The sequence below is a fragment of the Dyadobacter sp. CY327 genome, assembly GCF_021390415.1.
GTDB lineage: Bacteria > Bacteroidota > Bacteroidia > Cytophagales > Spirosomataceae > Dyadobacter > Dyadobacter chenhuakuii.
In genome coordinates this window covers 1,497,355-1,555,025 of the sequence record NZ_JAJUXJ010000007.1, presented here as the reverse complement: position 1 = coordinate 1,555,025, position 57,671 = coordinate 1,497,355, and the positions used below count along the sequence as shown (strand labels likewise).

49 protein-coding genes (2 of these 49 only partly in view) are annotated in these 57,671 nt (G+C 46.4%); 34 read left to right on the top strand and 15 right to left on the bottom strand.

Annotation, left to right across the window (positions count from 1 at the left end):
• The 3 genes in view from LZG74_RS22755 to LZG74_RS22745 are tightly spaced (at most 1 nt apart) and all read right to left on the bottom strand, a layout consistent with a single transcriptional unit that may run on beyond the window.
• Nucleotides 1–127, bottom strand: partial view of a TolC family protein gene (locus LZG74_RS22755; protein ID WP_233798787.1) — the start only. 1,322 nt of this gene lie to the left of the window's left edge; only the first 127 of its 1,449 coding nucleotides appear in the window; its start codon is at nucleotides 125–127; its stop codon lies off the left edge, out of view.
• Nucleotide 128: 1 nt separating this feature from the next.
• Complete coding sequence (locus LZG74_RS22750; RefSeq protein WP_233798786.1) at nucleotides 129–1,508, bottom strand: HlyD family secretion protein; 1,380 nt, start codon at nucleotides 1,506–1,508, stop codon at nucleotides 129–131.
• Entirely contained in the window at nucleotides 1,501–2,505 is a 1,005-nt protein-coding gene (locus LZG74_RS22745; protein ID WP_026629139.1) for an ABC transporter transmembrane domain-containing protein, read from the bottom strand. Before LZG74_RS22745 ends, LZG74_RS22750 begins: the two co-directional genes overlap by 8 nt.
• 415 nt (nucleotides 2,506–2,920) lie before the next feature.
• Here LZG74_RS22745 and LZG74_RS22740 point away from each other — a divergent pair, with 415 nt between their 5' ends.
• The 4 genes from LZG74_RS22740 to LZG74_RS22725 all read left to right on the top strand — a co-directional run bounded on the left by LZG74_RS22740 (nucleotide 2,921) and on the right by LZG74_RS22725 (nucleotide 10,178).
• Complete coding sequence (locus LZG74_RS22740) at nucleotides 2,921–3,805, top strand: DUF1684 domain-containing protein (RefSeq protein ID WP_233798785.1); 885 nt, start codon at nucleotides 2,921–2,923, stop codon at nucleotides 3,803–3,805.
• Between the two features lie 124 nt (nucleotides 3,806–3,929).
• Nucleotides 3,930–7,040: a TonB-dependent receptor gene (locus LZG74_RS22735; RefSeq protein ID WP_233798784.1), complete on the top strand. Its 3,111-nt coding sequence runs from the start codon at nucleotides 3,930–3,932 to the stop codon at nucleotides 7,038–7,040.
• A gap of 17 nt (nucleotides 7,041–7,057) precedes the next feature.
• Nucleotides 7,058–8,422, top strand: a complete 1,365-nt coding sequence (locus tag LZG74_RS22730; RefSeq protein ID WP_233798783.1) for a RagB/SusD family nutrient uptake outer membrane protein — start codon at nucleotides 7,058–7,060, stop codon at nucleotides 8,420–8,422.
• Between the two features lie 25 nt (nucleotides 8,423–8,447).
• Complete coding sequence (locus tag LZG74_RS22725; RefSeq protein WP_233798782.1) at nucleotides 8,448–10,178, top strand: tetratricopeptide repeat protein; 1,731 nt, start codon at nucleotides 8,448–8,450, stop codon at nucleotides 10,176–10,178.
• Between the two features lie 80 nt (nucleotides 10,179–10,258).
• Here LZG74_RS22725 and LZG74_RS22720 read toward each other — a convergent pair whose 3' ends face one another.
• On the bottom strand, nucleotides 10,259–10,783 hold the full coding sequence (locus LZG74_RS22720) for a hypothetical protein (protein ID WP_233798781.1): 525 nt from the start codon (nucleotides 10,781–10,783) through the stop codon (nucleotides 10,259–10,261).
• Between the two features lie 327 nt (nucleotides 10,784–11,110).
• On the opposite strand from LZG74_RS22720, the gene LZG74_RS22715 reads away from it, so the two are divergent.
• The 4 genes from LZG74_RS22715 (at nucleotide 11,111) to LZG74_RS22700 (ending at nucleotide 16,823) form a co-directional block, all read left to right on the top strand.
• Nucleotides 11,111–12,322, top strand: a complete 1,212-nt coding sequence (locus LZG74_RS22715) for a hypothetical protein (protein ID WP_233798780.1) — start codon at nucleotides 11,111–11,113, stop codon at nucleotides 12,320–12,322.
• A gap of 181 nt (nucleotides 12,323–12,503) precedes the next feature.
• Nucleotides 12,504–13,139, top strand: a complete 636-nt coding sequence (locus LZG74_RS22710; protein WP_233798779.1) for a hypothetical protein — start codon at nucleotides 12,504–12,506, stop codon at nucleotides 13,137–13,139.
• 124 nt (nucleotides 13,140–13,263) lie between these two features.
• Nucleotides 13,264–16,491 (top strand): T9SS type A sorting domain-containing protein, encoded by a 3,228-nt coding sequence (locus tag LZG74_RS22705; RefSeq protein WP_233798778.1) that lies wholly within the window; start codon nucleotides 13,264–13,266, stop codon nucleotides 16,489–16,491.
• On the top strand, nucleotides 16,488–16,823 hold the full coding sequence (locus LZG74_RS22700) for a DUF3253 domain-containing protein (protein WP_233798777.1): 336 nt from the start codon (nucleotides 16,488–16,490) through the stop codon (nucleotides 16,821–16,823). Before LZG74_RS22705 ends, LZG74_RS22700 begins: the two co-directional genes overlap by 4 nt.
• A gap of 106 nt (nucleotides 16,824–16,929) precedes the next feature.
• Here LZG74_RS22700 and LZG74_RS22695 read toward each other — a convergent pair whose 3' ends face one another.
• On the bottom strand, nucleotides 16,930–18,195 hold the full coding sequence (locus LZG74_RS22695) for an erythromycin esterase family protein (RefSeq protein ID WP_233798776.1): 1,266 nt from the start codon (nucleotides 18,193–18,195) through the stop codon (nucleotides 16,930–16,932).
• 211 nt (nucleotides 18,196–18,406) lie between these two features.
• Nucleotides 18,407–19,774, bottom strand: a complete 1,368-nt coding sequence (locus LZG74_RS22690; protein WP_233798775.1) for an MATE family efflux transporter — start codon at nucleotides 19,772–19,774, stop codon at nucleotides 18,407–18,409.
• Nucleotides 19,775–19,936: 162 nt separating this feature from the next.
• Between LZG74_RS22690 and LZG74_RS22685 the strand changes: the two genes are divergently transcribed.
• The gene (locus tag LZG74_RS22685; protein ID WP_233798774.1) at nucleotides 19,937–20,494 is read left to right on the top strand and encodes a hypothetical protein; all 558 of its coding nucleotides are present in this window, start codon (nucleotides 19,937–19,939) and stop codon (nucleotides 20,492–20,494) included.
• A gap of 1 nt (nucleotide 20,495) precedes the next feature.
• Nucleotides 20,496–20,807 carry a helix-turn-helix transcriptional regulator gene (locus tag LZG74_RS22680; RefSeq protein WP_233798773.1) on the top strand — a complete coding sequence of 104 codons (312 nt, stop codon included), beginning with the start codon at nucleotides 20,496–20,498 and terminating at the stop codon, nucleotides 20,805–20,807.
• A 47-nt stretch (nucleotides 20,808–20,854) separates the two neighbouring features.
• Here the strand turns inward: LZG74_RS22680 and LZG74_RS22675 are convergent, their stop codons facing one another.
• Nucleotides 20,855–21,280 carry a helix-turn-helix transcriptional regulator gene (locus LZG74_RS22675; RefSeq protein ID WP_233798772.1) on the bottom strand — a complete coding sequence of 142 codons (426 nt, stop codon included), beginning with the start codon at nucleotides 21,278–21,280 and terminating at the stop codon, nucleotides 20,855–20,857.
• Between the two features lie 235 nt (nucleotides 21,281–21,515).
• The gene (locus LZG74_RS22670; RefSeq protein WP_233798771.1) at nucleotides 21,516–21,953 is read right to left on the bottom strand and encodes a PH domain-containing protein; all 438 of its coding nucleotides are present in this window, start codon (nucleotides 21,951–21,953) and stop codon (nucleotides 21,516–21,518) included.
• A gap of 149 nt (nucleotides 21,954–22,102) precedes the next feature.
• On the opposite strand from LZG74_RS22670, the gene LZG74_RS22665 reads away from it, so the two are divergent.
• Genes LZG74_RS22665 through LZG74_RS22655 form a run of 3 tightly spaced genes read left to right on the top strand, consistent with a single transcriptional unit; the run spans nucleotide 22,103 to nucleotide 23,206 of the window.
• Nucleotides 22,103–22,273, top strand: coding sequence for a hypothetical protein (locus LZG74_RS22665; RefSeq protein WP_233798770.1), 171 nt, complete (start codon nucleotides 22,103–22,105; stop codon nucleotides 22,271–22,273).
• A 39-nt stretch (nucleotides 22,274–22,312) separates the two neighbouring features.
• Nucleotides 22,313–22,807: a hypothetical protein gene (locus LZG74_RS22660; protein ID WP_233798769.1), complete on the top strand. Its 495-nt coding sequence runs from the start codon at nucleotides 22,313–22,315 to the stop codon at nucleotides 22,805–22,807.
• Between the two features lie 45 nt (nucleotides 22,808–22,852).
• Nucleotides 22,853–23,206, top strand: coding sequence for an SdpI family protein (locus tag LZG74_RS22655; protein WP_233798768.1), 354 nt, complete (start codon nucleotides 22,853–22,855; stop codon nucleotides 23,204–23,206).
• A gap of 99 nt (nucleotides 23,207–23,305) precedes the next feature.
• On the opposite strand, the gene LZG74_RS22650 is transcribed toward LZG74_RS22655, so the two are convergent.
• Complete coding sequence (locus LZG74_RS22650; protein ID WP_233798767.1) at nucleotides 23,306–24,724, bottom strand: PLP-dependent aminotransferase family protein; 1,419 nt, start codon at nucleotides 24,722–24,724, stop codon at nucleotides 23,306–23,308.
• Nucleotides 24,725–24,960: 236 nt separating this feature from the next.
• Here LZG74_RS22650 and LZG74_RS22645 point away from each other — a divergent pair, with 236 nt between their 5' ends.
• Entirely contained in the window at nucleotides 24,961–25,695 is a 735-nt protein-coding gene (locus tag LZG74_RS22645) for a hypothetical protein (protein ID WP_233798766.1), read from the top strand.
• Nucleotides 25,696–25,911: 216 nt separating this feature from the next.
• Here LZG74_RS22645 and LZG74_RS22640 read toward each other — a convergent pair whose 3' ends face one another.
• Together LZG74_RS22640 and LZG74_RS22635 are read right to left on the bottom strand one after the other, a co-directional pair.
• Complete coding sequence (locus LZG74_RS22640; RefSeq protein ID WP_233798765.1) at nucleotides 25,912–26,736, bottom strand: hypothetical protein; 825 nt, start codon at nucleotides 26,734–26,736, stop codon at nucleotides 25,912–25,914.
• Nucleotides 26,737–27,180: 444 nt separating this feature from the next.
• A complete protein-coding gene (locus tag LZG74_RS22635) occupies nucleotides 27,181–27,588 on the bottom strand; it encodes a helix-turn-helix domain-containing protein (RefSeq protein ID WP_310589370.1) in 408 nt (135 codons plus the stop codon).
• Between the two features lie 50 nt (nucleotides 27,589–27,638).
• Between LZG74_RS22635 and LZG74_RS22630 the strand changes: the two genes are divergently transcribed.
• The 12 genes from LZG74_RS22630 (at nucleotide 27,639) to LZG74_RS22575 (ending at nucleotide 42,941) form a co-directional block, all read left to right on the top strand.
• On the top strand, nucleotides 27,639–28,049 hold the full coding sequence (locus LZG74_RS22630) for a DoxX family protein (protein ID WP_233798764.1): 411 nt from the start codon (nucleotides 27,639–27,641) through the stop codon (nucleotides 28,047–28,049).
• Between the two features lie 67 nt (nucleotides 28,050–28,116).
• On the top strand, nucleotides 28,117–29,451 hold the full coding sequence (locus LZG74_RS22625; protein ID WP_233798763.1) for a hypothetical protein: 1,335 nt from the start codon (nucleotides 28,117–28,119) through the stop codon (nucleotides 29,449–29,451).
• Between the two features lie 78 nt (nucleotides 29,452–29,529).
• Nucleotides 29,530–29,958: a hypothetical protein gene (locus LZG74_RS22620; RefSeq protein WP_233798762.1), complete on the top strand. Its 429-nt coding sequence runs from the start codon at nucleotides 29,530–29,532 to the stop codon at nucleotides 29,956–29,958.
• A gap of 305 nt (nucleotides 29,959–30,263) precedes the next feature.
• Nucleotides 30,264–31,208 carry a phytanoyl-CoA dioxygenase family protein gene (locus LZG74_RS22615; protein ID WP_233798761.1) on the top strand — a complete coding sequence of 315 codons (945 nt, stop codon included), beginning with the start codon at nucleotides 30,264–30,266 and terminating at the stop codon, nucleotides 31,206–31,208.
• Nucleotides 31,209–31,223: 15 nt separating this feature from the next.
• Nucleotides 31,224–32,141, top strand: coding sequence for a beta-1,6-N-acetylglucosaminyltransferase (locus LZG74_RS22610; protein WP_255699529.1), 918 nt, complete (start codon nucleotides 31,224–31,226; stop codon nucleotides 32,139–32,141).
• Nucleotides 32,141–32,290 (top strand): hypothetical protein, encoded by a 150-nt coding sequence (locus tag LZG74_RS22605; protein WP_233798835.1) that lies wholly within the window; start codon nucleotides 32,141–32,143, stop codon nucleotides 32,288–32,290. The genes LZG74_RS22610 and LZG74_RS22605 overlap by 1 nt, the downstream gene beginning before the upstream one ends.
• 80 nt (nucleotides 32,291–32,370) lie before the next feature.
• A complete protein-coding gene (locus tag LZG74_RS22600; protein WP_233798759.1) occupies nucleotides 32,371–33,177 on the top strand; it encodes a DUF4198 domain-containing protein in 807 nt (268 codons plus the stop codon).
• Nucleotides 33,178–33,231: 54 nt separating this feature from the next.
• Nucleotides 33,232–33,789, top strand: a complete 558-nt coding sequence (locus LZG74_RS22595) for an RNA polymerase sigma-70 factor (RefSeq protein WP_233798758.1) — start codon at nucleotides 33,232–33,234, stop codon at nucleotides 33,787–33,789.
• Between the two features lie 109 nt (nucleotides 33,790–33,898).
• Nucleotides 33,899–34,846, top strand: coding sequence for a FecR family protein (locus LZG74_RS22590; protein ID WP_233798757.1), 948 nt, complete (start codon nucleotides 33,899–33,901; stop codon nucleotides 34,844–34,846).
• 151 nt (nucleotides 34,847–34,997) lie between these two features.
• Complete coding sequence (locus LZG74_RS22585; RefSeq protein ID WP_233798756.1) at nucleotides 34,998–38,495, top strand: TonB-dependent receptor; 3,498 nt, start codon at nucleotides 34,998–35,000, stop codon at nucleotides 38,493–38,495.
• A 42-nt stretch (nucleotides 38,496–38,537) separates the two neighbouring features.
• Nucleotides 38,538–40,139: a RagB/SusD family nutrient uptake outer membrane protein gene (locus LZG74_RS22580; RefSeq protein WP_233798755.1), complete on the top strand. Its 1,602-nt coding sequence runs from the start codon at nucleotides 38,538–38,540 to the stop codon at nucleotides 40,137–40,139.
• 105 nt (nucleotides 40,140–40,244) lie between these two features.
• Nucleotides 40,245–42,941 carry a PQQ-dependent sugar dehydrogenase gene (locus tag LZG74_RS22575; protein WP_233798754.1) on the top strand — a complete coding sequence of 899 codons (2,697 nt, stop codon included), beginning with the start codon at nucleotides 40,245–40,247 and terminating at the stop codon, nucleotides 42,939–42,941.
• 39 nt (nucleotides 42,942–42,980) lie between these two features.
• Here LZG74_RS22575 and LZG74_RS22570 read toward each other — a convergent pair whose 3' ends face one another.
• Entirely contained in the window at nucleotides 42,981–43,589 is a 609-nt protein-coding gene (locus LZG74_RS22570; RefSeq protein WP_233798753.1) for a DedA family protein, read from the bottom strand.
• A 139-nt stretch (nucleotides 43,590–43,728) separates the two neighbouring features.
• On the opposite strand from LZG74_RS22570, the gene LZG74_RS22565 reads away from it, so the two are divergent.
• The 3 genes from LZG74_RS22565 (at nucleotide 43,729) to LZG74_RS26460 (ending at nucleotide 47,726) form a co-directional block, all read left to right on the top strand.
• Nucleotides 43,729–45,081 carry a hypothetical protein gene (locus LZG74_RS22565; RefSeq protein ID WP_233798752.1) on the top strand — a complete coding sequence of 451 codons (1,353 nt, stop codon included), beginning with the start codon at nucleotides 43,729–43,731 and terminating at the stop codon, nucleotides 45,079–45,081.
• A gap of 108 nt (nucleotides 45,082–45,189) precedes the next feature.
• Nucleotides 45,190–45,744 (top strand): dihydrofolate reductase family protein, encoded by a 555-nt coding sequence (locus LZG74_RS22560; protein WP_233798751.1) that lies wholly within the window; start codon nucleotides 45,190–45,192, stop codon nucleotides 45,742–45,744.
• Between the two features lie 164 nt (nucleotides 45,745–45,908).
• Nucleotides 45,909–47,726: a response regulator gene (locus tag LZG74_RS26460; protein WP_233798750.1), complete on the top strand. Its 1,818-nt coding sequence runs from the start codon at nucleotides 45,909–45,911 to the stop codon at nucleotides 47,724–47,726.
• A 13-nt stretch (nucleotides 47,727–47,739) separates the two neighbouring features.
• Here LZG74_RS26460 and LZG74_RS22550 read toward each other — a convergent pair whose 3' ends face one another.
• Genes LZG74_RS22550 through LZG74_RS22540 form a run of 3 tightly spaced genes read right to left on the bottom strand, consistent with a single transcriptional unit; the run spans nucleotide 47,740 to nucleotide 52,254 of the window.
• Nucleotides 47,740–48,111 carry a glyoxalase gene (locus LZG74_RS22550; protein WP_233798749.1) on the bottom strand — a complete coding sequence of 124 codons (372 nt, stop codon included), beginning with the start codon at nucleotides 48,109–48,111 and terminating at the stop codon, nucleotides 47,740–47,742.
• Nucleotides 48,112–48,136: 25 nt separating this feature from the next.
• On the bottom strand, nucleotides 48,137–51,052 hold the full coding sequence (locus tag LZG74_RS22545) for a glycosyltransferase family 2 protein (RefSeq protein WP_233798748.1): 2,916 nt from the start codon (nucleotides 51,050–51,052) through the stop codon (nucleotides 48,137–48,139).
• The gene (locus tag LZG74_RS22540) at nucleotides 51,049–52,254 is read right to left on the bottom strand and encodes a glycoside hydrolase family 2 TIM barrel-domain containing protein (RefSeq protein WP_233798747.1); all 1,206 of its coding nucleotides are present in this window, start codon (nucleotides 52,252–52,254) and stop codon (nucleotides 51,049–51,051) included. The genes LZG74_RS22545 and LZG74_RS22540 overlap by 4 nt, the downstream gene beginning before the upstream one ends.
• A 411-nt stretch (nucleotides 52,255–52,665) precedes the next feature.
• On the opposite strand from LZG74_RS22540, the gene LZG74_RS22535 reads away from it, so the two are divergent.
• The 5 genes from LZG74_RS22535 to LZG74_RS22520 all read left to right on the top strand — a co-directional run.
• A complete protein-coding gene (locus LZG74_RS22535; RefSeq protein ID WP_233798746.1) occupies nucleotides 52,666–54,600 on the top strand; it encodes a KUP/HAK/KT family potassium transporter in 1,935 nt (644 codons plus the stop codon).
• Nucleotides 54,601–54,794: 194 nt separating this feature from the next.
• The gene (locus tag LZG74_RS22530) at nucleotides 54,795–55,886 is read left to right on the top strand and encodes a carboxypeptidase regulatory-like domain-containing protein (protein WP_310589368.1); all 1,092 of its coding nucleotides are present in this window, start codon (nucleotides 54,795–54,797) and stop codon (nucleotides 55,884–55,886) included.
• A gap of 44 nt (nucleotides 55,887–55,930) precedes the next feature.
• Nucleotides 55,931–56,263 (top strand): outer membrane beta-barrel family protein, encoded by a 333-nt coding sequence (locus LZG74_RS26455; RefSeq protein WP_235177947.1) that lies wholly within the window; start codon nucleotides 55,931–55,933, stop codon nucleotides 56,261–56,263.
• A gap of 102 nt (nucleotides 56,264–56,365) precedes the next feature.
• Nucleotides 56,366–57,538 carry a glycosyltransferase family 1 protein gene (locus tag LZG74_RS22525; RefSeq protein WP_233798745.1) on the top strand — a complete coding sequence of 391 codons (1,173 nt, stop codon included), beginning with the start codon at nucleotides 56,366–56,368 and terminating at the stop codon, nucleotides 57,536–57,538.
• Nucleotides 57,535–57,671: the 5' portion of a lysylphosphatidylglycerol synthase transmembrane domain-containing protein gene (locus LZG74_RS22520; protein WP_233798744.1), read on the top strand. 847 nt of this gene lie beyond the right edge of the window; the window shows 137 of its 984 coding nt (coding positions 1–137); it begins with the start codon at nucleotides 57,535–57,537; the stop codon falls past the right edge of the window. The genes LZG74_RS22525 and LZG74_RS22520 overlap by 4 nt, the downstream gene beginning before the upstream one ends.

Below are 57,671 nucleotides of genomic sequence, written 5' to 3'. Positions count from 1 at the left end.
GCAGGTCTGCTATCGAAAATATTTTTGTAGAGTCGGGGACAGATGCTACGCTTGCAAACACACTCTGGACAAACAGCAAGAGGCATAGCCAAAGGGCAAGCATGCCCCGTCTTATTGTCATGTTCATTTTAGTTCGCTTTATCCTTTTTTCCACCACCATCTGCTTTATCAGGCTCATTTTCCAGACTGGGCGGGAAGCCGTTCAATAACCGCCATATTTCGTACCATATAGGCACAGAGCGCAAGATCACCCTCCCGTACACGCCAGAGCCTTGTCGCAGCTGTTTGGGCCACGGCTCGTCATTGTAAGGTGCCGGATTTGAAGGGGTTACCAGGATGCGATATTTGCCGTTATTGCTGCTTACCAGGTCTATGACCGTTACTTTGCCGGCAAATGTGCCCACCGCCACCGATGGCCAGCCAGCAAATTGCACGGAAGGCCACCCTTCGAACTGAAGGCGAACCTCACTGCTGTCCAGGATTAGCGGCACGTCCATGGCATCCACATATAATTCCACCGCTACGCTCGGTTTCGTGGGTTGCAGCGTGGCGATGGATTCACCCTCCTTGATGTTTTCACCAATACCGGCTTTCAGTGTTTTTACCACAAAGCCGCTCTGCGGGGCACGCACCACATACAGCCCGCGCCGAATGTTAATATTGGAAATCTCATTCTGCAGCTTTGCAATTTCTCCCTGCGCGCTCACCCGGCTGGACAATGCAGAACTTAAATCGGAACGTGCTTTGGCAACGGATTCCATGTATTTGGCGCGAATGTTATCCAGTTCAATGCGCGCATTCAGAAGCGACTGCTGCGAGTTATTTAGCTTGTTGACCTGGCTTACCACTTTGGCATTATCCTCCTGTAACTTCAAACGGCGGCTTTCTATGTCGGTCAGTGAAAAAAGGCCGTTCCGATAACCCGCTTCGTAACGTTCGAGCCGGGATTTACTGATTTCATAAAACTTCTGGATTGCTACCAGGTCCGCGCTGTCAGCCTGCACGTAATTGACAGCCTGGTCTACCTTATTTTCTGCCGCCGTCAGCTGAAATTTCAAGCCATTTGTCATGGCAGCGATTTGGTCGTTGGTAGCATCCATTTTTTGGGCTGCAGCAATTTCCGATCCTTCTTTTGCTCTCAGTTGTTCCTGCAAACGCTGAGGCAGATTGGGATCAAAGTAAGACTGACTTGTTTCTGAAAGCACCAGTATCGTATCTCCTTTCTGGACCTGCTGCCCCTCGCGAACGGCCCAATGCTCAATGCGGCCACCGATCTGGTTCTGAACCGTTTGCGGCCGGTCTTCCGGGGTCAACGCTGTTACTGTGCCACGCCCGGGGATCGTTTGCCGCCAGGGGAGAAAGAGCACAATGATGAACAAAAACAGGAGGATCAGCATAACGCGGCCAAGCAATCTTGGCCCGCGCGTTTTCAAAATCTGCTTGTCGGAGAGCACGCCAAGTTCCTCCCAGTCAACCCGGCTGGTGACGTCAATTCCATATCTAGCCATGGTGCACCTCACTTTCTACCAATTCCAGATCAGTTACAGCGGCAATTTTTTCGCTGCCCGTCACCATATCAAAAATGGTATCCAGACTGGTCATAAATTTCTCAATGGCGTAGCTGATCTGTACAATGATCACTTCTGCGGCAACAAACTGCCCGAGTGTCATTTGTCTTTGCACTACATAATAAGATCCTAAAAAAAGCAAACCGCCCATCAGCAAGGTTCTCAGGATAACCGAGCTGGCAAAAAATTTGCGAAGCACCCAGAAATGATCGTTTCTTGCCTGTAAATAGTCTGCTGTAATGCGGTCGGTATTCACAATCACCTGTCTCATCTTGTCGGGTTGTCCGCGGTAAAGATCAAGATCACCCGCCACAGATTCGAGGTAAGCCACCACTTCGTACTTATAATGCGACTCCTCAATGCTCGTTTGGACGCCTCTTTTGTAATACAGGAAAAGTACCAAAATGGTAGCCATCACTGTCAACAGTCCGAAAGTCATAAATATGGGGTGATAAAATGAGAGCAAAATCGCAGACAGCGCGATCTGAACACCGGCTGCTACAATATCCACAAGAAGTTTTGTCAGTCCCTTTTGAATGGTAATTACATCAAAAAATCGGTTTACCAGTTCCGGCGGACTTTCACCCTCCAACTCCGATTTTTTGATCCGCGGAAATCTGTAAGCAAATTCGAGCGTGGCTTTGGTAAATATTTTTTGCTCGATGAGTTCCACCAACGTCAGCTGCCCGATGAGCAAAATCCCGCCAACTATGATTCCGATCAGGACAACGCCGATCAGCACGTATGTCGAACTGTATAATGCACCATTGGAAAGCAGGTTGAAAACTGCCGTAGTCCCGAGTGGAAGTGTGAGTCCGATCAAGCCGATCAGGATGGCGTAAATAAATATGTAATTGATTGTCGAGCGTTCGACATAAAGCATTCCCATGAGCCTTTGCCAGGGGGTTGGCACTTCGACCTTAAATTTTTTACCCATTAATATGCAAATGTGATAGAGACGGCTATTTACGGTTTCCGTAAAGGACAGTATATCACTGAACCGGATTAATAACGAAAACACGCATGTCACAATTCTCTAAAACCATTCCAAAACCATCACTTTCTTTATGTTGTACATCACATTTACGATATAATACCAAAAATTTATACACTGGAAACGAGTCACCGATAGTCACCAAACGTTGTTCTAATTTCATTCTAATCAAATTCCAATTCCATTTTAATGAGTGGGTATTTTGGTCAGCGAAGGTATCTTAAAAAAATTAACTCTATTAAGTTGATAGATTAAACTGATTGTTTACATTTGTACCACAGCCACCATTTAGTTTTTGCCAGCGGACTGGACGTCATTGCGCGCCAGGCGTTAGCGTTCATTTTAATTTATCTAAAAAATGATGAAAAAGTACTCCTATTATTTACTCTTGCTGGCTGGCATTTACTTATTGCCTGCATTCACATTCAACGACACGGCTTACGAAGAACAGATCCAGCAATGGCATCAGAAACGGATCGAAAGCCTCAAAGCGGAATCGGGCTGGCTCAATCTGGCCGGTTTGTTCTGGCTTGATGAAGGAAAGAACACTTTCGGCGGCGATAGTAAGAACAATGTTGTGTTCCCGGCAGATAAAAGCAACCCTTTCCTGGGTGAAATCTGGTTGGATAAGGGAAAGGTCATACTCAAAGCAAGTCCAGATGCAGCCATTTTCAGTGGCGATGAGCCTGTGACGGAGCTGGATATTTTTCCGGATGAAAAGCCTGTAACGCTCAAACACAAGTCGTTGCGGTGGTTCATTATCAAGCGCGGCGACAAATATGCGGTGCGGTTACGCGACCTCGAAAGCGAATATCTGAAAGGGTTTACAGGCATTGAGCGCTATCCTGTTCAGGAAAAATGGCTCGTCAAAGCACGCTTTGAAGCCACCACCGGTAAGAAAGTTTCAATCACAGACATTACCGGCCGCACCGCAGATCAGGAATCTCCGGGAACATTGGTTTTTTCTGTAAATGGTAAGGAATACCGTCTGGACGCCGTGGGATCGACCAAGAATCTGTTCATCATCTTCGCCGACCAAACCAATAAAAAGGAAACATATGGCGCCGGACGTTTTCTCTACACTTCCGTGGAGGAAGATGGGACAGCCTGGCTGGACTTTAATAAATCCATTAATCCACCCTGTGCGTTTTCGCCTTTTGCAACGTGTCCGCTTCCTCCCAAGCAAAATAAGCTTGCCCTGGCCGTTTCCGCAGGTGAGAAACGCTATGGCGATCACGAATAGCAGATGCCATTCCTGAATCCATAACCGCATTATTTCATTCTGATTTCTTCGGAGGCGCCTTGCCTCCGGAAGAAATCGTCTGCTCCAATCACTCCACTTATCACTCATTTAATTCTCTTTTACCATGAAACACTACTACGCATGGCTTTCGCGTATATTGTATTACGTTAATGAGGTGCCAGTCGTCACATTGATTTTTATTTCCCTTTTTCTGCTGCCGACGGCCAACAGTATTTCGGCAGAATTAACTTTTGCATTGCACACCGAGAGATCGGTTTCCGGTAAGATTACAGACGACAAGGGCGATGGCATTCCCGGGGTGAACATTGTTTTAAAAGGCACCAGCACGGGTACATCCACCAATCTGGAAGGCGGTTTTCAATTGAATGTGCCGGAACCTGCGCCCGGGGAGAATCCGGTACTTGTGTTTTCGTTCGTAGGCTTCAAAACGCAGGAAATCCCGCTCGCCGGCCGCAAATTCTTTGAAGTGCAACTCGAATCCTCGGACAAGCAGCTGAACGAAATTGTGGTGGTAGGATACACCCAACTGAAAAAAGGGGCCGGAACAGGTGCGGTTTCCAACATTAAATCCGGCGAGATCGCCAACCAGCATGGGGTTAGTTTTAGTGAAAAAATTCAGGGACTGACTCCGGGGCTCCAAATATCCTCCAACTCGGGCGTAGAAGGCGGGAGCGTGCTTGTACGCTTGCGTGGGGCGACGTCTATCAATGCTGGAAATGATCCTTTGTATGTGATTGACGGTGTTTTTATAAACAGCCAGTCGTTACAAGGCGTACGCACCGGCGGGCAAACGACCAATCCGCTGGCCGACATTAACCCGGCTGATATCGAGAACATTGAGGTGCTTAAAGATGCCAACGCCACAGCCATTTACGGCGCACGGGGTGCCAACGGCGTGATCCTGATCACCACAAAACGCGGTGCAAAAGGTGGGAAGACTAAGATTTCATTCAACACTTCCCTCGGCATTGCCAAGGCACCCAAATTGTGGGACCTTACCACCGGCCCGCAACACGCGCAGATCATGAATGAGCAGTGGATCAATGATGGAAACCCTTCTGCGACGCGGCCATTCCGGCCTGTGAGCGAAGGAGGGCAGGGTAACCCCGAAGACCAGGGAACCTACGACCGGTTGAGCCTCGTTTTTCGAACGGCTGTTCAGCAATCCAACAATTTGTCCGTAACAGGCGGCAATGAAAAAACGCAATTTTACCTCGGCGGCGAGGTTACGAATCAGAACTCCATCCTGAAATTACAGGATTTCCGTCGGCTGGGTTTCCGCATTAATGTCGACCATAATATCAACAGCAAAGTGCAGGTAGGGGTGAGCACTTCTTACAGCGCCACCAAACGCCAGCTCGCACGCACGGGGGATACGGGCGGGATCCTGAATACCGGTTTACATACGCCCACATTGACGCCGATCTTCGCCGCCGATGGCTCCTACAACCGCGGTGAGCGATTCAATAACCCTTATGTGTTGCTCGAAAACAGCAATAACCACGCGTATGGAAAACATTTGATCGCCAACGGTTACTTCAAGTGGAACCTGACGGACGACCTGACATTCAAAAGCTCATGGAGCCTGGACGACAATTATTACAAGGAAGCGGTCTACTACAATGCTAACCTCACCGAAGGAAAGGCTTCCAACGGCAGCGCAACGGACGCCACTACGCTCGACCGCACCTGGATCGCCGAGCAGCTTTTGAACTACAATGCACCGCTGGGTGAGCGTCATTTCCTGTCGGTGTTCCTGGGTAACACATTGCAGAAAAACGAATTTCAGCGTTCGGTGATCACGGGCACGAACTTCCCGGGCACGCAATTCACAACCATTTCGGCAGCTGCGATTACCACCGGCACCACCACCGGCGTGACGAACTCGGGACTACTTTCTTATTTTGGAGGTGCAAATTATAGTTTTGATAACAAGTATAGCGTGGATGTGAACGTCCGCACGGATGCTTCATCGCGCTTCGGCGCGGACTACCGCTGGGGCACATTTCCGTCGGTGGGCGCTTCGTGGCGCATCGGTCAGGAAGGTTTTGTAAAAGATCATTTCGCTTTCCTGAACGATCTCAAACTCAAAGCGAGCATAGGCTGGACTGGTAACCAAAGCATTCCTGACTTTGCATCGCTGGGTCTCTGGTCGGGCGGGAATAATTACCTCGACAAGCCAGGCGTAGCACCGGCACAGTTGGGTAATGGCGGTCTGAAATGGGAAACGACGCGCCAATGGAATGTAGGGCTCGAAGGCGGCGTGGCCAACAACCGGCTGAAATTTGAATTCAATATTTATAACAAATACACTACGGACCTGCTGCTCTCTGTGCCGACGCCTGCTAAAACCGGATTCTCATCCTCCTATCAGAACCTGGGCGAAATGAGCAACAAGGGTTTCGAATTCCAGGTCACTTCCACCAATCTTTCCAATAAGGATTGGGAATGGACAACGAGCTTTAATGTCGCCCACAATGCCAACCGCATCGAGAAACTCCCCATTTCATTTACCCAATACAACCGCGACTGGGTGCGCCTCGAACAAGGCTCGCCGATGTATTCTTTCTGGCTCTACAAACAGCTTTATGTGGATCCGCAGAATGGCAATGCCGTGTACGACGATTCCCGCACCGGCGATGGCCGCATTACCACCGCCGACCGGCAGATTGTGGGCAATGCATGGCCGGCCTATTACGGCAGCCTCAGGAATGCGGTGCGTTTCAAAAACTTCGATTTTTCGCTCAATTTCTATTTCTCGCAGGGCAACAAAGTGTTTAATATGAACCGATATTTTCAGGAGCACGCGGGTTCGCGCGGAACTTCCTGGTCGATGCTGGCGAGCATGATGGACCGCTGGGAAAAACCGGGCGATGTGACGGACATCCCCCGCGTTACCATTCTGCCTAATGAAGACGGCAGCAACAACCACAATTTCGAAAGCAGCCGCTTTTTGGAAGACGGCTCATTTATCCGCCTCCGCAGCGCCTACCTGGGTTATTCATTGCCAAAAAACTGGCTGTCGAAGATCCGGATCGATAATGCCAAGGTATACGTGAATGCAACCAACCTGCTCACCTGGACTAAATATTCCGGCCCGGACCCGGAGATCAACACTGCCCAGGACACTGCTAATGCCACTGTACAGGGTCTTGACTTTTCGATGCCGCCGCATCCGCGTACGGTAGAGTTCGGTATCAATCTTACTTTTTAATCATTGCCTGAAATATCATGCGAAAGTTCACTTCTTATTTCCGATACAACATTGCGCTGCTGGCGCTTACCGGCCTGCTGGCCAGTTCCTGCGAGTCGTACTTTCTGGACGCGGAACCGCAGCAATCCATTTCCGACGGTTCGGTGATCATTGATGCTGCCACTGCTGAAACTGCCTTACTGGGTGTGTATGACAAGGTTCAGAGCAGTAACTATTATGGCGGCGACGGCTATCAAGCCGCGGCTTATCTTGCCGGGGGCGATAATATCTGGGTAGGGACATTGAATTACTATGCGACCTTCATTACCCACACTTACCGGTCTGATAATACGCTTCTGAACAACGTCTGGTCCACCATTTTCACCGTGGTCAACGGCGCGAACAATGTGATCGATAAAGTTGAAAAGCTTGATTCTAAGACCATTACCGAAGCGCAGCGCAAGCAAATCTCGGGCGAGGCTTATTTTCTGCGGTCACTTGCCTACTTCGACCTGGCCCGTGCGTGGGGCAATGTGCCTGTTGTGCTCAAACCAACCACCGCACCGGACGATTTTGATGGGGTAAAACAAAGCACCCAGGAGCAAGTATACAGGCAAGTGCTGGAAGATCTTACGAAGGCCGAAGGTTTGCTGGGCAATACAGTGGATCGCAACCGGGTTACGCAAAAGACTGTTTCGGCGTTCAAGGCGCGGCTGCATTTGTATTTGGGAGAATATGAAAAGGCTGAGGAATATGCTACCAAGCTGATTTCCGACAGTAATTACGAATTGATCAGCTGGGCCTCATTTATAAATAGTAAAAATTCCAGGGAATCCATTTTTGAGCTGGCATACAGCACGGCCGACAGAAGCGCACATTATGGCGCATGGTCGAGCGACGGTTACCGCAACCAGTTTGGGCCCGGGCCTGCACTGTTCAAGCTTTTGCAAGATCCCGCAACAGGCGGTGACCGCAAAGCGCTGATCAAGGATATTTCCACGCCGGCCATTCTGAACTATTATGTGCAATTGCTTTACTGGCGCGCTACGAACGACAATCCGACTTACCTGTTCCGCATAGCCGAGCAATACCTGATCCGCGCCGAAGCCAGGGCCAAAAAAGCGACGCCCGATCTCGCGGGCGCAGCAGCCGATCTGAATGCAGTAAAAACCCGCGCAAAAGTTCCTGTTTTAACTTCTACTAACAAAGCAGCTATCGAGCGCGCTATCGAAGATGAGCGCCGTGCCGAATTTGCATTGGAACCGCACCGCTGGTTTGACCTCGTTCGCACGGGCAGGGCAGGGGCAGTGTTGGGCGTAGGCAATGCAGACAAATGGATTTTCCCGATCCCATTCAACGACCTGGCCGCAGATAAGGACCTGGTTCAGAATAAAGGTTATTGATTATCATTGTTTTAAATAAAAAAATATGAGATTTTCTTTTGTATTGTGTTGTCTGATCTCCGTTTCCACATTTGCCCAGCGTGACCGGCAGGGACAGACAAAAAGCAGCGGACATGACCACGCGAACCACGTGGACGAAAACGAATCTGCCCACAACCACCTTGACCATATTCAGGCTTATCGCAAGGAAACCGCTTATGTTCACAACCTCCCGCCCGCGCAGTTCCTGGAAGGCATTGGCACTTCCACCATGAAGATCAGCACGAAATCGGACCAGGCGCAGAAATATTTTGCCCAGGGCGTGGCGCTGTTGCATGATTTCTGGGATTTTGAAGCATATCGATCATTCAAAGAGGCGATCCGGCTGGATTCTTCGGCTGTAATGCCCTATTGGGGCCTGTACAGCGCTATCGGCGCCACAGAAGGGCCGGATTTTGATGATGATAAAAAGCTTGCTGTCAGAAAGCTCAAAGCGTTGAAGGATAAGGCAAGCGAGCATGAAAAGCTGTATGCAGAAGCGATTCTTCTCCGCGACGCACCTGGCGACGGCAGCCGGAAGCTATATCAGCAAAAGCTCGAAATCATCGTGCATAAGTATCCCGGAGATGTAGATGCAAAGCTCTTTTTGGCATTAAGTAAAATGAGCGGCTATGACGTGGAACTAAACCCGCGTGACGGTCAGATTTACAGTGAATATCTGCTCCGGGACGTGCTGAAAAACGATCCGGACAATGCTGGCGCACACCATTACTGGATCCATCTGATGGAGAACTGCTGCCCGGAAGAAGCAATTAAAAGTTCAGAAAAAATGAAAGAGCTCACACCTGGGGCGGCACATATGGTGCATATGCCGGGCCATGTGTATTTCAAACTCGGACAGTATCAGAAGGCGCACGAGGCGTTTGTGGAAGCTGTTGCTGTGGATTCTATTTACATGAAAAAACAGGGCATCCCCGAAGTGGATACCTGGAATTATATTCACAATATCAATTACCTGCTTTCTAACAGTGCAGAGAACGGCCATTACAAAACTGCTCTCTATTACGCCGAAAAGTTGCAAAATATGCCGGTTACCAAGGAGCGCAAAGCTAAATATGAAGGTCGTTTTTTTTACCAGGGAATTGTTGCTCCCGCGAAAATGGAGCTCTGTTTTGGCTATTACAAAAAAGCCGCTGACCGCCTGCAACTGATCAACGACAAAGACAGCATCTTTACCACAAAGGCCATTGCATATAAGGACGGCCTGTATCTTTTTGCGTTGGGGATGGATGCCGTAAAAAGAGGCAAAGCCGCAGAAGCCAAAAAATATTCCGACGCGCTCGACGCGCATTTGTACCGCAATGGCAACCAATCTCCGGCCGACGACGCCATAGCAGCGCGAAGGCTGGGCGACCTGAATGTGGCATCACTGGAATTGCAGGGCTTAATCCAAAACCTTGAAAATAACAATGCGGAAGCCATCCGCCTGCTTAAAATTGCACAAAAAAAGGAACATGATCTCGGTTACAGCGAACCGCCTTCATACGCAAGGCCCGTATTGATCAGCCTGGGAGAGGTTTATTTGAAGGCCGGGAAATACGATCTGGCAATACAGGCATATGAAGACCTGGCTAAAAAACGTCCCAACAGCGCAAATGCGCTTTGGGGACTTTACAAAGTATATCAGAAAAAAGGGGATCTGGGGAAGGCAAAAGAGCTTGCTGCACAACTGAGCGAAGTGATCAAAGAAGGGGAAAAGTCTTTGTACCCGCTGTAACTCACAGAGAATTTACCATGCTATTGAAGTTGAAAGCTTTCTGAGCCTAGCGGTCGCTTAGTGCTTTTTGCCGACTCGCCTCAATCAACCGCAATATCAAACTCCCCGCTGAACGAAATACTATCCGGATTGCATTGTTCGTCTCCGTTGGCGTCTATCAATGCACCGGAAAATGTTCCTTTCGCATGTTTGCCTGCTTCGTATTCCAGGATTTTTATTTCTCCGATGGTGGAACGATAGCCGGATTTATCAGGGCACATTTGTGCGAAATAGTTATTGAAGACAGTTCCGGCGGTTTTGTATTCTACCTGGCTTACTTGTGTATAAATGCTCATGTCCTGCTTGTAAGGATAAGTCCCGGCCGTCGCGCCATATACGTTTAAAGAAAGATAATCCGAGCCGTCGGCTCCGGCAGTAATGCCGATGGTTTGGATTGATCCGAATTTACCATCGGAAATGCGGGCATCGGTGTAGGTTTTGGTTTTTCCGTTGAAGGTTAATTTCAGTGTGCTTTTTTCAGATGAGTTGCTGGAATCCGTGGTGGAGTTGCAGGATAGCAAGCTTATCATCAAACTTCCGCAGACAAGTGTTCTTTTAAAATTCATGGCTAAAAATGTTCATTAAGTTGTATTCGAAGATGCAGTGAGGAGATTCTCTGATCACGTTGCATTTTCAACAGCACAAAGGTGGGGAATGAGTGCGTGAGGGGAAATTCTAACCTATTTCAATTGCAAAGAATCGACATTGAAATGTTAGTATGGCACACTGAATTGATGCGTCTTGGCAGATGGGTTGAGGGTTTGGCGGATTTTATACTTTTTTATACTTATTAACATAAGTTAAAAGCTTGGCTCTTTACGTCTCCCGACCTTTGTTGTGATCAAAGTGTAAGAGCACCGCGATGAAAAAATCATTTATACAAATCTTTAAAAATGAAAACACAACTTTTGAAATCAGTATCTAGCTGCCTTGTTTTTAGCGCAGTTTTGTTTGTAAGTGCTTGCAATGAAGAACAGATCTTACAGGAGGGCGCAATGGAAAAGCAGGAGCTAAGCGATGATGCGAATGCGAAGCTTATTATTGGCCAGCCTACGAAGTTTAATGCGTTTACCTTCGCCGAAGAAATTGAAAGATACATGGAAGACCAGAAAGTTGGTTTCGGCTATTCCATTATGTCCAATGGAGAAGAATTTTTTGTAGGAAATGGTGGTGAAGGGTTTGCCCGAAAAGCCTTTGAAGCAGGTGGCGAGAAGCAGCATGGCGCCTTGGTGCAGCAGGAATCACTTCAGGCAACACAATATGTTACTGCGCTTGCGGTTTTTAAGATCCTTAAACGATATAATCTTTCATTACAAACAAAAGTGTGGCCTTACTTACCAAAGGGCTGGGAGCCAAGCACAGGATTCAAATCATTAAATTTTGAGCAATTGCTGTCTCACCGAACAGGTTTGGTTAATGGCGGGACGGAACAATCAATTATGGTTTCTGTTAAAGGGGAAGTCAATACCAGTTTGCGCCAACCTAACGATATCAATTATATACTATTAGGGATTATCACGCCTTATGTTGATGCTGTTGAAAAGAGTAAGAAGGGTAATTCAACGCTATTGAAAGTACTTAATCAAGCTCCGTCAAACTTTAACATTTATGCAGCCGAATTTCGGAAAATTGTTTATGAAAATGTATTTCTTCCGGCCGGAATTAAACAAGCAAGTTTAATCGACTGGCAAGCGTGGGGTGATGGAGGTTATATGGAGCCGCACCTATCAACACAAGGATATTTGGAAATAAAAGGAACCGCCGCAGGAGTAGATAAAGCTGTTGTCTCTGCAAATGCTGGTGCAACGGGATTGTACATGAGTGCATCTCAGTTTGCTAACCTTCAATCTGCGGTCTCTCAGTTAAAAGTAATAAGCGCTGCCGATCTTCACCTAATGAAAGACAAGCTTTTTGGCTTTGACGGTGCACTTAATGGAACAATTGGGAAGTACTATTATAAAACTGGCTTAGGATATAGATGCAATACAATAATTATGGATTTTGGCAAAGCGCAGGTCGCCCTGTTTACGAATTCTCCAATATCTGTAACAATTAATCATCCAGTAGAAATTGCAAAAAGGTTTGAAAAATCATTGGAAAAATAGAATATGCTTTCAGGATTAAGTTTAAGTAGATGATGTGCAAAAAACCCGGCATTTGCCGGGTTTTTTGCGTTAATGCAAAGATCCACGGTTTTAATAGTACACCAAGAAATTATTTTGTAACCGCATTTGACTTTACAGAGATATTTTTTATAAATTTCTTTTAAAATAAAAACTCAAAGTCATGAAAACACTTCTTCTTCTTTGCCCTATTTTTCTTGCGGTAATGTTGGGTTGCAAGAAAGATGATCCTGTGGTCGATCCTGAGATTATCGAAGCCCGCAAAGTTGCTGCGCTGCAAGAGCAGTTCCATGGAAAATATGGTATCGTCAGTTCGGTCAGTAGTGAAGCCGTCGATGTAAATATGGATGGTGCAAGTTCCACCGACTTGTTCCAGGAAATTGATATCCTTCCTTCTGAAAAGAATTTTCATTTTGACGTAGAAGTGCGTATATACCCTAAAAATCCCTTGTCTGCAAAACCTGCATATCTATTCAGTCAGTCCTGGCCCGAGCAATATATCCGCCTTGAAAACGAAGAATGGGCAGGCGGTCCGGGTTTAAATTATGACCCATCCTTACGAATGGATTTTTTGCGGCAAGGCACCGCGCGCCAGTTCCACTTTTCCGATGATCTCAAATTGCTCAATGTGCTGCCAAGTGAACAGGAGAATCCATATCGATGGGTAAAACCCGAGTCGGTGACCGTAGATCCGGCTGGCAGGCTGGTTATCGTCAATAAGCGGTATTTGTATACAAAGAATGGGGTGAAACAAGTATCAATTACTTCCGTTTATCAGCGTTTTACGAAAGAGACTTAGGCACTGCGCCTATCCACGACTGAAATCGACCATTAAATAAATATATTTAATTCTAAACATAGTATTGTTAAATAAAATCTGAAAAAAGTATACTTTGTTCTTATTGTATAAAAAACTTTAAGACATGTATACACAGCTACAAGAAAGTTATAAGCCTCAAAAGGGCGTATGGATAATCCAGGTCCTTTTCCTTCTATTTATCAATATCAGCGTATCGACGGCTCAGAGAACACAAGTTGCCGGTCCTCCCGGCAGCGGAAGTTTTGGTTCCAAAATCACGGTATTAACCAATGGAAATTATGTCGTAACAGATCCGGACTGGAGCGACGGAGCAATTCCCAATGTGGGTGCGGTGTACTTTTACAATGGTGCAACCCATAAACTAATCAGCGTGCTGACAGGCAGTAAGGCGAATGACCATGTGGGGATTTTTGGAGTGACAGCACTAACTAATGGAAATTTCGTCATAAACAGTCCGTTTTGGAGTAATGGTTCTGCGAGCAATGCGGGAGCGGTGACATGGGCAAACGGGACCACAGGCATCTCGGGAAAGGTTAGCGCGTCCAACTCACTGGTTGGTTCGCAAGCCGGTGATCTGATTGGTGGGGAACATGTATATCCACTCACCAATGGAAACTATGTGGTTCGGAGTACAGGGTGGAAAAATGGTTCGGCGGCTGCAGCCGGAGCAGTAACCTGGGGGAACGGAACCACAGGTATAACAGGGGTAGTGAGCGCTTCAAATTCCCTCGTAGGACTTAAAGCTGGTGACAAAATAGGTGCCGACAATGTCGTTGAGCTCAAAAACGGGAACTATGTTGTGCAAAGCCGTCATTGGGATAATGGTTCAGTGCACGATGCAGGAGCGGTAACTTTGGCCAGTGGCACAACAGGATTAACCGGTGCGGTAACTGTGTCCAATTCTCTTGTGGGTTCAAGTGCTAATGACCAAGTGGGCATTCAAGTCCTTGCCCTTGCTAACGGAAATTACGTGGTCAGAAGTGAAACCTGGGATAATGGTCCTTTGGGCGATGCAGGAGCAATAACTTGGGGAAATGGTGTTACCGGAGTAACGGGAGAAGTGAATATTGCTAATTCACTGGTAGGAACGGAAGCATATGGTTACCTGGGTGGAATAACCGCACTTACCAATGGAAACTACGTGGTTACTAGTGCATATTGGGATAATGGGCCCGTAAGAGATGTTGGTGCCGTAGTATGGGTAGACGGTACCAAGGGACTGACAGGCATTATCTCGGCTTCCAACTCGCTGGTGGGTTCGACAACGGGTGACCTTGTAGGCGGTGTTGTCGCTTTAAGTAATGGTAACTACGTTGTTGGAAGTGCTGCCTGGCAGGTTGCACCAGAAGTAAGAGTGGGGGCCGCGACATGGGTGAATGGTGCTACGGGTCTGACAGGGACTGTGAACACCTCAAATTCGCTGGTGGGCGCCAAGCATGGTGATGCCGTGGGGACCTTTATAACTGCTTTGACCAATGGGAATTATGTTGTCTCGAGTTTTGGCTGGAGCAATGGCGCGGCCAGTGCTGCGGGCGCTGCAACATGGGCCAATGGAACTACGGGAATGACCGGTGTTGTGAGTGCTTCCAATTCACTGGTAGGATCCTCGCAGGACGACGATTTGGGCTATGTTTTTGCGCTTACCAATGGAAACTATGTGGTTGTCAGCCCTAATTGGGATAATGGATCGGTAAAGAATGCAGGAGCTGCGACCTGGTGCAGTGGGACTAGTGCGCTCACAGGCGAGGTAAGCGCTTCCAATTCGCTGGTAGGATCAACGGAAGACGATAGGGTTGGGTTCGATACCCGGCCGCTGGCTAATGGGAATTATGTGGTATCAAGCATTTATTGGAAAAGCGTTGCCGATAATTATATTGGCGCAGTGACCTGGGGCGACGGAAATACGGGAATAACTGGCCCCGTGAGCGTTTCCAACTCGGTGGTCGGGTCCCCGGCATATAATTTTGGTACTGTGATCATAGGTTGGGGTAGTAAGCATTATTTTGCAACGGCATTTCAATGGAATAATGGAGACAATTACAATGCAGGGGCATTTACTCCTTTTACCGGGCTGGCAGCCTCGTCAGGAGTTGCGAAATTATGTAACAGCATCCTGGGCACAGCCACCAATGGGGGGTGGACATTTCTTGTTACTGAAAATAATGTATATGATTATTCGCTGGTAGGATATAGTGCAGGTAACTTTTATGTGATTGTGAACAGCGGTTCACCGGCTGATGATCACTTGGCGGACGATCACTCGGAAGTGACGGAGACAATTGTCGGAGCTCCGGTCACATTTGCAAACGATTGTGGCGAAATCGGCATAATAGCGCCATTGTCAGCAGGCACGGGCGTGAGTGGTGCTGTCAGCGCAAAAGTGTACGTTGCACAATCGGCCCCTTCTGCCGGTCAGCCTTATGTAAGGCGCTATTATGATATTACTCCCGCTGCCAATGCCAACACAGCAACCGGGCGCGTTACATTGTTCTATGCACAATCCGATTTTGACGATTTTAATAACAACAGAGGAAGCGCACCAGCTTTGCCAACCGGCCCGGCGGATAGCGACGGCGTTCACAACATTCGTGTCACACAAAATCACGGAACAAGCCAATATGGCTTCCCCGACACCTATACCGGCTGGACAGGCGACGGGCCTGCCGTGTTGCTGATCAATCCTGAGGATGAGGACATTGTTTGGAATGATACGGCAAAGCGCTGGGAAGTGAGCTTTCATGTGACGGGCTTTTCGGGGTTTTTCGTGCATAGTAATGTGAATGAAACGGCCTTGCCTGTGCATCTGGTCAGCTTTACGGCTGAGAAGGCGGAACAAAACGCCTTATTGAAATGGAAAACAACTGATGAAGTAAATGCTTCGCATTTTGATATTGAAAGAAGCCTTGACGGCAAAAGCTACATTGCGGTTGGAACGGTTAGAGCAGCCGGAAATGGGATAGAAGCGCATAGGTATTCGTTTACAGATACAACATTTGCCTCCCTGGCATCGGTTGTCTATTATCGTCTTCGTGCTGTGGATGTTGATGAGAGCTTTGCATTCAGCCGCGTGGTAAGTTTGCAGGCTGATGAGAAAGATTTGCAAAATTACATATATCCCAACCCCGTCAGTGCAGGCACAACGGTTACAGTCCAGTCAGGCAGCCAGGTTAGCAACATTAGGGTCCTGGATTTGAAAGGCAGGGATACTCGCATAAAGGTTATCCAGCAGACAGACACCGGATTTGTTCTGAGCCCAATGCCAGCAGGGACATATCTGGTGAAATTTGAAACCAACAATGGTTCTGAAACCCGGAAGATGGTGGTTGAATGAGGCAACAATATGATATTGAAATGGCCACAGCTGGTCCGATCTTTATGGTATTTCTGCAAACCTATTTACGCAGCATACACATGCATCATTACGAGAAAATAGCCGAAACTATCCTGTCTACCGCCATTGATCGTGGTGCTGAGAAAAGTACGTGCCCCTCAGAAATCGCACGTAAGCTGTTTCCCGACGACTGGCGGAAGTATATGAAAGATGTACTCGGGGTAGCCATTGATTTACACACAAAGGGCAGCGTAATGATAACACAAAAGGGAGTGCCGGTTGATGTCCAAGATATTAAGGGGCCGGTCCGCATTAAAATTGGCTCAGAATAGAGTTTACGTAATGATAGGGATTCCCTTTTGCCAGACGATCCAGATGTGCTTTGCTTTCTTCATTATTTGTAACACCTTCTTTCTAAGGCATTTTAATTTCCTACCCTTATTTTAGGTAAAAACTTTGGTTTCCAAAAGTCTTTTCAATGTGAAGTACGTAGTTGAAGTCGTCCAGCAGATTTCCGCTTACAAATGGCTGGTCTGTCACACCAAATGGGAGCAATTTGTATTTATCTGGCAAAGTCCCACTGCCATGCTGCTTTTTGACCATTGATGTGTTAAGGAAAAACATTGATTTTCGGATTTTAGAAAACTCATGTTCGAAAGTGCCGACCTTCGCATCAAGGATCGGATTTTTGTCTGTAACCTTACCGGCTGCGGGCGTGAACGCGGTATAATATCCGGTGGACGTTGTCATTGCCAAACATTGGTATTGAGTGCCCAGTTTCTGAGATAAAAAGTATCCCATACTTTTTGAATAGGTATTTGGCGTCCTTTGTACGTGACCATTATGCGCCAGAACGATCATCTTTTGGCCGGGCTTTAATGCATTGAGAACATTTTCTGCCATCAGCGAATCCCGCAATGTCGACTGCTCCTGGAAGTCGTTTTCCGGATTGTTGAGCATTAGGAACTGCTTGTAACTATCTATGCTTTTGAGAATAATATCCTTCTGAAGGCAAGCGGCCTTGTCTTTGGTTAAGGTGTTAAATATTTGATTGCTTAATGCTGAGAGCTCAGCAAAATCCTGCTTATTGAACATGTGGTTGTATATCTCATTGTCTAAAAGCTTATAGTATTCTGTTATCTTGATAATCGAATCCGAAGTGGCGCTGCCATTTGCATTACAAGATTCTGCTATATTTTGCAATGCCTGAAACGGAGTTTGCATATCGATGCCAAAGAAAGTCAGCGGGTTTTTCAGAGATTCGTTTAAGTGTTTCACGTTTTCTGCCAAATCCACAAATTCCTTGCATTCATAGTTAAACAATCTGAATGATTTTAGAATTTGACGAAGGTCGCCTTTACCTTCCAAAACATATGCGTTCAGGTTTTCGACTTCCGCGAATGGGGCTTCGAGCCCTATTTTGGTTACTCCGCTTGATTTGACCAGCGAATTGATCAAAGAAATCCTCGCCTTGAAAAACTCAGAAGTACCGTGCGACTGTTCGCCGATCCCCATTACTTTAAATTCCGGACTAATCCCAAATCCCAGATCGAAGGGCGCATAACTTGATAAAGTTGATGAGTCAAGAACGATGGCAACACGCTTAATGTGCTCTGAGAGGCTATTATCCTGGCCGTGCACTTGCTGAGTGACAGGAAGTACTATCAGCAATAGAAAAGTTACAGAAAATCGGATGGCGATCATAATATGTCTGTTGTATAAGTAAACTACATATTAAAGAAAGATTGTGAATTTTATACTTATGGCAGCATTGATATAAGTTGACTTTCAGTTACTATTGTTATAAATCAAATATATTGGCGGGGCGATCATGGCAACAAGCAGCCGGGGACTCGGCGCGTCGTTCAAACTATACTTTCCTGTTATCGGCCATGCATAAGGCTAAGCATAGCGATTAAGTATTCGGCACAATTGCATTGACGGCAAAATACCAATCCTTATAGTAAACTGTGTACGCTACGACGATGATTAAAGTCAGTATTTCGGCCAAAGATCTGGATAGCCAAATGCCCGGTAGGCCAAGATATTCAGGAAGGATCATAAGCGCTGGCGCAATGAGTAAAAATCCTTTTAACAAATTGATAAACAGGGATATGATTGTTTTGCCCGTACTTTGAAAAAAGGCTGCAAGCAGGTAATTCGGCCCTGCCGCTAAAAAAAGCAAAAAATATAATCCCATCGCCTGGCTTGCAATTTTCCGGTAAGCCATGTTCTCAGCTCCCGAAAATAACATTATCAGCTGATCCGATACAAAAAAGCCGATTGCGGTCACGACAATCCCCAGTAACAGCGTAAAACCCAGCGCGAAACGCAAAGTCTCTAACACGCGCTGCGGTTGTTTTGCACCTATATTGAATGACATAATGGGAAGTGCGGCGATCATTGCAGCGGTAAAAGGTCGGATGAGCAGGAAACTGAGATAGTTCACCAAACCAAATGCAGCCACTGCCGTGGCTCCGAAACCGATCAGCGACTGGTTAATCAACAGCAAGCCCGACGAAAATGCGATTTCGGACGCAAATGAAGGAAGTCCTATTTTAAAATAGTCTTTCCACTGCGGAAGTTTCAATGTAAACCGAAATGTTGCAAAACTGAGGTGCGTATTCCCTTTTAAAATGTATACAAAAAGGTAGGTTGCGCCAGTGGCCAATGCCACGGCTGTGGCAATGGATGCGCCTTTAACCCCCATTCCGCAAGCCACAATCAGTATCAGATCCAGAACGACATTAACGCCGGCAGCTAAAATGGAAGCATTTCGCGAGACCTTCGGCGCGTTGTTCGCGCGCACAAAGTTTCCCCAGATCATCCCCAGAAAGAAAAACGGCAGCCCCACCAACTGCCAGAAAGCATAGTCCGCCGTGTTTTCCGCCAAAGTAACATTAGCCGCCCCAGCCAGGAACCGGGCAAGAGGGACTGCTGTAAACGGTGCAGTGATGGATACACAAGTGCCAAGTAAAATGACAATTGTCGTAGCAAATTGAAAAACCTGTTGAGCCTGCTTAAAGTCTCCCGCTCCAATACTCTTGCCGATCAGCACGCCGCCGCCAATCATAATAGGCAAGCTCAGTGCTACCAGAACAATCACGACCGGGCCGTACAACCCAACAGCCGCCAGGCCATCCTTTCCTACTTGTTGTCCGAGTATAATCCCATTAATGACCTGGTGAATGGTAGAAGACAGCAAACTGATGATAGCAGGACCATAATTTTGAAAAAAAAGCGTCCTGATAGGCGCTTCTCCTAACTGTTTCGTGGCGGTCATGGCGGAAGGTTTTCTGAAATGCGGGGCGCAAAGGTAATGTAATCCCGCTTATTTAAAAATCAGGTTATAATCTGATTTTTTCGAAAGTTTTATTAGCTTTGGGTAATACCACTTTGTCAGTTTTTACACACATTATCAAGTCGCATACTTTCGGTTATAATTATGAAGATTGTTGAGCTTATACGCATTGTTCCCGAGACACTTTGGGCAGCACGGTTTGAAGAAAATGAGGAAAGTGAATATGACCTCGCATTTAAATGCTGGAATGACCCAGAGCATTTAGAAACATTTTTCACTAAGCATGAAGAAGATCTTGTTAAGGATTTTTATGGTCATTGCTCAATAAGTCAGGCTGTTTCAATAACATTGTACGAAGCTGATGAGTTTGAAAGACAACTTTTGAAGGTAGCGCGAGGGCAGGACTTTAGTCAAAGGCTGGGGGACATTTTTAGACCACTGGATCGGGCCGCTAGAATCAAAGTTGTTAATGAAAAGAGCAAAGCTTACGGAACTGGTGCAAAATCATGGCTAAGAATGTATGCTGTAAGACTTAATTATGACTTTTTTGTAATCTCAGGAAGTGCCATTAAATTAACCAAAGCGATGAATGAGCGTGAACATTTGAAAAGAGAACTCGAAAAATTAAATGTGGTCGTAAGATTTTTGAAAGAACTAAATATTGAAACGGTAGAAGATTGGGGATATATTGATTTTGAATGATATGCAAACGAGAGAAGAAATATTACAGAAATTAGAATCTGTCACCGCCGCTGAATCCAGCAAATGGAAAGAGCGTGCAACGCGAAAAGCTGAAAATCCCAAAGCCCTTGAAAAGTCCAGGGCCATTGCCATAAATATTCTTTCCCGGTTACGAACACTAGGAATGAGCCAAAAAGATCTGGCGGAAAAATTGCAAGTGACGCCTCAAACGGTAAATTCCTGGGTGAAAGGGAACAGCAATTTTACCATTGATACGATTGTTAGGATCGAGGAGGTTTTGGGGGTTGAGCTGATTGAGATTAAGGTGGGGTGAGTTAGTAAGTTAGGCTCTTTGCATTTCGATAGCACGCCAATTTCCTATTAACTGTTCCCAATCAACCGCTCCAACCGCCCCATCATTTCATCCTTTTCCTTTAGCATCCGTTCATAAAGCTCCATTTTCTCGACATGAAGCTTTCTGATTTCTTCAATTGGATTGATATTGAATGTTGGCGTATTTCCGACATTCACAAATGAGCTATCTTGAAATGTATTTGAAATAATATTCACAGCCTGCTGTTCATCAAAATTGCGGATTGCTTCCGCTGGAATCTTCAAAATTGCTGCGACCTGTTCCAAAATATCTGAATCGATCTGTTCCTTCTGTTCGAGGAGGGAAACTTTCTGCTGGTTCCAGTCCTCGCCAAGCTCGATGGCCAACGCCTCTTGTTTTACAGCAAGCATTTCCCTGAAACGCTTTAAGTTACGGCCTTCGTGGATCTTTGGATTGGCGGTAGTATGTGTCATGTGGAAAGGTTGTTTGGTTAAAAAAAGCAATTTATATAAATCTCACGGGAAGTGCCCGGATATCTTACAGGCATAGCAATGTATGTTACCCGACGGATTTGTGGCGTACCGCATCGAAGCACATCGAATGCGAAAAAAGAAATGGTTCAGGCGAGGATAGTACCCGACGCGCTTATTTCTTTTCGATCAGGTAACGGCAACACATTGCAGGTTATTGAGCTTCGGACATTAAAGTTCAGTGCTTCAAAATGTAAGAAGATGGGACATCAATGTGTTCAGAGATTTCCAAAAGGTCGGCAATGAAATGAGTCCTGTCTTTGGGAGAGACCATTATGCTGTCATAGCGATTATACTTCAACTCCAATCTGTTTAACGACAGTGCGGGAGAACTTAACGGGTTGCAGGTTTCCACAATTTTTGTGATCGATCTAATGGGTATCGTCCTGTCCATCAAAAACCCGGATTTAATCCTGAGCTGATCGCCGAGAATCTGGTAATAGGTAGTTGAAAACAAATGCAAAAAGAACACTGCTATCACTGCAGCAATTGCCAAACCGGCCCAGCCTCCTTTTGTAATAAGTAAGATGCTGACAATCATCAGCAAGCCTGAAATTGAAATGGATAGCTCAGGGCCTATTTCAGATTTGTAAGTTTTTTTGTTCGCTTCTAACATCGTAATAGTTCATTAATGACCATCAATATACGCATATGTGAATCCAAATCCTTGAAGCTCCTGGCACCAAAAAAGCAGCCCACTATTTTGGCATTTGCTCATCTTTTTACTATTTTCAGGAATAATCGAGCATTTAAACAGCGTTAATCATGAACAAGCTTCCCTGGGCAAAATACTTACTCAGCATCTGGATAGTGGCTATATCAGCCAGCATGATGGTTAAATTCGTAAGCAGCAGCATATTTATTCTGGTGCCATTTTGCATAGGGCTGTATTGGCTTTCGGTTAGGGGTTTAGCGCAGATTAAGGGTTATGAATAACACAATCATATGCTGCCGCCAGCTAAAAGTCATTGAGCTGTGTCTACATTGAAAATTACTCACAAAATGAAGGCACTTTGCATATTGTTATCTCTTTTAGCCCTTAGCATTGCTTTTCTTGCCTGTGATAATTGCTCAGATACTGGCGATGCCGCGATAACACCGCCAATCAGGTTTTCGATCGTGAACCGGGAAGGAAAAAATCTCGTGGACACTACGCAATCCTACTACTCAGCTGACTCTATCAGGCTTTTTGATTTTGAAGAAAAAGAGTGGATCGTTTTAAATAAGGAGTTCGTACCAACTGTGGGAGGGTTTGTTTTTGCGGCAGATTTCCAAAAAAATATTAGGGGTAAATGCTCGATGATACTTCATTTGAATAGTGAAGATTCTGACACATTGAACGTCTCGTATAGGCAAACCGACAACAAATGCTTTGCTGTATATGAATACACGCGATTTCAGTACAACGGCCAAGATTTACAGAAATCGCCTCGAAATCCGGCGCTGTTACTTATTATCAAAGAAAATTAACTTATAGAATAGCTGGTGTATCTTCACTTGTCATCTAATATAACTATGAACATAATACTATTAGGCCATATAGGATTTATGTTATGCAGTATGGTTGTGGTGATGTTGTTGCGGTTTGTTAAACCGGGCAGGATTAATCCCGTTGTTGGATACCGCACGCCTTTATCCATGAAAAATAGAGAGACATGGCGGGAAGCGAATCAATATAGTGCGAGAATTCAGGTCTGGGTATCGATCATTTTCTGCATACTCACGGCCGGCTCTTATTTGTTTGTTGGCGGCATGACTTCATTTTATCTGTGCAGTTTCTTGCTTGCCATTATGTACATTTTCGTTATCCCAATTACTGAGTACAATCTTCGCAAAAAATTTGACGCTGATGGTAAGTATTTAAGTTGAAGCTTGGCATTATAATAATCATCATATATAGAAAATATGAACTGGTTCCTGCTCTTAATCGGCATACTGATTATTGGATTTAGGAAACAAAGCCCCCCACTAAAAATAAACCGACAAAAGCGCGATCCCTTCTTTCAAATCTTTCTCTGATAACGAACCATATCCCAGCCTGATCCCATTGATCGACGGATCGCTTCCGAAATGATCGGGTGTCAGGATCTTGATGCCGCTGTGGGCCATTTTTTGGCTGATTTCCGGCCAGTTCAGCATTCGCCTGGGTTGGATCCAGAATGCGAGGCCGCCTTCTGGGACGATGTAATCTGCCTTTTCTTTCATGTAAGTGTTTAGCAGCGAGAGGGTGTAGTCCCTTTTGGAGCGGTAATGTCCTGTGGCTTTTTTGATGTGCCTTTTAATAGTCCCGTCGTTGATCAGTTGCAGCACGGCCTGCTCCATGATGCCGTCGCCCTGGACGTCGATGATTTTTCGCAGCGTACCGATTTTCTCCATCAATGCGGGATCGCTGGCGGCGAGGTAACCAATGCGCAGCGCAGGGGCAACCACCTTGCTCATTGTTCCGATGTAAACGTAATTTTGGAGGTCGGCAAAGCTGCAAACGGGCAGGACGGGCCGATAGCCGAAGTGGAATTCGTTGTCATAATCATCTTCAATGATGGTGAAACCGTGTTCATTGGAAAGCCGGATCAGTTCAAGCCGGCGTTGCAGGCTCAGCGTTACGGTAGTCGGATATTGGTGGTGCGGCGTAATGTAAATCGCTTTCACGCGCCGGTGCGCTTTCAGATGCGCGATCACGTCCGTGATCATCAGGCCTTCCTGGTCAACGCGTACAGGCAACAGTTCGGCACCCGCATTTTCAAACGCTTTCCACGCAGGCTGATAGCCGGGACTCTCTACCATTATGAGATCACCTTTTTTACATAAACATTGCGCGGCCAGATACATGGCCATCTGGCTGCCGCGGGTAACGCACAGCGCATGCTTGCCAACTTTCATACCACGCTGGTGGTTAAGCATTTGCACAATGGCTTCAATGAAGTCGGGGTTGCCAAATTCATTTCCGTATCCCATCATCTGCCACCGCGCATTCCGGTTGAAGATCTGGCGATAGGCTCGTGCGAGCTCATTTACCGGCGCAATTTTGCTGTCGGGATAGCCGTCATCGAAAATGATCCGGAAGTGTTTCTTGCAAGCATTGTCATTGGTTGTGGTGATTTCCACTTTTCGTTGTTTTGCAAAAACAGGCAGCGTTTCGGCTACAAAAGTGCCTTTCCGCTCTTTTGAAACGATCCACTCCTCATTGAGCAGCACATTGAGTGCCTCCACGATCGTGTTGCGGTTCACCCCCAGCATTTCAGCCAAGATCCTGCTTCCCGGCAGTGCTTCGCCGATTTTCAATCTGCCGCGCTGAATGTCCATAATGATCGCATCGGCGATTTGCAGGTAAATGGCTTTTGGAGCATCAGGATCAATGCGGATTTCCAGCTTCCAGGGTCGCAGCATTGGACTAGTGGTTTTTGTGACAATGATATAAGTTCGGCAGGCCAGGAATATAACAGATTCGTTGCGATAAAAGCAGGTGATGATTGCTATCACAGCCTGGACTGCAAATGTCAGCAGCTCGCGTGCAGCTCGGGTAGTCCAGTATTTTTAAATGGAAATGGTCCAGCCAGCATCGCTCACACTCCTTACTAAGTTTGGATCGGCAATGATGCCAGAGCAATTAATATCACAACAAAATGACTAAGTCAATCATTTTCACCCTCGCGGCCTTATTTACATTCACGGCTGCATCCGCTTGCGAGCATTGTAAGAAATTTGAAGAGTCGAAAGATTTCAAAATCAAATCAGCGCAGGTTATCCATAACAAAAAATACGGCTCGCTGGAATTCGAGATCGTTGTAGAGGGAAAAGCCGGGAAGACAGTTCCCACAGCCGTAGGAAAACTGGATATGGCGCCGGTTTTGGGCTACGTATTTCCAACCACATTAAGGGCCGAGGATATCGGTTTCAGTCCTACCGAAGGCATTGTGGCGCTGGCGCTCACGTCGCACCCGGATTTTGACGATAGCCCGCTTTGGGATGAAAATGCAGACGGGAAGTTTGATAACGATGGCATTGTCTGGCATCCGCACTGGGTGGTGCTGGTTAAGGATGAGCGCGTAAAAGGCGGATTATCTGTTAAGGAATACAAAAAAGCAGACAAAATCACCAAGCCAACGACAGCTCCCGATATGCCGATGTACATGGATTCGCCCGGTTATGCGGTTGTGACCCAGGAAAATGCCATCCGCGTGTCGGTGCCTGCTTACCGTGTCAACAATAAAGTAAGTTTCAATTACGACGCAGTGAGCTGCTATATGCAAGTGTCGGCCCCGGAAGGCGGCATGTCGATGGACAAACCGATGCTCGGTGTTTATAACGTATATAGTGTACTGTCAGGCAAGCTTACCCTGCCTTACAAAGTGAAATAGGGGCAGGGTTGACGCTCATAGGCGAGGACGGTGGCCAGCTGCGCGCGCCGCTTCAACCGCTTACTGTCCTGGAAACCGCTGAACTGGGTGAAATCCTCGATCAAACCAAAATCTTATTCAATTGAAATCAATTCATCCGATACTATTCATGTTTGGACAGTAATGCAGCATGCCTTACCAGGGATAATGTATTCAATTATTAATCTAAATCAATTGTTATAAAGTGCTTCTCAGGATTGTAAGCAATTCATGACAGGAAAAAACGGTCATTGGGATTTGTCTTGGGAAAAAAATTAGAAATTGGGTTGGTGTAAACAGGCATAATGCGCTCGCGATGGTTAAACTATTTATGTTTTCACCAAAATTGCATTTAGTAAATATTAGGAAGCATACAATTATTAATGGAAATGAATAAGTCAGGCTTCTAGTAATATCGAACACGCTATAAGCCACGATTATTTGTGATAATAGTAAAAAAATTATGGCGAAAGCAATTGTGTTTTTTGCTTTAATTAAAAAATAAATTGTAAAGCAAACCACTATCCAAAGGCCTTCAAATGTCAGGAACACTCCGATTAATCTGTGCGCCAATTGATAGGGTATTAAAACCAGACTAACACCGGCTTCCTGTCCATATGGAGTGCTCAGACTTAAATAGCCTGAAACGAAAAGGCGAATTACAATATAGACGATTCCGGCAGCTAATGTGGCAATAGGCCTGAGGCTGCGGATATCCTTGAAAAGATCACCCAGTTTTTTCGGTATTTCAAATCCGGCTTCTTGCAGCAGGTGGAACAAGAGTATGCCGGGTAATGCTATCACAGCCCGCTCATCTGTCCAGCAAGCCAGATTTAACATCACAAAAACCAAATACGGATTGCGGCAATAAAGGCCCGCCAGCATGAAAAAATAGGCATAGCCATCAAACCAAAAATCATAATCCCAGAAAAAGGCTTTGCAGAGGTAAGTAAATGAGCATGCAATTACGAAGATCCATCCCTGCAATTCATCGGTAAACCGGAATACAAGCTCGGCTAACATAACGAGAAACGGATAAAGCAGCAGGGATTGAAAAATGTAAAGCCAGACTATGTCCTTGCCAGGTCCATCGGCGGCAATGCCAAAACCTTTCGCAAGGAGCGGCACCGTGAGCCTGAACGCTAATTTTGAAGCATGATCCTTCTCATTTACCGATCTTATCACAGAGAAAGGATGCTTTATCTTCTCAAAATAATAGGCATACGTAGTTGAAGGAGCAGGATCTGTGAGGATTTCCAGGTATTTGGGGAAAGTGGTCGCAATGATCAATAACCATAGGACACAAACAATTTTATAAGTATTCCATGGACTGGACCGTCGGCCTGATACCATAGAAATAGCGGGAGTAGTAAGGTGCATCAGGCATGTTGGTTTGCTCTGTATTCCTTAGACCCATTATGAGAATTAAAACGTTGCTTGTGTACAATAACTTTGTATGGCGGCAGCTTATTCTTCTATCACCATAGCGCGGTGCTTTAAACCCCAGTAATGCAAACCTTCCAATACATTTTCAAGCGATCTGCCGTGATCTGTGATGGCATATTCAACAGTGGGCGGGAATGTGTCGTAGACGTTTCTGGTGATCAGCTTATTGCCTTCCAGGTTTTTCAGCTCTTTGGATAATGTCTTATCTGTAATGCCCGGCACTTCCCGCGAGATCTGCTTGAAACGCTTGCTTCCGCCGGATAGTGAGAAAAGGATAAGTAATTTCCATCGTCCTTCGAGGGCTTCGAGAGCATCCTTGATAGAAAGTGCCGTTTTGGGGCAGCCGCCATTGGTTAACATCCTGTTTTTATGTTTACTTCCCGTTACTTCCTGATTGGATAGTGCTATCCAATCAGGAAGCGCTGTCAAATGGAAAGTAAAGGTAAATAGTTTTGCTTTTGGATTTACAGCAAAACAAAATGGAAAAAAATCAACTTAAAGTTAGGAGCCTTAACACATTGCTATGGTCGTTGCAGGCCCTTTTAGCCGCAACTTTCTTATGGGCCGGGTATGTCAAGCTTTTTACACCCGCTGAGCAACTCTCTAAGATGTGGCCCTGGACAGCAGACAACCCAATGCTTGTAGTAATTGCAGGAATCGCGGACACCCTGGCAGGAGTCGGCATCATCTTACCGCGGTTACTAGGCCTATGGCCAGCCCTGACCATTTACACCTGCTACGGCATTATCCTGTTGATGATCAGCGCAATTATTTTCCATGTATCAAGAGGAGAAACGTCGCAACTTGGGATCAATTTCGTGGTAATGTTGGTAGCTGCGGGGGTGTTATTTCTCTGGAAACATAAAATATCTGCAATAGCCTCGCTGTGACAATTGCATTGGTTTAAAGGTTTTATTTATATATTTATTCGTTCTTAAATATATAAATAAACGCTATATGAAATCTACTGTATACATTATCTGTTTGTGCCTGGCGAATTTCTCTTTTATATTAAAAAATAAGCCCAACATTGAAAAAGCGCCAGTTACTTTCCAATCAACATTAGATTCAGGTCAGGTCCCTAAGGCTTATGAGCTATTCAGCTTTGCGGATTCCGTGATTGGCGTGCATGGTTATAAACAGGCGGTGGATATGCTTCTTCGATATGAAAGTGCATACAGTGATCCGATGGAGAAAAGTATGTTTAATCAAGTGATGATGACTTATTTATCATATGCTGGTGATATAAAGGGAGCACTGCAATATGAGGCGCAGCTAAGTTCAAAGAAACAGCCGGAAAGCTATTCGTTCGCTGAGAACTTTGTGATAGAGCCCGCCAATGCGGTCATTAAAAAAAGGAGCGCCGACAGGCAGGTCGTTATGTTCAATGAAGCGCACCATCGTCCGCATCACCGCGCCTTCATCCGCGCTTTACTGAAAGATTTTTATGACCTTGGATTTCGGACTTTGTTTGTAGAAGCATATTTCGAGAATCAGGACCCGCAGCTGAATGAGCGGGGATATCCCATCCAGAATACTGGCACTTACACCCGGGAGCCTGCCTTTGGAGAAATGCTGAGAGAGGCCAAAAAGCTTGGTTTTACAATTGCCGCTTATGATAATGACACTGCCGCCTGCGAATCTACCGAGCCATTCGTTTGCGCGAATCAGCGGGAGAAAGTCTCGGCCGATAACCTTTTCAATTTCATGAAAAACAACCCCAAAGCCAAGATCCTGGTGGCAGCAGGATATGCACATATTGTAAAAAAGTCGGATGATGGATGGATTAAAATGGCAGAACAATTTAAAAACGTTTCTGGCATTGATCCGCTATCGATTGACCTGGTTGGCATGAGCGAACGGTTTACCGAAGATCAGGAAAACAAGTTTTACAGCGCCGCACACAAACAATTTAAGATCACAACGCCATCGATAATCCTCGATAAGAATACGCAAGGTGCATTTATTGCCAATTACCGGCAGGAACAGATCGATCTACAGATTGTTTTTCCAAGAACAAAATATACGAACGGGTATGCCGACTGGTTGGCGACAGGTTATCAAAAAGAAATCACGGTAAACCTTTCCAAAACAAATTATAAAGCCGGAGACCTATTTCAGGTTTACATTAAAAGTGAGTTGGATGCGGAGCAAAAACAAGCCGTCCCGATCCTCCAATTCCCAATGTCCGGCCAGAAACAGCAGAAGCTGATGCTTCCGGCTCATAACACTTACCGAATTATGGTTGACCATGGCACCTCGAAAACCAATGTTGAAGTGGGTGTAAAATAACTAACTAATCTGCCCAACCACCTTACAGGTGTTCCAACCAAAAAGGCCCAAACCGCATCCTTAAAGAAAAGCCCATACATGATGAAAAAGCTATTCTTTGCCCTGATGATCTCCCTTACTTTGGTTGCGTGTAAAGAGGATGATCCCGAACCACAACCTGAAATTGCAACCATTGCGGACACCTGGAAACAGACCGCTTACGAGAAAACGGTCGATGGGAAAAAAGTTTGGATCCCTGTCGATGGCGAACCGACTTATATCAGTTTCAGGTTCGATGGAGTGGTACTCGATGGAAAAGGTTTGCCTATATGCTGCCCACCGGATGCATACTATGTGAATGGCGTGCTGTTTGAAGTAAAACCGAAGGCAGAATTACCGGTCAATAATGTTTGTATGACTGTTGATTGTATAGGCTGCGCCACATGGGATATTGAGCAAACAGGAGATGAAATGATCCTGACCTATTGTAAGCCTGTAAATATGAAGCTTAAATTTATCCGGCAGTAAAAGAGGCTTAGTTATTTCGTGCTTAGCACCCCATATTTTAAATAAAAACCAAACATTACATTTAATAAATTAAAATAAATTTACTTAACGGTAAATTTGAATTATTTATAAATATTTTCTGGTAACCATAAGATACAATAAATATATTTGATAATACATTTGATCAGATCTGAGAGATTGCAAAACGATTTATAGTAGAATAGTCCCGGGGCTTTTGCCGGAAAGAAGTTTAGATTCATTAACGGTAACTAAATAGTCGGAACTAAGAAACACTTTTTCTACATAATCATATGTCCTCTTTACAAATGCAAATTCCTTGGGTGGAATCCCCCTTTTTTGAGGCAGAGCTCGCTAGGGCAGATTTTGATAAAGAAACGAAGGAAATGATCCGTTTCTACTCCGAATATGGTTATGTAATTATCGACCCGCAGATCGACGATGCTTTAATAGATCGGGCCATTGATCAGGTAAAACCCGACTTTGCAACACAAAATACAAACCGCCTCCAGGATTCCTGGAAAGATCATGACGCAGTCAAAAAAATCGCAACTGCTCCCCGGGTTTTAGAAATATTACAGATACTGTACGGACGAAGACCTATTCCATTTCAAACGCTCAACTTTTCAACGGGAAGTCAGCAGCGGACGCATAGTGATTCAATTCACTTCAATTCTGTTCCGGAGCGTTATCTTGCCGGTGTGTGGGTAGCTTTGGAGGATGTTCATGATGGAAACGGGCCGCTTCACTATTATCCCGCAAGCCATCGGTTGCCTTTTTATGACCTCTCCATTTTAGGGATTAAAGGTTCAACCAGCGAATCCATTGAGGATATGCTTGCCAATTATTATGCACGTTATGAAGACTTCATTGAGCAGCTGGTGGTGCAGAAACATTTAGAAAAAAAAGTGCTGAATTTAAAGAAAGGCCAGGCATTAATCTGGTCGGCAAACCTGCTGCATGGAGGAGAAAAAATTACGGTGCCGGGCTCGACAAGATATACGCAGGTAAATCACTTCTATTTTGAAAATTGCGCCTATTACAGGCCGATGAAAACAGACATGGCTTTGGAAAGGATTTCAATACAAAAGGTCATGGATATATCAACCGGGAAAGAGGTTCAGAGCAATTATTTAGGAACCCCGATTAAATACGTTGGCTACTCCTACAAACTGTATTTGCCGGAAGGAATTATGCGAAAGCTGATCCCCGCCAACTTCCGGCAATGGGCCAGGAAAATGATCAATAGATGAAACTTGTAACAGGATATGGTTACCTGCCAAAGCTACAAGGTTGCATATTTACTATTGGTGCACAAGCTACCAAAACAAGTGCGCAGGCTTATTGAACGGCTTCAATTTGAGGGAAGTGCATTCTGGATACATGTGGATGCAAAAGCAGATGCAGCTCATTTTGTCAAAGAGCTTTCGGGACTGGAAAAGGTGTATTTTATCAAAAATAGATTCAATGGGGACTGGGGTTGGTTTCCGTTTGTGCAGGCAAATATTGAAGGAATCAAAGCCATAGATGACAGTGGATATGGATATGATCATTTAATCATATTAAGTGGTCAGGATTATTTACTTTGCAATAATGCTGATCTGATTAATTTCCTACATAGTCACCGGGAATCGAGTTTTGTTCAACACGTGCCAGTGACTTCTGAATTAAATCCGCATGTTTCGGATCGCGTCACAAAATATCATGTAAAGCTTCCCCTTAAAAAGAAAATTGTTTATCCCTATTCCAGCAAAGCCTTATCCAAAAGACTCATTAATGAAGTCCTGAATATATCGGGGAAATATCCTCTTCCAAGGATTATTCCAGGGGACAGGCAACTTTACTTTGGGTCGAACTGGATGAGATTTACTAAAAAGGCGGTTAGGTTTTTGATAGAACGTATAAATGCAGAACCGGATTATACCGCTTATTTTAAAAGCACATGCCTCGCAGAAGAGCACTTCTTTCATACACTTTTGTTAAATGCCAATGAAGAAGAACGCGGGCCCATTATCAATAACAATTTTACATTTTGCCATTGGAAACGCGCATCTGAATTATATCCGGTCCCGCTTAATATGAGCGATATTGATAACTTATTGCAATCCGGAGATTTGCTAGCCCGTAAGTTTGACTGCGACTTCGAAACTGAAATCCTGGATTTTCTGGATAGGAAATTTGCTTAGTGAAGCCCGTAAGGCAGCTCGGCAACATTGCCTGGCGCGTAGGCCGGGATCTGAAAATAGACCCGCAAAATGGTCACATTATCGGAGATAAGGATGCGCAAAAGCTGTGGTCCCGAGAGTATGAGAACGGCTGGAAGCCTACTGTTTAGCTTATTTCAACAAAAAAGCCCGGAGGAATAAAGATTCCTTCGGGCTTTTTGTTGTTATTTTATGGTTTATACAAATTTATATGAAGATCAAGAAACTCCTTCCCCTAAGCAGCTTACTGCTTTTTTGCTCGCTTGCATTTGCACATGAATTCTGGCTGGAGCCTGTGAAATTCTGGCTCGAAAAGAATGAAAAAGTCCGCATTGACCTGATGGTGGGGGAAGACTACACGGGGGAACATTCGAACGGGCATAAATATAAGATTGTTAAGCTGGACCATTTCGCTCAGGGTAAGAAGGAGGATATCCGCAGTCAGGTATATGGGGATAGTCTGAGTAGTCTCGATTTAAGCTTTTCTACGGAAGGCAGTCACCTGATCGCCTTCAATAACACCAGCAAATTCATCGAGCTCGAAGCCTTGCAATTCAATGATTATCTCCGTACCGAAGGTCTGGATCACGTCGCGAAGCTTCGGCAGCAACGAAATGATACTTTGAAAGCGGGAAGGGAAATGTATCAGCGGTGCGTGAAGACATTGATCCAGGTAGGAAAACCAACCGATGAAACTTACGCCATCAACACGGGCATGCAGCTTGAAATCATCCCTGCCAAACACCCTTATGCGCAGTCAACAAAAGGTTCGGTCACTTTTAAGGTGCTCTTTGGTAACAAGCCATTGCGGAATGCACTGGTGCTGGCCTGGCATAAGGTGAAAGGAAAAACCACGCATGAATCCATTAGAAGTGACAAAGACGGCAATGCAAGTTTTTCAATAGATCAAAATGGAAAATGGATGATTAGCACCGTGCACATGGTTCCCAGCAACGACCCGAAGCAAGCCGACTGGCAAAGCTACTGGGGAAGCTATACATTTGGCTTTCAGGAATAAAGAGATATCACCTGCATCATCGATCCAGACAACCCTCACCGGCCAGAAGAAGATTTGCTTTACCGTTTGCGGCAGGGCGACAGGAATGCTTTTGCCGAGCTTTATAAAAAGTATTGGCGGCGATTGTTCGATTCGGCTTACAAACGCTTGCTGTTAAGAGAGGAATGCGAAGAAATTATCCAGGAGATCTTTATCGACATCTGGGAGAAACGGGAAACGCTTATCATTACGGTGTCAATGGAAGCCTATCTCTTCGGCGCACTTCGCTACCGTATATACAACCTCATCCGCTCCAGAAAAATCCGTAGTGCGTATCTGGACCATCTCACTAACACCCAGGAGATTGAGAAAAATTACATTGAAGACAGCCTGTACTACGACGAGCTTGCCGGCGCATTGGCCAGAAGCATCGAAAATCTGCCCGAAAAGATCAAGAAAGTATATCAGCTCAGCCGTCGTGAAAACCTGAGCTATAAAGAAATTTCATTGCAATTAAATATTCCCGTGGATACCGTGGAAAAGCAGATGGGCAAGGCGATCAAGATCATCCGGGCGAGTTTGAAAGATTTCATATTGATCCTCATCTTGCTGGCAGAGAGCGGGTTTGAGTAGGTTATGCTAAAAAAAGCAGGGATTAAATGACGGAAGTCAGGCTTGAATGTTACTAACAACTATTAGAGAAGTTTGATCATCAATGAATAGGGAGCGGTTACAATATTTATTGGAAAGACAGGGAGTAGGGATAGCTTCTGACGAAGAACAGGCGGAGCTGGAAGCATGGTATATGACCTACGAAAGCCAGCCCGATTTCACAGAACGCCTGTCGGAAAGGGCATTGCCTGCCCTGGAAGCGAAAATGTTTGAAAAAATCCAAACTGCATTAGAACAGGAAAATCTGCACCCGATCCGATCGCGCAGACGAACATTATTTACAAGGATGCTGCGGGTTGCAGCTTCTATTCTGCTTGTTGTTATGGCAGGTGCAGGTTTATACTATTATTTCAGCCTGACTGGAATGATCAGGGAACAAACGGGTTACGGCGAGGTGCGCACCGTAAAGCTGCCCGATGGTTCGGAAGTGACGCTGAATGGGAACTCAGAAATTACCTATCGCTCAAATTGGGAGAACGAACAGCTTCGCGAAATTAACCTGAAAGGCGAAGCCTATTTCAAAGTAATCCATACCAAAGACAACCGGAAATTCCGGGTCCGTACCGGGGAAGATTTCAGCCTGGATGTCCTGGGAACACAGTTTACCGTAGCCAACCGAAAAAGTGGAACGCGCATTGTCCTCGACCAGGGTAAAGTGCAGTGCAATTTGAATGATGAGGAAAATGAAACGCTGATTATGAAGCCAGGGGAAATGGTGAAATTCGCCGGTAATCCTTCCGACTATGTCCGGGAAAGCGTGGAAACGTCCGTATATTCAGCCTGGAAGGAGCATAAGCTGATTTTTAATAATACTACCCTGCAAGAAGTGTCGCTGATCCTGGAAGACACTTACGACTTCAAAATACAAGCGGAGACACCCGAATTGCTTACCCGGAAAATCACCGGCTCGGTGCCGACAGACAACATTGAAATCCTGATCCAGGGCATCGCCGAAGCGTCGGGCGTTATCATAGCCCGGAACGGAAAAGAATTGACAATTACAGATCGGAAAAGATAAGAGGGCCGTTACCTGACTTATTTTTTAAAAATTTCACGCTGAAATGGCGGTAGGGTGGAGGAAATGTTACTATACATTCACAACGCAGAATTATATGCTTGTGATTGAACAGATTCCTTACTTAAAACAAACCCTTTTACAGCCTTTGCCTATGAAACGATTAATTATTACACTCAAACTTTTTGCGCTTTGCAGTTGCTTCCTGCCGCAAGTAACCGCGCAGTCCGTTGCGCTCTCGCGCGTGGACAATGTCAATGCTCCAAAAAGTAACCCGGAGCAAGCCGTCACGCTGGAAAGTAAACTGAGGGACTTGGAAAAGCAATTCAATGTTTCTTTTCTGTACAATTCCGGGTACGTAGCCGGTATTACAATTAAGGACTCGGGAAAAGCTTCATCCCTCGAATCTTACCTGAAAAGGATTCTGGAACCGAACAAGCTGGCCTTCCGGAAATTGAGAGACAACTTCTATGTAATTTACACCAAAGAAGAAATCGAAGACAGGGAAGGGCAGCAATCGGAAAAGGATCAGAAGACTTCGCGCATTCAGCATTCCCAATCCAATGCACTGGCTTCCGCACGCGGTACCAGAGCCGATTTGGCAGCATTGACAGTGTCGGGCGTTGTTGCTGATGCGGTCACAGGCGAGCCATTGCCGGGAGCGAGCATCATTATCAAGAATACAAGCAACGGCACAACGACCGATAACACAGGTCATTACACGCTGTCCAATGTTCCTGAGGACGGAACGCTTGTGTTTTCTTTCATCGGCTACCTTTCCTCGGAACTTCCCGTGGAAGGCAGATCGGTCATGGATATGAAGCTGTCGGCGGATTCGAAAGCACTTTCGGAAGTGGTTGTGGTGGGCTACGGGTCTGTTTCCAAAAAAGATATTACCGGCGCGGTGTCATCGGTAGGCGGAAGCGAAATCCAGAATATGCCCCTTCGCACCGCATCCGATGCATTGCAGGGAAAAGCAGCCGGGGTAATGGTGACGCAAAGCAGCGGCAGTCCGGGGTCTGCCGGTGTGGTGAGGATCCGCGGAATCGGTTCGATCAATAATTCAAATGAGCCCTTGTACATTGTCGACGGCCTTCCGCAAAGCGGGATCGGCTGGCTTAATCCCAATGACATCGAAACGATGGACATTCACAAGGATGCTTCTGCTGCTGCTATTTACGGATCTCGTGCATCCAATGGCCTGGTGATTATCACGACCAAAAGAGGCAGCAAATCCGAATCCGTTAATGTTTCTTTTGACAGCTATTACGGGCTGCAATCGCCCTGGAAGCGTCCCAAGATGCTTAATGCAGAGGAGTTTATCACATACAAAAACCGCGCTGCTGAGGCCGTGGGTGTAAATCTTCCGATTTCCCCGGCGATGAAAGACGAGGCTTTGGCATTTGTACGCGCCAACACAGGCCCGGAAGGCACCGACTGGTGGAAATACATCACGCAGAAAAACGCGCCGGTGCAGAGCTATAACATTACGGTATCGGGCGGAAGCAGGAAAGTGGATTTTGCCTCATCGGTAGGTTATATGGATCAAAAAGGCATTGTGCGCGGCTCCGACTACCGCCGTATTTCGTGGCGAAACAATGTAAATGCTGATATCAATGAACGCGTGCGGCTGGGAAGCAATATTGCTGTTGTGTACGAAAGCCGCCGGAACATTGATGAGAACAATCCTTTTTCAGGGACCATTTTCAGCGCCATGACCGCCGATCCGATCACGCCTGTTTACAGGGATAACCTTACCAATGTCCCTGCTTTTTACCAGACGATCATGCAGAATTACGATGCGAGCAATCCTTTTTCAAAATATGCAGGTGTACTTTACTCAAACAAGCCCAACCCAGTTGGTCAGATCGAAAGAATGCGTCAGAGTATCTGGGAAGGGATCAGTCTGAAGGGCGGCGCGAATCTGGAAGTGAAAATCATCGAGCCGCTCAAATTCAGGAGTAATTTCGGCCTCGACATTAACCGTGCATTGTCGAACGGATTTACGCCGCAGTATTATCTCAACGGATATGATTACAGCACATACAATACGGTGAGCAACTATTCGTATTGGTCCAATTACTTTGTCTGGGAAAATACGCTGGCTTTTGATCAGATATGGGGACAGCACCGGGTTAATGCGCTGGTGGGTACATCCGCAGAGCAGACAAAAGGACTCGAATACGGTGCTTCCAAGCAAGGCGTAGTTAACAACGACCCGGATATGCGGATCATCAACTCCGCAACGATCAATCCGGCTGCCTCAGGTTACACGTATTCCAATGCGCTGAATTCATTCTTCGGAAGGGTTAGCTATTCATATGGAGGTCGTTACGTTGTGACCGCCAATGTACGCCGTGACGGAACTTCACGTTTTGCGAAAGATTACCGCTGGGGGACTTTCCCTTCCGTTTCCGCCGCATGGAATTTCACGCAGGAGAGCTTTATCAAAGACGCCGCTCCGAAATGGCTGACGAGCGGAAAGCTGCGGGCGAGCTATGGTATGATTGGAAATCAAAATGTTTCTAACGGCGCCTATCTTTCGACATATGGAAACAACGGCCGCTATCTCTTTGGTAACAATACAACCGCTTACCTGGGTGCTGGCCGGAGCAGCATTGGGAATGCTATGCTGCAATGGGAAACCTCTACGCAGACTGACCTGGGTCTTGATCTTGCATTTCTTGATGGTAAAATCAATTTCACTGCTGATTATTTCAATAAGGCAATCGATAACATGCTCCTTATCGTCCCATTGCCGACCACGCTTGGATATCCGAACTCACCCTGGTCGAATGCAGGAAAGATGGTGAATAAAGGCTGGGAATTTGCAGTTGGATACGACAATGCGGTTGGTGATTTCCAGTATGGCATTAAGGCAACTTTCTCGACTTTTACCAACAAAGTAACGACACTGGGCGGCGGAGAGCCGATCTATTCCACAGCCCACCTGGGCGAAACGATCAGCAAAACAGAAGAAGGCATGCCAGTGGGTTATTACCTGGGCTGGCTGACAGACGGGATTTTCCAGACACAGGACGAGGTGAATGCAAGTCCGCAAAAAGGGCTTTCTTCCCCCGGCGACATCCGTTTCCGCAACATCAATGGTGACAATATCCTCAATGCAGACGACCGCACCAAAATCGGGAACCCGTGGCCGGATTTCATTTATGGATTTACGCTGAATGCAGCTTACAAAGGATTCGACCTGAGTGCATTCATCCAGGGCTCGCAGGGAAATGACGTCATGAACATTCTGCGTTACGACACCGAGGCCGGAACAGGCTGGTACAATGCTCCGAAAGGCTTTCTTGAAAAAGCTTGGAATGGCCCGGGTAGTACCAATGAATACTATAAGATTTCGCAGAATGCAGGTCTTAACACGAATGTGTCCTCTTATTTTGTGGAAGACGGATCTTACATGCGGATGAAAAACTTACAGCTGGGTTACAGCCTTCCGGCAGGGCTATTACAAAAGGTTAAGACCAAGCAGGTGAGGTTGTATGTAGGCGCCCAAAACCTTTTTACCATTACCAAATACAGCGGACTTGATCCTGAAATGGGATCGACAGATCCTAAGTTAATGGGTATCGACCAGGGATATTTCCCTCAGGCTCGCACCTGGATGTTTGGTATCAATGCGAAATTTTAAATAGATCCACTCTCGAATATATTCTTAAACAGGAATAGAAATATGAAAAAATTATCATTCATTATGCTTGTTTGGTGCCTGGTAATGACCGGCACATCCTGCTCCGATGAGTTCTTAGACCGTACCCCTCCGGGCAACCTGACCGACGAAACATTTTACAAATCACCTGATGCAGGTTTCAAATCACTGATAACCTGTTACCGTGGATTTTACGATTTCTGGGGTTACGAGGCTGCACGTGCAGAATTGGGGAATATGACCACCGACGACAGCGACAAAGGCGGCTCGGATGCAGGTGACCGTCCGTTCGTAACCGACCTGGGCTTCGGCCGCGCGATCGCATCCAATGAAACGCTTACGGGTTACTGGACAGCACGTTACAATGCTATAGGTAATTGCAATGTTGCACTGGAAAAATTGCCCGAAGCGGATCTGATCGATGCCAGCGGAGCGCCGCTGGATGAGACCCTGAAAAACCGCTACCTGGACGAAATCCGCTTTTTGAGAGCGATGTTTTACTTCGAGCTTGCCGAAGTTTTCGGGGGCGTGCCTTTGGTGACAAAAACGCTTACAGTGGATGACCGCACAAAGCTGAACCGTGCTTCGAGTAAAGAGATATTTGCATTTATCGAATCGGAACTGCTGGCAATTAGCAGTGACCCTGCCATGCTCTCTGCCACGAGCATTCAGCCAGGCGAGATCGGTAGAGCGACGAAGGAAGCTGCGCTCGCGTTGCTGGCGCGCAGTTATTTGTTTTTCGCGAAAGACGACACTGCATTATATGCAAAAGCCCGCGATGCAGCCAAGAAAGTGATCGACTCCAAAGCATTCGCATTGCATCCACAATTCCAGGAAATTTTTCTTGAACATGGCTACAAGACCAAGGAAGCCGTGTTTTCCATTATAATGGGAGACGATCCTGCCATACCCATCAACGGAAGCACAACACCCGTATATTGTTCGCCTCGCGGAGCAACCGGCGGCTGGGGCTTTGATATGCCTACGCAGGACCTGGTAAAAGAATTTGAACCGGGTGATCCGCGTTTACTCTTTACCGTAATCCAGCCGGGCGATGTATTTCCAAAAGTAAACGGAACGAAAGAAGTCCTGGATTTTTCAACCTATCCTAACACAGGTTACCACAACAGGAAAGTGTATCTTCCGGAGATCCGGCGTGGCCAGGGTTGGGGAAATGATGCCTGGACTTACCACCCGATCCGCTATGCCGATGTGCTCCTCATGTACGCAGAAGCATTGATTGAAAGCGGAGGCAGCAAAGCTGAAGCCGCAGACTATATCAACCAGGTTCGCAAGCGTGCTTCGGGCAGCATGAGAAAAGATGTGGAAGCCGTGTCAAGGGTTACCAGCATTGCCGCAAAGGCTTTGCCGGATGTGAAAGCAACCGACGATCTGCGCAAGGCAGTCCGCCACGAACGCCGCGTGGAGCTCGCTATGGAATACCATCGCCTGTTTGACCTTATCCGCTGGAATACGCTGGTACCAACCATGAAATCCTATGCGCTGAAACCTGGGTCAAATGGCAAAGGCGGAAATTTCACAGCAGGCAAAAACGAGATTTTTCCTGTTCCGCAAATCGAGATAGACAGGTCAGGCGGTTCTATCACGCAAAATCCAAATTATTAGAAATTACAGACTTGCCATGCTAAAAATGTGGCAAGTCTGTATGCCTGAATTCGTACATTAGTCCAGCGTATCGGACTCATCAGTTACATACCTAATATGTTTCAAGTGAAAAAAATCTTGTATTTGAGCGGGCTGCTGTCGATTGGCCTGTTAAGCATTGCCTCTGTTTCCAGGAAAGAAAAACCGTTGTTCACGGTTGTTGATGCCCGACCATCCGTTCCGGTCAATGGACCGGATTCGAGCCGGTTTACCTATACGACAGTCGTTTCGGGCTTAGACGAGCCGATGGAAATGGCCATTTTGCCTAATTATGACATTGTAGTTGCGGAAAGAAAAGGTGCTGTCCGTTACTTTGATAACAAGACCAGAGAACTCTCGACGATCTCCCAGTTCAATGTTTTCAGCGGCATTGAGGATGGTTTGCTAGGTGTAGCGGCAGACCCTGATTTTAACAATAACAACTGGATATATTTCTACTACGGTGTAGGCGGCGATAGGCACGTCAGTCAGTTAACCCGTTTTGAACTGAAGGACCGTAAGTTGATACAGGAATCTAAAAAGGTGCTGCTGGAAGTGCCGACCCAGCGGCAGTATTGCTGTCATTCAGCCGGTTATCTCACATTCGACGCTTCGGGGCTTTTGTATTTGTCAATAGGGGATAATACCAATGCAGAAGAAATAGAAGGGCATAACCCGATCGATGAAAGGCCGGGAAGAGAACTGGCGGACGATCAGGCATCGACGGCTAACAGCAATGATTTTCGTGGAAAAATATTGCGCATCAAGCCGGAAGCAGATGGAACTTACAGTATTCCTGACGGCAATCTGTTTCCGAAAGACGGTTCACTCGGCAAGCCCGAAATTTTTGCAATGGGGGTAAGAAATCCATTCAGAATGTCGGTGGACCCTAAAACCAAGTATGTATATTGGGGAGATGTGGGCCCGGACACCGAAGTGCCGGCCAGTGAAGGGAAGCTGAGCTACGACGAGATCAATCAGGCACGCAAGCCGGGCTTTTTCGGATATCCCTATTTCCTGGGTGATAACGAGGTTTTCCCGGACTATGATTTTGAAACAAAAAAAGAAGGCCCCGGAAAAGATCCGAAACGCCCGATCAATGATTCGCCGAATAATACAGGAGTGAAAGAGCTGCCAGCCGCACAGCCTGCATTCATCTGGTACGGTAAAGGTCCTTCCAAAAAGTGGCCGTTGGTGGAAAAAGGAGGAGCAAGCGCCATGGCCGGGCCGGTGTATTACAGTGATCTTTACCCCAATGCTCCTTACAAATTGCCCGATTATTACAGCGGGAAGCTATTTATCTACGATTGGATCAGGAAATGGATAATGGCTGTCACAATGGATCAGGAGGGAAATTATGTAAGTATGGAGCCTTTCCTGCCTCAACTGAAAGTGGTGGCGCCCATGGACATGCAAATCGCTCCGGACGGCGCCGTTTACCTGCTCGCATATGGTACCAACTGGTTTGCAAGAAACACCGATTCAGGTATCATCCGGGTTGAATATTCGGAAGGTAACCGCAATCCGGTTGCTTCTTTGAAAATCGACAGGACCATAGGAGCGGCCCCGCTTACTGTTGCGCTGTCGGCCAATGATTCGAAAGATTTTGACGCTGGCGACAAGCTTTCCTATGCCTGGAAAATCGGCAACAAAACTGTTGCGTCAAAAGAACTGAGGCACACATTCAGTAAGCCCGGAACTTACAATGTGGTATTAACCGTGTCCGACCAGAATGGCGGCAAAGGAACAGCAACCACCCAGGTCAAAGTAGGCAATACGCCGCCTGACGTAACGATAGCGACAAAGGCAAACCGCAGCTTTTATTGGGATAATTCAGCATTTGACTACCAGGTAAAAGTGAGCGATAAGGAAGACGGGAATGTTGATCAGCAGCGTGTTAAAGTAAGCTTTAATTACCTGCCCTACGGAAAAGACCTCGCCGGTGCCCTGACATCCGACGGAGAAACCGATCTCCGTTACGCGAGCACCGCTAAATTGTACGCTTCGCTAGACTGTAAGGCCTGTCACACACCGGAAACCAAATCAATCGGGCCAGCATTAAAGGAAATCGCTAAAAGATACGCTGATAAGGAAGGTGCCGATGCGCTTCTCGCCCGCAAGATCATTACCGGCGGAAGCGGTAACTGGGGATCATACCCGATGCCGCCGCACGCGGATTTATCCGAAGCCAATGCGAAGGAAATTGCTGGCTATATTTTATCAATAGGGCAGGAATCTCAAAAAACGCCCCTTTCGAATAACATGAAGCTTACGGAGCATATCGGAAAAGGAAGTGAAGGCGCTTACGTTTTACAGGCCTCATATGCGGACAAAGGCGCCAACGGGATCGAATCGCTGAAAACCGCCAGCCACATTGTGCTCAAAAACCCGCTGATTCAGCTGGAAGATTACCATGAAGGCAATGTGAATGTGGTGATTGCCACCAAGAACACGGGGTACATTTCTTACATCTCGCACATTACGCACGGTAAGTACACCCGTTTCAGCGCCATTGACCTTAATCACATTAAAGCAATCCGGTTCCGCATTCTGGAACAAGGCATTGGCGGCACAATTGAAATGCGGCAAGGCTCGAAAGATGGTTTGCTGCTGGGCAGCTTAACAGTGCCGGAAGGAAAAGTCGCTGATCCGAAAACGGATTGGAAGGAGTTAGAAATGCCCGTTAAAGCGTCTGGTGGCATTCACGATCTGTTTTTTGTTTTTAAAAATGAAAATAAAAAAGGCCCGCTCTTCCATGTAGATTGGATGTATTTCGAAAATTGATCAGTTCATGGCAATTATTTCCCGATACCTGGGATAGGTTCACTTGCGCCTCTTCTGAACCCAGCTCCGGATAACTTTTACGACATAAAACAGCAGCAGTCCGGCAAAGATGATATTGAAAACTTTCCCGACCGTATCAAAAGCGCTTTGGTATTTATTGCCAAAATAATAGGCTATGAAAAAGACGAGCGACGACCAGGTGAGCGTGCCGATGAAGGTGTAGATCAGGAACTTTGTAAGTTTCATTTTGACGAGCCCTGCCGGAATGGAAATGAAGGTTCGAAACGTCGGCACCATTCTTCCCCAAAAAACAGCCGCAGTAGAGTGCCTGTCGAAGAACCGAAGCGCTTTTTGATACGAATCGTCCGAAAGACCGATCCACATGCCATTTCGGGTAACCCACTTTTCCAAACGGTCATGCCCCACTTTATTCCCAACCCAATACCAGAACCCCGCTCCCGCCAGGGAGCCTGATGTAGCGGAAAGAACGGCAAAGAACGGATTCATTTCACCCTGAGCTGCGGTTATACCGCTGATAGACAAGATAATTTCCGACGGCAAAGGCGGGAAAACATTTTCCAGGAGCATGAGAAGAAAAATGGCAATGTAACTGGCTTGATCAATAAATTTCTCAATCAGGGAAGTCATAAGGGAAAGCGTGCAATGTTAATTGGAAGTCGGACGCTTTAATTTATCAATTTTAAATACAAAACCCTTAATTAATTGTATTTAAAGTATAAAATAAGTTACTTAGGATTACTTTGTTACTAGCAGCGATCCCTTCCGAATGAAGCAAACATTTTACCTTCTTTTTGTATTAATCACCTTTCTGTCAGGCTGCAAAAAGGGCAGCGACCTTGTGGAGAATCCGCCGGTGCCCGAGCCCGAGCCAACGGGAGCATTGACCGCAGCCGAATTCCTGAAAGACTTCGATGTTGTGGGAGCCAAGACCATAAGTTTTGATACGGCTACTAACAGTTATCTGGTAGATTTGCCAGATGGGTATGGTAATAAGAAGGCCGAAGTTCGTTTGGAGCTGAAATCGAGCATTGCTTTGGAGGACAGTTTGGGTAAGTTAAGTTCAGAGAATGTGATTCTTTATGCCTATCAGGGGACGGGACCTCTGGTATTTCAGCTACGACGCAAAGCAGGCAATAGAAGATTATCCATTCAAGTTTATTTCAGGTTTTCAGGAGCGCCCCAAATAGAGCTCCTGGATAAGGAGGTCCAGGTTTATCCGTCCTATATAAAGTTTAACTTACGCTATCTTAAAAACGTGGGCAGCATCCCTTCGGCTCCGGGCAAACCTGGTGCTTTGGTTAAAATATTTAATACAAAAACCAGGCAGACCATAACAACGAGCTTTAATGATCAGGCCGGAATGCTGTACGATAATTTGAGCAAGGATTTGATAACAGGAGATTTAACGAATGTTGAGATCATGCTTCAAGGACAAAAACCAGTGGTCTTCGAGGGCGTGAAGTTTATCAAGGGAAAAGCTGTGGTTTACCCAAGCACGAGTTACAAATACCAAGTCCTTTATAAGGATACGATCAAAGTGTATGGTGACAACTTTGTGCCCGGACAGCAATATTCTGTGCGGTTTTCCAATGATTTTCTGGATAAGCCGCTAACCGCGGCGGCGCGGATCGTGGATGGTAATTTTTTATCTGTTGATAACATCCCTTCCAGTCTGCCCGAAGGATCATATTTGCTGTCATTTTATGAAGCAGAAAGGCTCATAGGAAATGCCAGCTATCATGTGTCTTTCCATGAAACCAACGCCATCGAATCCATCTGGAAAGGCAATATTTATCTTGCTACCATGCGCAGTCTGGACCCTGTATCTGTGGGTAGGGGCGAGTCTTTCTTCGTCAAAGCCTCGCCCGTCACATATGGCTATTTCGATTCTCAGATCACTGTCGATATGCTTCCTCGTTTACGTCTCATATCCGGTGAAAAAATCGTGGAGCTTGATCCTGAACTCATCATCTTTACCTGGTCGATAGCAGGGTTGAAAATTGGTGTCGGCAAATACACAATTCCAGCAAATCTTCCCGCCGGCAGCTACGATGCACATGGCCTGTTTGTAAATAATAGCGAATCAAAGCCCTACTGGTCAAAAATACAGGTGAAGTAAATTTGTCTCAAATACCCCCTCAATATGTTTGAAATGACCACAGTTACAGGAGCTTTGGTTTGGTAATTTTGCTGCTGTTCAATCTTTACTAACCAAATCTACTTACGTATGAGAAAGATAATCGCCGCTATCAATATGACGCTGGATGGTTTTTGCGACCATACGGCGGTTTCCCCGGATGAAGCAGTGCACGATCATTATGGAGAGCTTCTGAAAAGCGCCGGTGTTGCATTGTACGGCCGGAAAACTTATCTGCTGATGGAATTCTGGAAGGACCTGGCAGAACATCCGAGCGGGGAAAAATCGATGGATGATTTTGCAGTGCAAATGGATGCGATCCCCAAAGTTGTATTTTCCAGAACATTGCAGCATGTGGATTGGAAAAGCGCAAAAGTCGCTGCCCGCGATCTGGAAACCGAAGCGCTGGCGCTCCGGGAGGAAGACGGCCGCGATATTCTGGTTGGCAGCCGCAGCCTGATCATCGGCTTGCTGAACCTAGGCCTCGTAGACGAATTCCAGCTGATGGTCCACCCGGTTGTCGCACGAAAAGGGCTGCTTCTTTTTGAAGAACTGTCCGACGGGGTTATTTTAAAATTGACAAAAACCCAGACATTTGCCAGCGGTGCGATATTGCTTTACTACGCTCCATCGAAGGAATCATAGTTTAATGTGATTCCTTAAAGAAGCCGCCAGCAGCGGTGTCGCACCAATGTAAAGCGTAAAGGTCAGGATGCGGGCAATATTTATTTGCGGTTCCGGTGCTTACAAAGCGGAATATGAATTGCAAATAACTACTTTGCAAAGTTTTAGATCTAGTTTTACAAACAGTGGCTGCAACTATCTTTCAGAATGCGATAAAGGGCGATCCGCATGGCTTAACGAACCTCTGGAACGAGGCATTCGAGGCCAGGGCATTGTGGGGTAACAGGATATTTTGTTTGACTTTTTTGGTTTGCTATCCATCCACGTCCATTCTTTACTACCTGAATGGCAATCCCAATTACCGGTCTATTTTTCTGATACAACTGGCTTGCAGCGGCTTGGTAGCAGGGATCATTTTCCTGCATTTCAGAGGGAAAATAAATAGTCAGCATGCTTCCTTTTACAGCCGGATCCTGCTGATTATTTTTCATTCGTTTATCCTCGCCCGTTTTCAGACTCTATATTATTACGACCTGAGTATCAACCTGACGTTGCAGCTGATATTCTCGATTTGGGTTTTGCACTGGAAGTTCAGCTATGCCCTCATCAGCTCGGTTGCCACCATTCTTTTTTTCTCATTAGCGCTCTATATCAAAGGAGCGGATGTGCTGGTTCACTTTCTGAAAGAGGGCGGCTTTTTCTATTTTCTGGGCCAAAGTGTGTTTCCATTGGTATTGCAAATGCGCTATAACAAGCAGTATAGGGAGTTTATTTATTTCAACAGCTTACAAAGACAAAATAAGGAGCTCGAAAAGCAAAACCAGCTCGCCAGAGAGGCAATGCAAGCCAAATCCGATTTCTTGTCAACTATGAGCCACGAGATCAGGACCCCGCTGAATGGGATTGTAGGCGTTATCCACTTGATGTTGCAGGAAGATTTGCGAACGGATTTTCAGAGAGAATTGGTCGGTACGTTGAAGTTTTCGTCCGATCACCTGATGGCCGTCGTCAATGATGTTCTTGATTTCAATAAGATAAATTCCAATCATGTCAAGCTCGCCAGGGAGCCCTTCGACCTGTATATTTTGCTTAAAAATCTTGAAAAGACATTCATACCCCGGGCCCAGGAGAAGGGGTTGAATTTGATCTTTGACATTGATCCAGCATTGCCTGCGCAGCTGACCGGCGACCAGGTCCGTCTTAACCAGGTTTTTACCAACCTGATTCATAATGCGGTCAAATTCACGGAAAAAGGATTTGTAAAACTGGCGGTGAAGGAGCAAAAAAGGGATGAAACCCGGATATCCTTGCACTTCGAGATCAGCGATTCGGGAGTCGGTATTCCGTCGGAAGATCAGTCTTCCATTTTTGAAATATTTGTCCAAAGTAGCAGTGAAGCAAAGCGGGGTAACCGCGGAACGGGGATCGGGCTGGCGATAACGAGGGAGCTTTTACGGCTTTTCGGCAGTGAAATTAAATTAGAAAGTGAGGAGGGGCTAGGGTCGTGTTTTTCCTTTGACATTGAATTCGACTATTCTAACCAGCAACTGGTGGTGGAGAAGCCGGCGCGCGTAACGGTCGCTATTCCCGATGCCCGGATTCTGGTCGTGGATGACAATGCAGTTAATTTACTGTTTGCCACCAATCTGCTCAAAAAGATCGGCTTGCAATACGATAAGGCCCAAAATGGTTGTGAAGCGGTTGAGCGGTTCAACAACCAACATTATGATTTGGTGTTAATGGATCTTAAAATGCCCGTAATGAATGGTTTTGAAGCTACCCAGCTCATCCGTGCACAAGGCTCCACTACACCCATAATCGCCCTGACAGCCTCTGCGTTTACAGATGAGCGTGACAAAGCATTGTCCAACGGATTTTCCGGATATCTCGCGAAGCCTTATGTTCCGGGTGACCTCTACGATATCCTGTTTACTTTTCTCAAAACGGAGGATGACAGCAGTTTGCCCAAACCGCAAGCACAAGTCCTGGCTCAGGATCATTAATGCGCATTCACCGCTATTTTTTATCAAAGAACTCCCCGAAATGCCATAACACTCCGGACGGATCGTGGACAAAACACTCGCGGCCCCAATGCTCGACACGAATAGGTGTGAGCCGCACGCCGCTGTATTTCGCCGGAAGATCGAGTGCAACAAGCTCGTCCCACGTGCTTTGCACATTTTTTACTTCCATGAATATCATTGTGTTGTCGATCCAATCCCGGACAAACGCGTCCTGCAGGTAAAAGCCAACATTGTCTGTTTTGAAAAGAGACATATCCGGTGAGATCACCACTTCTTCGAAGCCCATATCGCGATAGAAATTTCGGGATATTTCAAAGTCCCTGCTCCCTATAAAGGGCCTTATGGATAATGACGATTGTTTCATATTTGTGAGTTTTGAAAGTTAAAAATTACCGCCTCGCGAGCGGTGTGTTAAGCCTGGATTGAATGACTTCTACTATCTTGTTGCCACGTAGGACAAACAGGTAAAGTTTGTAGGTTTCGGGATCATTGGGAATTTGCAGGCTCAGGGTTGGGCCAGTGCCTACGTTCCTGGAGGATATGAGGTGGTACATATCGTCCATTTGCACGAGCTTCCATTCAAATTTTAGATTGGTATTCATTTTCCTGGCCAGCGACCAATTTTCATCTTTCTTGATAACCGCATGATAATCAAGAAACAAGCCGGCAACTGTTGCGGCGGCAGGTCTTAATATTTTTATTTTGGGTAGTTCCAATGGTGCTGCCCCGTTGTTCCATGCGGCGGCAAGTTGCAGAAACGAATTTTTTCGGCGCCCGGTCTCGTCTTTGACACCATCAAAACTGACCTTTTCGTGGCTGTGAACATCCTGCCAGTTTGAAATAAAAACACCGGCTAAATCTCCTGCATGGCTGTTATAGACATCAAATTCGGTATAACTGACGAAATGCGGAAAGTTTTTAGGGATTGCGTAGGGATATGAATGTTGATTAAAAACCAGTCCGTAGGATGCAATGTCTGGAACGGCACCGCTTACCCTGGCAACGAGCCCAGGCATTAATTCAGAAACCTGAATATCCAGTGTGATCGGGCGTCTGGGATCCGCTTTCTTCATTTGCAAGACAAGCTTTTTAAGCCAAACCAGATAAGCGCCTTGTTGATAGACAAGATCTGAGTGCCGGTAATAAAGGCTCAGATTCTGGAAAACATCATTTCCAATGTTCCATGAAATAATGGTCGGATTTGTTTTGTTCCTGCGAACGGTCCGCAATATTTTTTGTGAAAGCGATTCCAGGATTGGTTGGTCTTTTCGGAAATCAAGGCCGTCCGGTATCCAGAACCCGTAGTGAAGATCAATTCCCTGCTGGCCCGCAACGCTGAGGATGTTGTGATCGTAAAAGGTTGGTCCATAAAATTTTACAGTGTTAATCCCAATCTTTTTCATTTCTTCAAAATCCGTAGTGAGCTCTTTTTTGGTAAATGCATGATATTCATTTTTCCAATCGGAGCCTTTCAGGTAATTTATGCCACGTGTCCCTTTAAATGAACCCATAGCGCTGGAATGAAAGGGAGAAGTCAGATCATGGCTTGCCACTTTCTGATGCGGTGTTTCCAATGTTACCGAACTAAGTCCAGGGCTAATCTGCCTGCGCATTCCGTGCCTTTCATTTCTGTCATACCCGGATTCATTTTCCAGAAACTTAAACTTCGCGTTATAAATCCAGACACCGAGTAGCAGGAGCGTTACCAGCATAGCAGTGCTGCGCAGGCCGGTATAAAGCTGGTGTCTTAAAATCCACAATACTCCTTTTATTATTTTTACTCGCCCCATAAGTGCATTCAGCCAAGGGTAGTGTGCGCGCAAGACGCGAAACTGCTGCTGCTGGCTTGCTGCAATGGTGAAGCACATAAAAAGACAGTTCAGTCCGGCAAAACCCGCCATAACCAGGTTGTAAGGGTTCCAGTCGGTGAGTAATCCGTAACTTATTGCAAAGGCTGAGGTCGCTAATACAATAAGGTTAGGAATGTTCAGCGGCCAGTTGTTGGCTTCATTTCCATCCTTGGGCGTCGGAACATAGGGTACTTTTTTTCCTATAATAGTATAAACCAGACCAAGGATAAAAATCCACCACGTGCCGATCAGCAGCAATCCCCCGACCATGTGGAACCCGCGCTCTTCGTCTTCCATCACCCACCACTGGACAAAATGCCTGATGAGCACAATGGATGCGATCAGCGGAAAAACGGCCAGGCCAAATTCTGAAATATCCATATGCATGGGGCTGGCCCCAAAACAAAGTGCAATTATGGGAATCAAGAAGTTGATCAGGTAAATGATGCCCGACATATAATGCATGGGAAGCAGGGCATAGTGCAGCTTTTGCCGCCAGGTAAACTGGCTGAACAATTTCGGATAAGCCGTAACCAGTAAATCGAAAACCCCTCTTGACCATTTCAACTGCTGCTTGTAATATGCAGAAAGTGTTGACGGGACAAGCCCGCGTGCCACAATCGCAGGCACATATACCGACTTCCATCCTTTCGCGTGCAGCTGCATGGAGGTGTGCAGATCCTCGGCAAGCCCGGCCGCATGCCCGCCAATGGAATCCAATGCGGTGCGTCGGAATGTACAGTTAGCGCCGATAGCCAGCACGGTTCCATATTTATTCATGGTCATCATGATGGGACCGTAAAACTGGTAGGTCTGCTGGGCTGCACCTTTGGCAACGAGGCTTTCGTCGCCGTTTTTATAAGCCTGTACAATCTGCACATATCCGATTTCCGGATTTGCAAAATGCGGGATTATAGGGTCAAGAAAATCAGGAGTAGGGACGTGGTCGGGATCCAGAACAACACATAGCTCACCCGACGATCGTTTCAAAGCATTGTTTATGTTCCCCGCTTTTGCATCTGTTTTGTCCACCCTCGTGATATGATGCGCGCCGAGCTGCTGGCAGGCCTCTTTCAAAAAAGGATCATTTGCTTCATCACATAGGTAAGTTTCATGGGGGTAGGTAATCGCTTTGACTGCTTTGAGCGTTTCAACGATCATCTCGTAAGGCTCTCCGGTACAGAATGTTGTGAATATGTCGACCCTGAAGTTTCTGGTGAGCGGTGGCGTTTCCGGAACAGTAATAAAAAGATAATGATACCATTCGTAAAGCAGTTTCAGGCACGTGAACACGAATGTGACTATCAGCATCCAGTAAAGTGGCGCGTAGCCGCGCACCGAGGGGTCCAGCACATTATAAAGGAAAAAGATGATTGCGACGCATCCTATGAGGATCATCACCCAAAGAGTGAACAGCTCTCGCTTCGTTGGAGGTGTGATTAATATGCGCTTCATCGGTCGCTTACGACGTAAAAGGGTGTGTTACAGGTAGCAAAGTTTCCGTTGTAGTCATATATTTTAGCAAAAATGCGGTAAGGTCCTTCTTCGGCAGGTGACTTAAACTGAGTGGTAAGCTTCCCGCCTGGCTCCACCTTCATATCGAGCGGAGTAAGCTTTCGCGTGCTGTTTTGGCCATTCTTTTTATACCAATCTTCCCTGAAAATCTCCCAATGGACAGAGGCTATGCTATCTTTCTTGTCAACAGCCAGTTCCGGGATCATCATTTGTCCCGGATTTAGCAAAATATCGTCACCAGCGCCTTTTTTGTTGAGCAGCATATAACGCACCTCGGGATAATGCTCATCCGGGCGGGTCTTTTTCCACAAGTATTCCATAGTAGCAACCGGCTCGGACTTCCTGCCCCCTTCGTCAAACAGGCTGAACCACATATGCGTCGCTTCCTGTTTGCTTCCCCAAAAAAAGACAAAGTTGCCCAGCAAGCGAGGGTCTTCCCGCGGCATGGCTTCCTGATAACGGTGCTGGATAACGTCAGCCTTCTTTTTGCTTGGATTTTCAATAAATGCGCCCCAGGCCGTGCTTTCGGTTCCGGTCCAGGGGCCATCGGTTCCCCATTCCAGCAACATATAAGGGCCATTCCAGAACCAGGAAAATCGTTTTAAATCCCTCCTCAGCAAGCGGAGATCATTGAAAATATTAAATGAAATGAGATCGATGTCGCAGCGGAGCTGGATATTCGCAATGTATTTTTTATTGAAATTCAGAACCGTGGTGGTGACCGGATGATGCGGGTCAATGCGTCGGATCATATCCGTAATCGCATTGAAGGCATCATAGTAGTGGTTGTATGAAGGGCCGTAGGGGAAGTCCAGCTCGTTGCCAAGGCACCACATCAAGAGTGCCGGGTGATCCTTATGCCTGCTGATAACCGATTGAAATTTAGCGAGTTGCTCCGCAACTTTAGCCGGGTTATTATACAGCTTGGTTTGATCACCGTTTTGCATGGGAAGGCCCGCTATCACGGCAATGTCGTTCGCGTACGCACTGTCCAGGGTCTGCTGCAGATGAACTGTGTCCCAGATACGAAGACAATTTCCACCCGCTTCATGCAGCGTACGGAAGTTTGAAGTTCCGCTTGCGCCGTTGATCTCAAATGCTTTGCCATTCCGTAAAAACACGTAACCGCTATCGGATTCCACAATGCGGACTCTGACCGCTGGGTTCGCTTTTTTGCCTTGACAAGAGGTTAAAGTGATTGCGAAGTACACGCAAGCGCTGCAGATCAAGGAATAGCCAATACGCTTGCCGGACATGACAAGGCGGGGAGCATCAAAAAGCGGATGATTGAAATTCACATTCACTAGATAAATAAAATACGGTAAATTTCAAAATGCTTGCTGCTCCCCCGTAACCGGCAGACTCGCACTCAGCGGCAATCTAGCGCATCCGGCGAAGCACAAATGGTTGCCTGGTGGAATCGATTGTACTAAAAATTTTTCGAAGAATCGTAATCCTGCAAAGCATGATGAATGCGAAATATCCTAATATTGTCAAATTTATATGCCCTGATAAAGGCGAGGTCTGTGTGATTGCAGTAATTAACAACAAGAATGAGTTTAAAACATAGTGACAAGGCATCTGCGGCAGGTCTGTTAGTCGCGTTAGGGATTATTTTTGGAGATATCGGAACCTCCCCATTGTATGCAATGCAGGCCATTATCGGGGGTGAGGCCATTGCATTGGATGTTGTTTACGGCTCGGTGTCCTGCATTTTCTGGACATTGACATTGCAAACCACTGTAAAGTATGTAATTCTGATCCTGCGGGCCGATAACAATGGTGAAGGCGGTATATTAGCCCTTTACGCTCTGGTACGAAAAAATGCAAAATGGCTCACTATTCCAGCCATAATCGGGGCCAGTACTTTGCTGGCAGATGGGATTATCACGCCGCCCATCTCGGTTTCGTCGGCCGTGGAAGGTCTTCGCATTCTGTATCCGCATATTCAGACGATTCCGATTGTCATCGGGATTCTCACATTGTTGTTCATCATTCAGGTTTTTGGGACCACAATTGTAGGGCGGGCATTTGGGCCGGTGATGCTTGTCTGGTTTTTAATGCTGCTCGTCCTCGGGCTTTCGCAAGTGCTTTACCACCCCGAAATCTTCAAAGCATTCAACCCTTATTATGCTTATCAGCTTTTGGCGAACCATCCGGGAGGTTTCTGGCTGTTGGGGTCCGTTTTCCTTTGTACGACCGGCGCCGAAGCCTTATATTCTGATCTCGGGCATTGTGGCCGGGGCAACATCAGGATCAGCTGGATTTACGTTAAAACTTGCCTGGTTATCAACTATTTCGGGCAAGGTGCGTGGCTGGCGATGCACGTAGGAGAGACATTGAATGGAAGAAAGCCATTTTATGAAATCATGCCCGACTGGTGGTTGTTGCCAGGGATTTGCGTCGCTACGATGGCCACCATTATAGCCAGCCAGGCGCTCATCAGCGGCTCGTTCACCTTGGTTTCGGAAGCCATCCGGCTAAATCTATGGCCCAAAGTCCGCCTGATTTATCCAAGTGATCAGAAAGGACAGCTTTATGTGCCGAGTGTAAACTGGCTTTTGTGGGCGGGATGCATTGGTATTGTATTGTATTTCAAAGAATCATCGCAAATGGAAGCGGCATATGGGCTTGCCATTACGCTCACCATGATCATGACTACTTTGCTATTTTCGTACTATCTTTTTGTACATAAAATAGCAAAGCTCTGGGTAGGAGCATTCATGGTTGTCTACCTGGCTATCGAAGGCTCGTTCCTTGCTGCCAACCTTTTGAAGTTCCCGCATGGCGGCTGGGTTTCGCTGGTATTGGCAATCGTCATCGCAGACCTGATGGCCATGTGGCTGCGGGCGAATGTGATTAAACTCAGACTGACCGAATTCGTGGATCTGGACAAATATATCCCTGCGCTCAAAGAGCTTAGCAATGATATCAGTGTCCCCAAGTATGCCACGCATCTGGTGTTTATGTCCAATGCGGCTGCGGACGACCAGATCGAAAACAAAATCATTTATTCAATATTTCAAAAGCGGCCTAAACGGGCGGATATCTATTGGTTTGTGCACGTGGAGACGACCGACGAACCGTACACCATGGATTACCACGTTAATGTAAGGGCCGAGGATGATGTGATCAAAATCAATTTTATTCTGGGTTTTCGGGTCGAGCAGCGCATTAATATGTTCTTGCGCAATGTGGTGCAAGATATGGTGCGCAATAACGAGGTCGACATTACCAGCCGGTATGAGTCACTCAACCGCCAGAATGTTACGGGTGACTTCCGTTTTGTGGTTCTTGAACGTTACTTGTCTGTTGAAAATGATCTTCCATGGCATGAGGAGTTTGTTATGAAGTTTTATTTCGCCATCAAGAGCATTACCAATTCAGAAGCGCAGTGGTTTGGCCTTGACAACAGTTCGGTGAAGGTGGAAAAGGTGCCGCTGGTTATCAGTTCTTCCAGCCAGATCAGAATGAGACGGGTATATTAGATTAGCGCAAAGATTTCTTCAATCATGGAAGTGCCGATTAAAAATAAGCTGAACGGGAGTGAGCTTTTCAGGATCAAGAGAATGAAGGGTATTTCTTGAATATACCAGAAATCGGCGCGAATGTACAAAGTCTACCGCCGGTGTAGAGTTAATTTTGCCCGTCCGCAAAACAACGGACGTGCCTTTAACTCACCATGAAAATTTTTGCTTTTACCTTACTGATTTTACTCACTTCGATTGCCTGTATACAGGCGCAAACCATCTCCGGCAGCGTAGCCGACCGGCAGACCAAACAACCATTGGCATATTGCTCAGTGGCACTTTTCAAAAGCCCGGACTCGACATTGGTAACCGGATTACTAACCTCTGAAAATGGCGCTTTTAAGTTCGAAAATGTTACATCAGGCTCATACTATATCCAGACGCAATACATTGGATACAGCAAGGCTACGGTTCCCGTGCCCGTTTTGGCAGCTCAAAACACCATTGAACTGGGCCAGATTCTCATGGACGCAGATCCCCGGACATTACAGGAATTGAATGTCACGGCCGACCGCCAGTTGCTCGAAAATAAAGTGGACCGACAGGTGTACCGGGCCGATAAATTCCTGAATAGCCAGGGCGGAACGGCCATTGATGTGTTAAAAAATACGCCTTCCGTTACAGTCAGCAGCGAAGGGGACATTACGTTGCGGGGTTCGTCCGGATTTTTGGTATTGATTAATGGCAAACCCGTGCAAACGGACGCGGCAACGATCCTGAACCAGATTCCGGCCAACACCATTGAAAATGTTGAAGTGATCACATCCCCCTCGGCACGTTTTGATCCGGACGGCAAATCGGGGATCATCAATATCACGACAAAAGCGGCACTGGCGGGAAGCAGATCGTTTTCGGCCAATGTGCAGGCAGGCCTTCCGGCCATTTACCGTTATGATAACCTGCACAATCCGCTCCGTTTTGGCGGCGATGTAACATTCAATGCGCGTTCCGAAAAATGGGATGTCAGTTTGAGCGGGAATTATCTCCGGAACGATATCGCAGGGCAGCGAACCGGCGATGTAAATACAACAATCGGCCAGGTATTCACCTCGTTTCCATCGGATGGGGAGCGGAGTTTTATCCGCTACAATTACACCGCGAGGGGCTCAGTATCATTTACGCCTCGTTCGAGCGATGCATTTTCGGTAGGTTTTTATACAGGGTTTCGTTCCCAGTCGAGGCGTGCCGATATCGTTTATAATAACACAAAAACGGACCTGCAAACGGGTGATGTAATCATATAATCAGCGTATCAAGAATGTGGTTAATAGGGTCAACAGTGTCTATAATGATACGATCCTCAACCGCATTTACACCAATGCTGGCCTGGCAACGTCCTTGGGACTTGAAGCAGGCAGCACATCGGACATTGCCCTACTTATCCGCCAGAAAAACCTTCCTGAAAGGCAAGCTGGCCGCAACATTACAATGGCAGAATGTCGATCTTGGCCTCCTGGGCTCTAACCGGCAACGGATCACCACATTTGGGAAAGATTTTTTCACAACAACCAACTACATTCAGGAGACAGATATCTTTCTTTTAAACCTGAGCTACAACCTCAACCAAACCTCCAAAAAAGGCAAGCTGCCAGCCAGTGAATTTGGAGAAAAGGAGTTCTGACCAGGCACCTCAATGCGCTGGCTTTTTGCACGATTTCATATTTAACATTAGGGTCATATTCGGGCGCTGCGGATGGGTTATTTTCGTTGCTTTGAAGCGCCCATGAAAAAAATTAAAGTTGTATTTTTTGCAGAAATCCTGATTCCCGACTTCGATGGCGCGTCGCGGACTATGTTCCAGCTGCTGGACAGGATTGATGCCAGTCGCTTCGATTTTTTGTTCGTATGCGGGAGCGGGCCGGACCGGATCAACCAGTTCGAGTGCATTAAAACGCGCTCATTCAGCATCCCGCTGAACCCCAAATACAAGCTGGCCATCCCGTCCTTGACGGCTGACGAAATCACAATACAGCTGGAAAACTTCAACCCGGACGTGGTACACATTGCCACGCCGTCGATCCTGGGACATTTTGCACTGGCATACGCCAAAGAGCGGCAACTGCCTGTCATCAGCATTTATCACACGCACTTCCCGAGCTACATGGCTTACTATTTCAGTTATGTTCCATTTTTGGTCAAACCCGTGGCAGATCGGCTTACCACAATCCAGAACAGGTTTTACGACGCCTGTGACCGGGTGTATATCCCGTCTGTAAGCCTGGCCGATGAGCTGGTATCCACCGGAATGTCTGCCATGAATCTCAGGATCTGGCAGCGTGGCATTGATACGGCGCTATTTTCACCGCACAAAAAAGATCCGCGGTATTTAGAACGGCTGACCAACAATTCGCTTCCTACGATCCTGTTTGCGAGCCGGCTGGTTTGGGAAAAAAATCTGGAAACATTGATTGCTGTCTATGCGGTTTTGAAAGCCCAGGGCTTTGCCTGCAATTGGATCATTGCAGGAGATGGTACGGCGGCAAAAGATTGCATGCGAAAAATGCCGGACGCGATTTTCGTCGGAAAACAGGACCATGACGCATTAGCGGTGCTTTACGCATCGGCCTCTGTTTTTATCTTTCCGTCCATATCCGAAACATTTGGTAATGTCGTGCTGGAAGCGATGGCGTCGGGTTTGGTGCCCGTTATCGCCGACGGCGGTGGCAGTAAAGATATAGTCGAAGATGGCGTAAACGGTTTCAAATGCGACCCGGCTGATGCCCATGCATATGCAGAAAAAATCCGTCGGGTCATTCAAAACCCAACATTGCAGCAGCATATGTCTGCTAATGCGGTAGATCATAGCAAAGCGTTCAACTGGACAACACTGGCTAAGACCTATTTTGATGACCTGCATGAGCTGGCAACCTCATTTACGAAAAACCTGAAAGTTTGAAATTACATCCGCTTCTCATAAGAGTCCTTAAAGCGTTGCTTCTGGTGAGTATGCTGGTGTTGCTCTGGCAATATCTGAAAGTCATCGACCCGCATCAGGTGCAGGCAGCTCTGGCGAAAGTGGGAGCGGGTTT

Coding starts and splice junctions, on each gene's coding strand:
- LZG74_RS22680 (WP_233798773.1), top strand. CDS start 20,496: ATGCAAACGAGAGAAGAAATATTACAGAAATTAGAATCTGTCACCGCC.
- LZG74_RS22645 (WP_233798766.1), top strand. CDS start 24,961: ATGACTAAGTCAATCATTTTCACCCTCGCGGCCTTATTTACATTCACG.
- LZG74_RS22725 (WP_233798782.1), top strand. CDS start 8,448: ATGAGATTTTCTTTTGTATTGTGTTGTCTGATCTCCGTTTCCACATTT.
- LZG74_RS22745 (WP_026629139.1), bottom strand. CDS start 2,505: ATGGGTAAAAAATTTAAGGTCGAAGTGCCAACCCCCTGGCAAAGGCTC.
- LZG74_RS22715 (WP_233798780.1), top strand. CDS start 11,111: ATGAAAACACAACTTTTGAAATCAGTATCTAGCTGCCTTGTTTTTAGC.
- LZG74_RS22610 (WP_255699529.1), top strand. CDS start 31,224: ATGGTTACCTGCCAAAGCTACAAGGTTGCATATTTACTATTGGTGCAC.
- LZG74_RS22615 (WP_233798761.1), top strand. CDS start 30,264: ATGCAAATTCCTTGGGTGGAATCCCCCTTTTTTGAGGCAGAGCTCGCT.
- LZG74_RS22560 (WP_233798751.1), top strand. CDS start 45,190: ATGAGAAAGATAATCGCCGCTATCAATATGACGCTGGATGGTTTTTGC.
- LZG74_RS22655 (WP_233798768.1), top strand. CDS start 22,853: ATGAACATAATACTATTAGGCCATATAGGATTTATGTTATGCAGTATG.
- LZG74_RS22630 (WP_233798764.1), top strand. CDS start 27,639: ATGGAAAAAAATCAACTTAAAGTTAGGAGCCTTAACACATTGCTATGG.
- LZG74_RS22625 (WP_233798763.1), top strand. CDS start 28,117: ATGAAATCTACTGTATACATTATCTGTTTGTGCCTGGCGAATTTCTCT.
- LZG74_RS22670 (WP_233798771.1), bottom strand. CDS start 21,953: ATGTTAGAAGCGAACAAAAAAACTTACAAATCTGAAATAGGCCCTGAG.
- LZG74_RS22545 (WP_233798748.1), bottom strand. CDS start 51,052: ATGAAGCGCATATTAATCACACCTCCAACGAAGCGAGAGCTGTTCACT.
- LZG74_RS26455 (WP_235177947.1), top strand. CDS start 55,931: ATGATACGATCCTCAACCGCATTTACACCAATGCTGGCCTGGCAACGT.
- LZG74_RS22710 (WP_233798779.1), top strand. CDS start 12,504: ATGAAAACACTTCTTCTTCTTTGCCCTATTTTTCTTGCGGTAATGTTG.
- LZG74_RS22525 (WP_233798745.1), top strand. CDS start 56,366: ATGAAAAAAATTAAAGTTGTATTTTTTGCAGAAATCCTGATTCCCGAC.
- LZG74_RS22730 (WP_233798783.1), top strand. CDS start 7,058: ATGCGAAAGTTCACTTCTTATTTCCGATACAACATTGCGCTGCTGGCG.
- LZG74_RS22550 (WP_233798749.1), bottom strand. CDS start 48,111: ATGAAACAATCGTCATTATCCATAAGGCCCTTTATAGGGAGCAGGGAC.
- LZG74_RS22530 (WP_310589368.1), top strand. CDS start 54,795: ATGAAAATTTTTGCTTTTACCTTACTGATTTTACTCACTTCGATTGCC.
- LZG74_RS22620 (WP_233798762.1), top strand. CDS start 29,530: ATGATGAAAAAGCTATTCTTTGCCCTGATGATCTCCCTTACTTTGGTT.
- LZG74_RS22640 (WP_233798765.1), bottom strand. CDS start 26,736: ATGTTAGCCGAGCTTGTATTCCGGTTTACCGATGAATTGCAGGGATGG.
- LZG74_RS22570 (WP_233798753.1), bottom strand. CDS start 43,589: ATGACTTCCCTGATTGAGAAATTTATTGATCAAGCCAGTTACATTGCC.
- LZG74_RS22585 (WP_233798756.1), top strand. CDS start 34,998: ATGAAACGATTAATTATTACACTCAAACTTTTTGCGCTTTGCAGTTGC.
- LZG74_RS22690 (WP_233798775.1), bottom strand. CDS start 19,774: ATGACCGCCACGAAACAGTTAGGAGAAGCGCCTATCAGGACGCTTTTT.
- LZG74_RS22685 (WP_233798774.1), top strand. CDS start 19,937: ATGAAGATTGTTGAGCTTATACGCATTGTTCCCGAGACACTTTGGGCA.
- LZG74_RS22750 (WP_233798786.1), bottom strand. CDS start 1,508: ATGGCTAGATATGGAATTGACGTCACCAGCCGGGTTGACTGGGAGGAA.
- LZG74_RS22695 (WP_233798776.1), bottom strand. CDS start 18,195: ATGATCGCCATCCGATTTTCTGTAACTTTTCTATTGCTGATAGTACTT.
- LZG74_RS22665 (WP_233798770.1), top strand. CDS start 22,103: ATGAACAAGCTTCCCTGGGCAAAATACTTACTCAGCATCTGGATAGTG.
- LZG74_RS22580 (WP_233798755.1), top strand. CDS start 38,538: ATGAAAAAATTATCATTCATTATGCTTGTTTGGTGCCTGGTAATGACC.
- LZG74_RS22535 (WP_233798746.1), top strand. CDS start 52,666: ATGAGTTTAAAACATAGTGACAAGGCATCTGCGGCAGGTCTGTTAGTC.
- LZG74_RS22675 (WP_233798772.1), bottom strand. CDS start 21,280: ATGACACATACTACCGCCAATCCAAAGATCCACGAAGGCCGTAACTTA.
- LZG74_RS22705 (WP_233798778.1), top strand. CDS start 13,264: ATGTATACACAGCTACAAGAAAGTTATAAGCCTCAAAAGGGCGTATGG.
- LZG74_RS22740 (WP_233798785.1), top strand. CDS start 2,921: ATGATGAAAAAGTACTCCTATTATTTACTCTTGCTGGCTGGCATTTAC.
- LZG74_RS22650 (WP_233798767.1), bottom strand. CDS start 24,724: ATGCTGCGACCCTGGAAGCTGGAAATCCGCATTGATCCTGATGCTCCA.
- LZG74_RS22600 (WP_233798759.1), top strand. CDS start 32,371: ATGAAGATCAAGAAACTCCTTCCCCTAAGCAGCTTACTGCTTTTTTGC.
- LZG74_RS22565 (WP_233798752.1), top strand. CDS start 43,729: ATGAAGCAAACATTTTACCTTCTTTTTGTATTAATCACCTTTCTGTCA.
- LZG74_RS22720 (WP_233798781.1), bottom strand. CDS start 10,783: ATGAATTTTAAAAGAACACTTGTCTGCGGAAGTTTGATGATAAGCTTG.
- LZG74_RS22735 (WP_233798784.1), top strand. CDS start 3,930: ATGAAACACTACTACGCATGGCTTTCGCGTATATTGTATTACGTTAAT.
- LZG74_RS22700 (WP_233798777.1), top strand. CDS start 16,488: ATGAGGCAACAATATGATATTGAAATGGCCACAGCTGGTCCGATCTTT.